General features: G+C 49.6%; 47 protein-coding genes, 1 tRNA gene, 2 pseudogenes and 1 riboswitch. Of the genes and pseudogenes, 41 read left to right on the top strand and 9 right to left on the bottom strand.

Translation table 11 applies throughout. The features are described from left to right. Together ACY2VW_RS05905 and tnpA are read right to left on the bottom strand one after the other, a co-directional pair. The coding region (locus tag ACY2VW_RS05905; RefSeq protein ID WP_461877394.1) for an RNA-guided endonuclease TnpB family protein at nucleotides 1-520 on the bottom strand (520 nt) is incomplete at its 3' end. A 5-nt stretch (nucleotides 521-525) separates the two neighbouring features. Further along, nucleotides 526-939: an IS200/IS605 family transposase gene (tnpA, locus tag ACY2VW_RS05900; protein ID WP_461874498.1), complete on the bottom strand. Its 414-nt coding sequence runs from the start codon at nucleotides 937-939 to the stop codon at nucleotides 526-528. A gap of 293 nt (nucleotides 940-1,232) precedes the next feature. Here tnpA and ACY2VW_RS05895 point away from each other — a divergent pair, with 293 nt between their 5' ends. From ACY2VW_RS05895 to ACY2VW_RS05830, 14 genes and pseudogenes are all read left to right on the top strand, one after another. Then, nucleotides 1,233-1,634, top strand: a complete 402-nt coding sequence (locus ACY2VW_RS05895) for a zinc ribbon domain-containing protein (protein ID WP_461877393.1) — start codon at nucleotides 1,233-1,235, stop codon at nucleotides 1,632-1,634. Nucleotides 1,635-1,655: 21 nt separating this feature from the next. Further along, a complete protein-coding gene (locus ACY2VW_RS05890; RefSeq protein WP_461877392.1) occupies nucleotides 1,656-2,495 on the top strand; it encodes a DUF5685 family protein in 840 nt (279 codons plus the stop codon). A 6-nt stretch (nucleotides 2,496-2,501) separates the two neighbouring features. After that, nucleotides 2,502-3,209, top strand: a complete 708-nt coding sequence (locus ACY2VW_RS05885; RefSeq protein ID WP_461877391.1) for a J domain-containing protein — start codon at nucleotides 2,502-2,504, stop codon at nucleotides 3,207-3,209. A 305-nt stretch (nucleotides 3,210-3,514) separates the two neighbouring features. Then, nucleotides 3,515-4,894, top strand: coding sequence for an aminopeptidase (locus ACY2VW_RS05880; RefSeq protein ID WP_055264766.1), 1,380 nt, complete (start codon nucleotides 3,515-3,517; stop codon nucleotides 4,892-4,894). A 35-nt stretch (nucleotides 4,895-4,929) separates the two neighbouring features. Then, nucleotides 4,930-6,279, top strand: coding sequence for a hemolysin family protein (locus ACY2VW_RS05875; protein ID WP_461877390.1), 1,350 nt, complete (start codon nucleotides 4,930-4,932; stop codon nucleotides 6,277-6,279). 8 nt (nucleotides 6,280-6,287) lie between these two features. Further along, nucleotides 6,288-6,764 (top strand): Lrp/AsnC family transcriptional regulator, encoded by a 477-nt coding sequence (locus ACY2VW_RS05870; protein ID WP_055221452.1) that lies wholly within the window; start codon nucleotides 6,288-6,290, stop codon nucleotides 6,762-6,764. A gap of 110 nt (nucleotides 6,765-6,874) precedes the next feature. Next, nucleotides 6,875-7,381, top strand: coding sequence for an SEC-C metal-binding domain-containing protein (locus ACY2VW_RS05865; protein ID WP_173813279.1), 507 nt, complete (start codon nucleotides 6,875-6,877; stop codon nucleotides 7,379-7,381). A gap of 77 nt (nucleotides 7,382-7,458) precedes the next feature. After that, the gene (locus ACY2VW_RS05860) at nucleotides 7,459-8,016 is read left to right on the top strand and encodes a 4'-phosphopantetheinyl transferase family protein (protein WP_461877398.1); all 558 of its coding nucleotides are present in this window, start codon (nucleotides 7,459-7,461) and stop codon (nucleotides 8,014-8,016) included. A gap of 57 nt (nucleotides 8,017-8,073) precedes the next feature. Next, the gene (gene spoIIIAA, locus ACY2VW_RS05855; protein ID WP_461877389.1) at nucleotides 8,074-9,081 is read left to right on the top strand and encodes a stage III sporulation protein AA; all 1,008 of its coding nucleotides are present in this window, start codon (nucleotides 8,074-8,076) and stop codon (nucleotides 9,079-9,081) included. Further along, the gene (locus ACY2VW_RS05850) at nucleotides 9,081-9,596 is read left to right on the top strand and encodes a stage III sporulation protein AB (protein WP_461877388.1); all 516 of its coding nucleotides are present in this window, start codon (nucleotides 9,081-9,083) and stop codon (nucleotides 9,594-9,596) included. Before spoIIIAA ends, ACY2VW_RS05850 begins: the two co-directional genes overlap by 1 nt. A 28-nt stretch (nucleotides 9,597-9,624) precedes the next feature. Further along, nucleotides 9,625-9,819: a stage III sporulation protein AC gene (gene spoIIIAC, locus ACY2VW_RS05845; protein ID WP_461874506.1), complete on the top strand. Its 195-nt coding sequence runs from the start codon at nucleotides 9,625-9,627 to the stop codon at nucleotides 9,817-9,819. Nucleotides 9,820-9,891: 72 nt separating this feature from the next. Next, complete coding sequence (locus tag ACY2VW_RS05840; RefSeq protein WP_461874507.1) at nucleotides 9,892-10,275, top strand: SpoIIIAC/SpoIIIAD family protein; 384 nt, start codon at nucleotides 9,892-9,894, stop codon at nucleotides 10,273-10,275. Next, a complete protein-coding gene (locus ACY2VW_RS05835; RefSeq protein ID WP_461877387.1) occupies nucleotides 10,262-11,557 on the top strand; it encodes a stage III sporulation protein AE in 1,296 nt (431 codons plus the stop codon). The genes ACY2VW_RS05840 and ACY2VW_RS05835 overlap by 14 nt, the downstream gene beginning before the upstream one ends. Then, nucleotides 11,529-11,660, top strand: a pseudogene (locus ACY2VW_RS05830) (DUF6783 domain-containing protein); the annotation flags it as partial. The gene ACY2VW_RS05835 and the pseudogene ACY2VW_RS05830, both read left to right, overlap by 29 nt. Here ACY2VW_RS05830 and ACY2VW_RS05825 read toward each other — a convergent pair. Further along, nucleotides 11,610-11,738 (bottom strand): annotated as a pseudogene (locus ACY2VW_RS05825) (DUF6783 domain-containing protein); the annotation flags it as partial. The pseudogenes ACY2VW_RS05830 and ACY2VW_RS05825 sit on opposite strands and share 51 nt — an antisense overlap. Nucleotides 11,739-11,752: 14 nt before the next feature. Between ACY2VW_RS05825 and ACY2VW_RS05820 the strand changes: the two are divergent. Genes ACY2VW_RS05820 through ACY2VW_RS05810 form a run of 3 tightly spaced genes read left to right on the top strand, consistent with a single transcriptional unit; the run spans nucleotide 11,753 to nucleotide 13,614 of the window. Continuing rightward, on the top strand, nucleotides 11,753-12,307 hold the full coding sequence (locus ACY2VW_RS05820) for a stage III sporulation protein AF (RefSeq protein WP_022463195.1): 555 nt from the start codon (nucleotides 11,753-11,755) through the stop codon (nucleotides 12,305-12,307). 4 nt (nucleotides 12,308-12,311) lie between these two features. Beyond that, nucleotides 12,312-12,881 carry a hypothetical protein gene (locus ACY2VW_RS05815; RefSeq protein ID WP_055264760.1) on the top strand — a complete coding sequence of 190 codons (570 nt, stop codon included), beginning with the start codon at nucleotides 12,312-12,314 and terminating at the stop codon, nucleotides 12,879-12,881. 13 nt (nucleotides 12,882-12,894) lie between these two features. Then, the gene (locus tag ACY2VW_RS05810; RefSeq protein WP_461874509.1) at nucleotides 12,895-13,614 is read left to right on the top strand and encodes a SpoIIIAH-like family protein; all 720 of its coding nucleotides are present in this window, start codon (nucleotides 12,895-12,897) and stop codon (nucleotides 13,612-13,614) included. 74 nt (nucleotides 13,615-13,688) lie between these two features. On the opposite strand, the gene ACY2VW_RS05805 is transcribed toward ACY2VW_RS05810, so the two are convergent. Continuing rightward, the gene (locus tag ACY2VW_RS05805; RefSeq protein ID WP_461877386.1) at nucleotides 13,689-14,357 is read right to left on the bottom strand and encodes an energy-coupled thiamine transporter ThiT; all 669 of its coding nucleotides are present in this window, start codon (nucleotides 14,355-14,357) and stop codon (nucleotides 13,689-13,691) included. A 66-nt stretch (nucleotides 14,358-14,423) separates the two neighbouring features. After that, a riboswitch (TPP riboswitch) is annotated at nucleotides 14,424-14,536 on the bottom strand. A 277-nt stretch (nucleotides 14,537-14,813) separates the two neighbouring features. On the opposite strand from ACY2VW_RS05805, the gene ACY2VW_RS05800 reads away from it, so the two are divergent. From ACY2VW_RS05800 to ACY2VW_RS05780, 5 genes are all read left to right on the top strand, one after another. Continuing rightward, the gene (locus ACY2VW_RS05800) at nucleotides 14,814-15,431 is read left to right on the top strand and encodes a DUF4867 family protein (RefSeq protein WP_461874511.1); all 618 of its coding nucleotides are present in this window, start codon (nucleotides 14,814-14,816) and stop codon (nucleotides 15,429-15,431) included. Nucleotides 15,432-15,540: 109 nt separating this feature from the next. Beyond that, nucleotides 15,541-17,007, top strand: coding sequence for an L-fucose/L-arabinose isomerase family protein (locus tag ACY2VW_RS05795; RefSeq protein ID WP_461877396.1), 1,467 nt, complete (start codon nucleotides 15,541-15,543; stop codon nucleotides 17,005-17,007). Nucleotides 17,008-17,131: 124 nt separating this feature from the next. Continuing rightward, nucleotides 17,132-18,601, top strand: a complete 1,470-nt coding sequence (gene xylB / locus ACY2VW_RS05790; protein WP_117510258.1) for a xylulokinase — start codon at nucleotides 17,132-17,134, stop codon at nucleotides 18,599-18,601. Nucleotides 18,602-18,622: 21 nt separating this feature from the next. After that, nucleotides 18,623-19,510, top strand: coding sequence for a helix-turn-helix domain-containing protein (locus ACY2VW_RS05785; protein WP_461877384.1), 888 nt, complete (start codon nucleotides 18,623-18,625; stop codon nucleotides 19,508-19,510). Between the two features lie 96 nt (nucleotides 19,511-19,606). Further along, nucleotides 19,607-19,906, top strand: a complete 300-nt coding sequence (locus ACY2VW_RS05780) for a YerC/YecD family TrpR-related protein (protein ID WP_461874513.1) — start codon at nucleotides 19,607-19,609, stop codon at nucleotides 19,904-19,906. 59 nt (nucleotides 19,907-19,965) lie between these two features. On the opposite strand, the gene ACY2VW_RS05775 is transcribed toward ACY2VW_RS05780, so the two are convergent. Next, on the bottom strand, nucleotides 19,966-20,586 hold the full coding sequence (locus ACY2VW_RS05775; protein WP_461877383.1) for a DUF1836 domain-containing protein: 621 nt from the start codon (nucleotides 20,584-20,586) through the stop codon (nucleotides 19,966-19,968). Nucleotides 20,587-20,764: 178 nt separating this feature from the next. Here ACY2VW_RS05775 and pcrA point away from each other — a divergent pair, with 178 nt between their 5' ends. Beyond that, nucleotides 20,765-22,993, top strand: a complete 2,229-nt coding sequence (gene pcrA, locus ACY2VW_RS05770) for a DNA helicase PcrA (protein WP_461877382.1) — start codon at nucleotides 20,765-20,767, stop codon at nucleotides 22,991-22,993. Nucleotides 22,994-23,060: 67 nt separating this feature from the next. Here pcrA and ACY2VW_RS05765 read toward each other — a convergent pair whose 3' ends face one another. After that, on the bottom strand, nucleotides 23,061-23,978 hold the full coding sequence (locus ACY2VW_RS05765; protein ID WP_461877380.1) for an N-acetylmuramoyl-L-alanine amidase: 918 nt from the start codon (nucleotides 23,976-23,978) through the stop codon (nucleotides 23,061-23,063). A gap of 190 nt (nucleotides 23,979-24,168) precedes the next feature. Here ACY2VW_RS05765 and ACY2VW_RS05760 point away from each other — a divergent pair, with 190 nt between their 5' ends. Both ACY2VW_RS05760 and ACY2VW_RS05755 read left to right on the top strand, forming a co-directional pair. Then, the gene (locus ACY2VW_RS05760; protein WP_461874516.1) at nucleotides 24,169-24,825 is read left to right on the top strand and encodes an NAD(P)-dependent oxidoreductase; all 657 of its coding nucleotides are present in this window, start codon (nucleotides 24,169-24,171) and stop codon (nucleotides 24,823-24,825) included. 2 nt (nucleotides 24,826-24,827) lie between these two features. Beyond that, on the top strand, nucleotides 24,828-25,349 hold the full coding sequence (locus tag ACY2VW_RS05755; protein WP_055268201.1) for a phosphatase PAP2 family protein: 522 nt from the start codon (nucleotides 24,828-24,830) through the stop codon (nucleotides 25,347-25,349). On the opposite strand, the gene ACY2VW_RS05750 is transcribed toward ACY2VW_RS05755, so the two are convergent. After that, a complete protein-coding gene (locus tag ACY2VW_RS05750) occupies nucleotides 25,285-26,847 on the bottom strand; it encodes a PucR family transcriptional regulator (RefSeq protein ID WP_461877379.1) in 1,563 nt (520 codons plus the stop codon). The two genes, ACY2VW_RS05755 and ACY2VW_RS05750, sit on opposite strands and share 65 nt — an antisense overlap. A 331-nt stretch (nucleotides 26,848-27,178) precedes the next feature. Here ACY2VW_RS05750 and ACY2VW_RS05745 point away from each other — a divergent pair, with 331 nt between their 5' ends. The 6 genes from ACY2VW_RS05745 to ACY2VW_RS05720 all read left to right on the top strand — a co-directional run bounded on the left by ACY2VW_RS05745 (nucleotide 27,179) and on the right by ACY2VW_RS05720 (nucleotide 36,073). Beyond that, a complete protein-coding gene (locus tag ACY2VW_RS05745) occupies nucleotides 27,179-28,129 on the top strand; it encodes a diacylglycerol/lipid kinase family protein (RefSeq protein WP_461877377.1) in 951 nt (316 codons plus the stop codon). Then, nucleotides 28,126-29,061 (top strand): glycerophosphodiester phosphodiesterase family protein, encoded by a 936-nt coding sequence (locus ACY2VW_RS05740; RefSeq protein WP_461877375.1) that lies wholly within the window; start codon nucleotides 28,126-28,128, stop codon nucleotides 29,059-29,061. The genes ACY2VW_RS05745 and ACY2VW_RS05740 overlap by 4 nt, the downstream gene beginning before the upstream one ends. An 85-nt stretch (nucleotides 29,062-29,146) precedes the next feature. Further along, nucleotides 29,147-29,818, top strand: a complete 672-nt coding sequence (locus tag ACY2VW_RS05735) for a phosphatase PAP2 family protein (RefSeq protein WP_461874520.1) — start codon at nucleotides 29,147-29,149, stop codon at nucleotides 29,816-29,818. Between the two features lie 368 nt (nucleotides 29,819-30,186). After that, the gene (locus ACY2VW_RS05730; RefSeq protein ID WP_461877374.1) at nucleotides 30,187-33,984 is read left to right on the top strand and encodes a phosphoribosylformylglycinamidine synthase; all 3,798 of its coding nucleotides are present in this window, start codon (nucleotides 30,187-30,189) and stop codon (nucleotides 33,982-33,984) included. A 279-nt stretch (nucleotides 33,985-34,263) separates the two neighbouring features. Next, on the top strand, nucleotides 34,264-34,791 hold the full coding sequence (locus tag ACY2VW_RS05725; RefSeq protein WP_158565082.1) for an RNA polymerase sigma factor: 528 nt from the start codon (nucleotides 34,264-34,266) through the stop codon (nucleotides 34,789-34,791). Between the two features lie 223 nt (nucleotides 34,792-35,014). Then, nucleotides 35,015-36,073, top strand: coding sequence for a lactonase family protein (locus ACY2VW_RS05720; protein ID WP_022463215.1), 1,059 nt, complete (start codon nucleotides 35,015-35,017; stop codon nucleotides 36,071-36,073). 84 nt (nucleotides 36,074-36,157) lie between these two features. Here ACY2VW_RS05720 and aroC read toward each other — a convergent pair whose 3' ends face one another. After that, complete coding sequence (gene aroC / locus ACY2VW_RS05715; protein ID WP_461877373.1) at nucleotides 36,158-37,264, bottom strand: chorismate synthase; 1,107 nt, start codon at nucleotides 37,262-37,264, stop codon at nucleotides 36,158-36,160. Nucleotides 37,265-37,635: 371 nt separating this feature from the next. On the opposite strand from aroC, the gene ACY2VW_RS05710 reads away from it, so the two are divergent. Genes ACY2VW_RS05710 through ACY2VW_RS05700 form a run of 3 tightly spaced genes read left to right on the top strand, consistent with a single transcriptional unit; the run spans nucleotide 37,636 to nucleotide 41,264 of the window. Beyond that, the gene (locus ACY2VW_RS05710) at nucleotides 37,636-38,499 is read left to right on the top strand and encodes a hypothetical protein (RefSeq protein WP_461877372.1); all 864 of its coding nucleotides are present in this window, start codon (nucleotides 37,636-37,638) and stop codon (nucleotides 38,497-38,499) included. 27 nt (nucleotides 38,500-38,526) lie between these two features. Then, nucleotides 38,527-39,963, top strand: a complete 1,437-nt coding sequence (pyk, locus tag ACY2VW_RS05705; protein WP_055268187.1) for a pyruvate kinase — start codon at nucleotides 38,527-38,529, stop codon at nucleotides 39,961-39,963. A 23-nt stretch (nucleotides 39,964-39,986) separates the two neighbouring features. Further along, nucleotides 39,987-41,264 carry a diaminopimelate decarboxylase gene (locus ACY2VW_RS05700; protein ID WP_461877371.1) on the top strand — a complete coding sequence of 426 codons (1,278 nt, stop codon included), beginning with the start codon at nucleotides 39,987-39,989 and terminating at the stop codon, nucleotides 41,262-41,264. Between the two features lie 153 nt (nucleotides 41,265-41,417). On the opposite strand, the gene ACY2VW_RS05695 is transcribed toward ACY2VW_RS05700, so the two are convergent. Beyond that, a tRNA-Leu gene (locus ACY2VW_RS05695) sits at nucleotides 41,418-41,500 on the bottom strand. Between the two features lie 163 nt (nucleotides 41,501-41,663). Between ACY2VW_RS05695 and ACY2VW_RS05690 the strand changes: the two genes are divergently transcribed. The 7 genes from ACY2VW_RS05690 (at nucleotide 41,664) to ACY2VW_RS05660 (ending at nucleotide 48,533) form a co-directional block, all read left to right on the top strand. Beyond that, complete coding sequence (locus tag ACY2VW_RS05690) at nucleotides 41,664-42,263, top strand: hypothetical protein (RefSeq protein ID WP_461877370.1); 600 nt, start codon at nucleotides 41,664-41,666, stop codon at nucleotides 42,261-42,263. Nucleotides 42,264-42,290: 27 nt separating this feature from the next. Continuing rightward, nucleotides 42,291-43,055, top strand: a complete 765-nt coding sequence (locus ACY2VW_RS05685; protein ID WP_461877369.1) for a type III pantothenate kinase — start codon at nucleotides 42,291-42,293, stop codon at nucleotides 43,053-43,055. A 90-nt stretch (nucleotides 43,056-43,145) separates the two neighbouring features. Then, complete coding sequence (locus tag ACY2VW_RS05680) at nucleotides 43,146-43,529, top strand: GntR family transcriptional regulator (protein WP_055221433.1); 384 nt, start codon at nucleotides 43,146-43,148, stop codon at nucleotides 43,527-43,529. 19 nt (nucleotides 43,530-43,548) lie between these two features. After that, a complete protein-coding gene (locus tag ACY2VW_RS05675) occupies nucleotides 43,549-46,017 on the top strand; it encodes an ATP-dependent Clp protease ATP-binding subunit (RefSeq protein ID WP_461877368.1) in 2,469 nt (822 codons plus the stop codon). A 286-nt stretch (nucleotides 46,018-46,303) separates the two neighbouring features. Next, nucleotides 46,304-46,717, top strand: a complete 414-nt coding sequence (locus ACY2VW_RS05670) for a hypothetical protein (protein ID WP_022462056.1) — start codon at nucleotides 46,304-46,306, stop codon at nucleotides 46,715-46,717. A 73-nt stretch (nucleotides 46,718-46,790) separates the two neighbouring features. Then, nucleotides 46,791-48,170, top strand: coding sequence for a DNA repair protein RadA (gene radA / locus ACY2VW_RS05665; RefSeq protein ID WP_118640954.1), 1,380 nt, complete (start codon nucleotides 46,791-46,793; stop codon nucleotides 48,168-48,170). 183 nt (nucleotides 48,171-48,353) lie between these two features. Continuing rightward, a complete protein-coding gene (locus ACY2VW_RS05660) occupies nucleotides 48,354-48,533 on the top strand; it encodes a hypothetical protein (protein WP_461877367.1) in 180 nt (59 codons plus the stop codon). The last annotated feature ends 151 nt before the right edge of the window (nucleotides 48,534-48,684 follow it).

Here is a 48,684-nt window from a genome sequence, read left to right as displayed (position 1 = left end):
TTTCGTACTCAAAAAGAATACTTGCATAATATTTTCCGCCTGGTGTCTGGCTTACTGTTACAGATTTTAATTTGTATTCTTTCGGAACAGCTCTGTGTTGTTTTAACCGGACCTGGCCGGCTTTCGGCAATTTCAAATATCCATTCAATATGGCGATGTTTCCGTTGATACAGATCGTTGAATAGCTCTTTTTATTCTGTTTTTTAGATTTAAACTTTGGAAAACCTGTCTTTGGCTGTTTGAAAAAATTCTGAAATGCCGTATCAAGATGCCGAAGCGACTGTTGTAATGCGACACTGTCTACTTCCCTCAAAAATGCGTATGCTTCTGTTTTCTTCATTTCAGCCATTTCTTTTGCACAAACCGTGTAGGTTACCGTGGTTTTATTCTCCTCGTACTGCCTGATTTTTCTGGCAAGCCAATGGTTGTACACCATTCTGACACAGCCGAACGTTCTGGCAAACAAAACTTTCTGCGCATCATCGGGGTATATTCTGAATTTATATGCTTTGTTTGCCAATTGCTTCACTTCCTTTTCCGTTCCGTTTGTCCCTGACTTTCAATGTATTTTTTGATTACTTCCATCGGGGCACCGCCCGTTGTGAGCAGGCAAAAACTCTGACTCCAGAAATGTTCTTTCCACAGATTTTTCTTTATCTGCGGAAATTCTTTTTTCAAAAGTCTGCTGCTTGCACTTTTATATGCGTTTATGAACTTGCTTATTTCCGTATTTGGGTGCGCCTTAAAAAGTATCTGCACATGGTCTTTATCATGATTCCATTCTTCAAGGGTGATATTGTAATTTGGAGCAATATACGCAAAGATCTCTTTTGCCCTGCCGGAAATTGCGTCATCAAAAACCTGTCTGCGGTACTTAACCACAAGAACAAGATGATAGTGCAGCAAAAACACTGAATGTGCATTATTATCCAAATCCATTGTATTTCGCCCCCTTTCTGTTATTCGACTGATTCTATTATACCATGATTAAAACCCAATATCAAGAAGATAACGGACGCAATTCATCTCCCACCTTAGAGGTCGGAGTCTTCTTGCTGGAAGAGGATAAAATATAAAGAAACATAACCAAGTGTAGCACAGTTGAAAAGAAACATCCACCGCAAGTTTTAAGAATTTTTTAGAAAAAATTAATGGCGCTTTTGATTGCTTTTTTTCCTCAAAAGGGATAGAGTATTGGCATATACTTTGAAAAAGGAGATATGGGAATAATTATGGATAAACTGAAAGAAAAACTCTCCCGCCTGATGTACGGCCGCTACGGCATCGATCAGCTGGGCAATTTTATGATGTGGGCGGCAGTTGCCATGATGATTTTCGGAGCAGTTGTACGGAGCTCCCTTATCTACACCCTGGCACTCGTCCTGATCGTCTGGGCGGATGTGCGCATCATGTCCAGGAACCATTCCAAACGGTATGCGGAAAACCAGAAATTCCTGGAACTGAAAAACCGCGTCGTCGGATTCTTCCGAGGCGGAACCCGTGCATTCAAGGATAAAGAGCACTGCTACTTCCGCTGCCCGTCCTGCCATCAGCAGGTGCGTGTGCCGAAAGGAAAAGGCCACATCGAGATCCGCTGCCCGAAATGCGGAACAAAATTCATCAAAAACACCTGATAAAAAGGAGCAGTGCGATTCATGTTTGGTTATGTGACCATCCGAAAGGATGACCTGAAAGTCAAAGATTACAACAAATATCAGGCATACTACTGCGGTCTGTGTCAGGATATCAAAGAGGCGTATGGAAAAAAGGGTCAGGCGACGCTGACGTTTGATATGACATTTCTTTCCATCCTGCTGACCGGGCTTTATGAGTGTGAGACAAAAGAAGAGGAGCATTACTGCTTTCTTCATCCCGGCAAAAAACATAAATGCCTGCGGAACAAATACACAAAATACTGCGCAGACATGAACGTGCTGCTCGCCTATTACAATCTGCTGGATGACTGGGAGGACGAGAAAAACTACGCGGCGTTTACAGCGGCAAAGGCTTTGAAAAAATCTGTGACACGCATCGAGGCTGCGTATCCGCGCCAGACGAAAGCGGTGCAGGATTATCTTGAAAAGCTGCATGCATGCGAGAAGGAAAACAATCCAGACCTCGATCTTGCGGCGGGCTATACCGGCGAAGTGATGGCGGAGATCTATATCCAAAAGGAGGATATCTGGAGCGATGATCTGCGCCAGGTCGGCTTTTATATCGGAAAATTCATTTACCTGATGGATGCGCTTGATGACGTGGAAAAAGATAAAAAGAGCGGAAATTACAATCCGTTTCTGTCCATCGCCGATCAGCCGGACTTCGAGGAAACCGCAGAAAAAATCCTGCTGATGATGACGGCGGAAGCGTCGCGTGCATTTGAAAAACTTCCGATCCTGGAAAATGTAGACATTCTGCGAAATATATTGTATGCTGGTATCTGGGAAAAATACGAAATGCGAAAAAGCGCAAAAGAGCGCCAAAAAGAGGAGAAATAAAGACTGATGACAGATCCATATGAGGTGCTGGGCGTGTCCCGCGGGGCTTCGGACGATGAAATCAAAAAAGCATACCGAAAACTCAGCCGGACGTATCACCCGGATGCCAATATCAATAATCCGAATAAAGCAGAAGCAGAAGAAAAATTCAAACAGGTGCAGCAGGCGTACAAACAGATCATGGATGAACGCGAGCACGGCACCTCGTACCAGAGCGGAGGTTCGTCGTATGGCGGAGATGCTTACGGCGGCTATGGTCCGTTCGGCGGCTTCGACCCATTCGGCGGCGCGTACGGAAACAGCGGCTCTGCGCGGAATGATTATGGAAATTCCGAGCAGGAGATGCGTCTGCAGGCGGCGGCCAACTATATCAACAGCGGCCACTTCCGCGAGGCGATGAACGTGCTGAACGACATTTCCGACCGCAGCGGAAAATGGTATTTCCTGCATGCGATCGCAAATTCGCGCCTCGGCAACAACATCAATGCCGTGCAGGATGCCGAGATGGCAGTCAAATTAGAACCGCAGAATCTGCAGTACCAGCAGCTTTTAAACCAGCTCCAGGGCGGCGGCCAGTGGTATTCCGACATGGGAAGCGGCTACGGCTATGAGAGAAGCGCCGGCGATCTCGGCAAATGGTGCTGCGAGTGCATGGCGATCAATGCGATCTGCAATTGCTGCTGCTGCGGTGGACGGGGATTTTTCTGCTGTTAATGAAAAAAGCGGTATAAAAACAAAAATACCGGGGAGAATAGGACTATCATCGAAATTCCCCTGTTCGATGAGACAGACAAAAGAAGAATAAGGAAATACTTATCCTCCCCTTAAAGACCCCGCTGCAGCCGCAAAAAACGGTCCGCCGCGGGGTCTTCCTTGTCTTTTTCCGTACACCGAAAGTCCTTGTGTTTCCTGTCAAAACAGATTATAATGAAAGAGATCGCAATCATGACCGGAAGCCCGATTAGATTCAGAAAAATACGGCACGGATCAGATAAAGAAAACAGAAAGAGAGAAAAGCTATGGAACGAAAAACAGCATGGAATGAGTACAAGAAAAAAGATATGAAAAAGCTGGAAAAATTAAACGCCGGCTACCGCGCATTCCTGGACAACGGAAAAACAGAGCGCGAGTGCGTAAAAGAGAGCGTGCGCCAGGCGGAAGAGGCTGGATACGTAAACCTTGACACTTACGTAAAAGAAAACCGTGCATTAAAACCAGGCGACAAAGTTTACGCCGTATGCATGAAAAAAGCCATCGCACTGTTCCAGATCGGAACAAGACCGCTGACCGAAGGTATGAACATCCTCGGCGCACACATCGATTCCCCGCGTCTCGATGTAAAACAGAACCCGCTGTATGAGGACAACGGATTTACATATCTCGATACCCACTACTACGGCGGTATCAAAAAATGGCAGTGGGTAACCCTTCCGCTTGCCATCCACGGTGTAGTAGCGAAAAAGAACGGCGAAGTCGTTGATGTTGTGATCGGTGAGGACGACAACGATCCGGTATTCTGCGTGACAGATCTTCTGATCCACCTCTCCAGAGAGCAGCAGACAAAACCGGCAAACACTGTTGTAGAGGGCGAAAACCTTGACCTTCTGATCGGAAGCCAGCCGCTCGAAGGAACCGAGAAAGAGGCAGTCAAAGCCATGACCTTAAAACTCTTAAATGACAAATACGGCATCGAAGAAGAGGATTTTCTCTCCGCAGAGCTTGAGATCGTACCGGCCGGAAAAGCACGCGAGCTTGGTATGGATGCCAGCATGATCCTTGCATACGGCCAGGATGACCGTGTATGCGCATACACCTCTCTTGTTGCAATGCTCGAAGTAGAAGCACCGGAGAAGACCTCCTGCTGCCTGCTCGTAGACAAAGAGGAGATCGGAAGCGTCGGCGCAACCGGTATGCAGTCTCATTTCTTCGAGAACACCATGGCAGAGCTGCTTGCACTTGCAGGCGAGGGAACCGAACTGGCCCTTCGAAGATGCCTTGCTTCCTCCAGAATGCTCTCTTCTGACGTCAGCGCAGCATTTGATCCGCTGTACGCAGCAGCATTCGAGAAGAAAAATGCAGCTTTCTTCGGAAAAGGTATCGTCATCAACAAATTTACCGGTTCCGGCGGAAAAGGCGGTTCCAACGATGCCAATGCAGAGTATGTCGGAGCACTCCGTGCTATCTTTGATGATGCCAAAGTTAACTGGCAGACCGCAGAGCTTGGTAAAGTTGATGTCGGAGGCGGCGGAACGATCGCCTACATCATGTCCCTGTACGGCATGGAAGTCATCGACTCCGGTGTACCGGTATTAAGCATGCATGCTCCGTGGGAAGTAACCAGCAAAGCAGATATCTACGAGGCAAAGAAAGCCTATGTAGCATTCTTGAAAAACGCGTAAAGTATAATACAAGAGTATGAGGAGGTTTGAATCGTTTGGACAGTGACATAGTCGGCAGTATTCTTTTGCAGGTCGTATTGATAGCGGTCAATGCGGTATTTGCCTGCGCGGAGATCGCTGTGGTCTCCTTTAACGACGCAAAACTGGAAAAAATGGCACAGGAGGGAAATAAAAGGGCGGCAAAGCTGTTTCGTCTGACGGAGCAGCCTTCCCGCTTCCTCGCAACGATACAGGTGGTCATCACCCTTTCCGGATTCCTCGGAAGTGCCTTTGCGGCAGAAAATTTTTCGGATCGTCTTGTTGCCGTCCTTTTGGACGCAGGCGTGAAAATTCCGGAAAAGACGCTGGATGCGATTGCTGTCGTGCTGATTACGCTGCTTTTATCTTATATTACCCTGATTTTCGGCGAGCTGGTGCCGAAAAGACTTGCGATGCAGAAAGCCGAGCAGATTGCACTCGGCATTTCCGGCCTCGTGAGCGGCGCTTCGAAAGTCTTTGCACCGCTTGTATGGCTGCTCACCGCGTCTACCAACGGCATTCTGCGTATTCTAGGCATTGACCCGGATGCGGACGACGATCAGGTGACGGAAGAAGAAATCCGGATGATGGTAGATGCCGGCAGCGAAAAAGGTACCATCGACAACGAAGAAAAAGATATGATTCAGAACGTATTTGAGTTCGATGATCTGACGATCGACGAAATCTGCGTCCACAGGACCGATGTGGATCTTCTGTGGGTGGAGGATTCGATTGAGGAGTGGGAGCAGCTCATCCATGAGAGCCGCCACTCGTATTACCCGGTCTGCGGCGAAACTGTGGACGATATCATCGGCGTTCTGGATGCCAAGGATTATTTCCGGCTTCGCACCAAGGACCGCGATCATGTCATGAAAGAAGCAATCAAACAGCCTTATTTTGTTCCTGAAAACATCAAGGCTGCCACGCTGTTCCAGAACATGAAAAAGACCGGCAACTATTTTGCCGTGGTTCTGGATGAGTACGGCGGCATGGATGGAATTATCACCGTGCGCAACCTGATCGAGCAGCTTGTCGGAGATCTGAATGATGAGACGGAGATCGGGCAGCCATCGGAAATTGAGCTGATTTCCACAGACACCTGGAAAATCATGGGAAGTGCCTCGCTGGATGATGTGGCGGAGGAACTGAAGATCAAACTGCCGGTCGATGAATATGAAACATTCGGCGGCTACATTTTCGGCGAACTCGGTGCGGTTCCGGATGACGGCAGCCAGTTTGAACTCGAGACCGACGATCTCTGGATCAAGGTCATGCGGGTCAAAGAACACCGCGTGGAAAATACGGTGGTAAAGAAACTGCCTCCGAAAGAAAAAGGAGAGCAGGAGGAACGTAAGGAGACGGAATGAAACGTGAATTGGATACAGCAGACCGGAAAATTGTGGAACTGCTGCAGGAAGATGCAAGGCTTCCGCTCAAAAGTATTGCAGACAAGGTAAGTCTCACTTCGCCGACGGTTTCGGCGAGAATCGACCGCCTGGAAAAGGACGGGGTGATCACCGGCTACCGTGCAAGTGTGAACCCGGAGGTTTTCGACTATCGGATCAAAGCATTCATCAATCTGGAGGTTGAACCGGTGCGGAAAAAGGAATTTTATCCGTACATCACCGACTGCCCGAACGTGATCGAGTGCAACTGCGTGACCGGTGACTATTCGATGCTGATGGAGGTTGTGTTCCACACGACATCTGAGCTGGATCAGTTTATCGGCCAGCTTCAGCATTTTGGAAGAACGAAGACGCAGATCGTGTTCTCCACATCGGTGGAACACAGAGGAATTCCGCTCGGCGATACCAGAATCCCGATTCTGGAGCAGGAAGAAGAAAAAGGTTGATTTTCTGCGGACTTTCCGATATACTAAAGCGTGTTACAAAAACCGGAATCCCGCTAGGGGACGGCGCGAAAAAACGCGCTCAGAGAAACAGATAAAGGATGGATAATAACATGAGTTTATTACAGAATTGGCGTGATATCGCCTATAATCAGGAAGCAGACAAAAGACAGCTCCAGCAGTTCTGGACCAATTATTTCCTGATTGAGAAAAACATTTACGAGCAGCTTCTTTCCAACCCGGATGAAGTGGTAAAAGGAACCGTAAAAGAGCTGGCAGAGAAATACAAAGTGGACGTTATGACCATGGTTGGTTTCCTGGACGGCATCAACGACAGCCTTGTGATCCCGAACCCGATCGAGGAGATGGAAGAGGATACCGTTGTTACACTGGCTTACGATAAAGAGCTTCTGTACAAAAACATGGTAGACGCAAAAGCAGACTGGCTGTACAACCTGCCGATGTGGGATGAGATCTTCACAGAAGAGCAGAAGAAAACGCTTTACATGGATCAGAAAAAATCCGGCACCGTAATCAAAGGCAAAAAAATCGGAAGAAACGATCCATGCCCGTGCGGAAGCGGAAAGAAATACAAATACTGCTGCGGTAAAAACGCATAAGGGAAGAAACAAAATTTTCAAAGACCGGGGAGTCAAAAAGGCTTCCCGGTTTTTTCATGGGGGAAAAGGGAGATGTGATGCAGAACGTTGTTGTTTATCTGAAAAGGGTGGAAGTATCAGAACAGAAGGGCGGAAAAAAAGAGCTGGAACGGGAGCTGTCCCGGTGCGGATGGGAGTTGTTCCGCAAGGGGCTGACGGAACAGTACGGGCTTGATGGTGCGCAGATGGAAATTGTGCGGAATGCGCACGGAAAACCATACCTGCCTGACAATCCGCAGATCGGTTTTAATATCTCTCATTCGGGTGAATACGCCGCCTGTGCGTTTGCAGAAATTCCGATTGGAATAGACATTCAGCAGCACCGCCGCGTGGCATGGGAGCGCATGGCAGAACGATATTTTTCGGTTACGGATCAGGAGCGCCTTGCCGAGGCAAAAGATGCTGAAACGCTGTTTTTCCGGATCTGGACCGAGGAGGAGAGCTACGGCAAGTGGAGGGGAACCGGTCTTTCGGGTTCTCTTGGAACGGAAAAGAAAGAGGGCTTCTGCACGCATTTCAGTCCGGAGAAAGGATATGAAGGCGCCGTCTGGGCAGCGGAGCCCGTGAAAATCTGCATGAAAAGAATAGAACCATAAAAACCGTGCATAACCTGTCCCGCCATCTCATATATATAACGATAAGAGGTGGTGAAGATGAAAAGGACAGGAAGACAAAAGGATATTGTTACGCCAGAGAAAAAACAGGAGCAAAGGGAACTTTTGCGCCTGTTTTCTGCGAATATACGGAAAATTCTGAAAAACACAGATCTGCTGGCCGATGACCTGCAGGAAATCCGTCTGCGGACCGGCGCGCCGCTTCTTGTGGTCGCAAAGGATCAGGAGTACTTTCTGACCCCGGACGGAGCACTGACGGAGGAGTGGGAGAAGGGCTATCCCGTATCGCCGACGGATATCCGCGATACGATGGATTACATAGGAAGTTTTTCCCTCTACGCCTACGAGGAAGAACTGCGGCAGGGATTTCTGACCGTGGAGGGCGGCCACCGGATCGGTATTGCCGGAAAGACGGTGATTGAAGGGGAAAAGGTGAAAGGCATCAGCCATATATCCTGTGTTAACGTGCGGGTTGCCCACGAGAAAAAAGGCTGTGCGGACCGCGTGATGCCGTATCTCCGGGAGGACGGCCGTTTCCTGCACACGCTGATCGTCTCCGCACCCGGCTGCGGCAAAACGACAATGCTGCGCGATATTATCCGTCAGATTTCGGACGGAGAGTCGCCGTATCCGGGGCTGACCGTTGGTGTGGTCGACGAGCGGAGTGAGATCGCAGGCTGCTATCTCGGCGTTGCACAGAATGATGTCGGCATCCGCACCGATGTGCTCGACTGCTGTCCGAAGGCGGAAGGCATGATGATGCTGATCCGCGCCATGTCGCCCGATGTGGTGGCAGTCGATGAAATTGGAACGGGAGAGGACATCCGTGCGATCGAGTCGGTCGTCAACTGCGGGTGCAAGCTGCTCGCAACCGTGCATGGCAATTCCATGGAAGATATGAAGCAGAAGCCTCTCCTGAACCGCCTTGTGGAATCTCACGTTTTCGAGCGGTACATCGTGCTGGATGCGAAACCCCACGCTGGAAGTGTACAGGCTATTTTTGACGGAAGAGGAACGACACTGTACCGAAGGGAGGCGTTTCTGTGATGCGGCTTGCAGTTTTACTGGCGGCTTCTCTTGCCTGTGCCGGGATCGGCTTTGCAAAGAGCGCGGCGCTGTCGGCCCATGTGAAAGATCTGGAGACACTGCAGAAAATTATCCAGTATCTGCGTGGAGAGATTGTGACGGCGGCTTCCCCGCTGCCGGATGCGTTCTGGGAGACGGGAAGGCGGATGCGGGATCCGTACCGGGATTTTTTACAGGATATTTCCGAGGATATGCGCCGCCCGGACGGAAAGACACTGCCGGCGATTCTGGAAGAGAATACGGCAGTCCACCTGGCGGACACACGCCTTACAAAAGAAGAAAAAGAAGAGCTGCAGGAGGCCGGATGCAGCCTTGGCACCGGGGACCGCGCCATACAGAAGGCAAATCTGGACCGGTACGAGGCGCGCCTTGTGCAGCGGATCGCGGAACTTCAGAAAGGATTGCCGGAAAGGAAGAGGCTCTGTCAGAGTCTTGGAATCATGGGAGGCCTTTTTTTATTTTTGATTCTGGTTTAGAGCGTGTCTGAAAAACGGAGGAGCAGGCGTGGAGGTCGGGATTCTATTTAAAATCGGGGCAGTCGGGATTCTGGTATCGGTCCTGTGCCAGGTATTAAAACACAGCGGCCGGGAAGAACAGGCATTTCTTGCAAGCCTTGCCGGTCTTGTGCTGGTGCTGTTCTGGATTCTTCCCTATATTTCCGCGTTGTTTGAGGATATCAAAAAACTATTTACGATTTAACCGAGTAAGGCAGGCAGCGAAGCGAATTGCCGCTTTGCCATGCAAGGGAGAGGGAAAAACGGAGGGGATTATATGGATATGCTTCGGATCGCGGCGCTTGGAACGGCGGGCGTGCTGCTTGGAATCACGGTAAAAGGAGCAAAGCCGGAATTTGCCCTTCTTGTGACGGTCGGTGCAGGCCTTTGCATCCTGGCCGGAACCGTCGGAAAAATGCAGTATCTGCTCGGCATGCTTGCACAAATGAAATCGTATCTCCCGGTGGACTCGTCGTATCTGAACACACTGCTGAAAATGCTGGGAATCACCTATGTGGGGCAGTTTTCCGCCGGGATCTGCAAGGATGCGGGCTATTCTTCGATTGCCGGGCAGATTGAACTGTTCGCCCGCCTGTCAGTTCTTGCCGTCAGCATGCCGGTGCTGCTTGCTCTGCTGGAAACGGTTCATGATTTTTTGTAAAAAAGCCGGATGGGGCATGACGCTGCTTCTTCTATGTCTTTTTTTCGGAATGGGAAGAACGCAGAAAATCGAAGCAGCGATACAGAACGCGCCGGAGAGCCGGGCAGAAGAATCCCGTTTGGACATCGTAGGAACAGACCGGGAAAAGCAGGAGACGGAGCGTGCGGCGGTCAGAGAAAAGAAAGAGCAGCAGGAGACAGAAACGGGAGATACCGAAACGGATCAGGCAACAGCAGCGCAGGATGAACTTCTTGCGGAACTCGACTTTGATACAATCCAGCAGGAAGTGGACAGCCTGCTTTCCGGCCAGGAATTTTCCTTTGCCGGGACGGTGCGTTCTCTTTTGCAGGATGGCGATCCCTTCCGCAGTTTCCGTGCCGGAAATGCCGTTTTCTCCTGCGCAAAAACAGCATTCCTTGCGCAGAAAGGCCTGATGAAGGAGCTGTTTCTTCTCGTTCTGGCAGGCGCAGTGCTCGGCAGTTTTTCCTCTCTCTTTGAAGGAAAACAGGTCAGGGATGCCAGCTTTTACATGGTCTATCTGCTTGCACTCGCACTGATTCTGAAAAATTTCCAGTCGAGCGGGGAAAACCTGAAGGCCGTCATCACATCGCTGGTCGCCTTCATGCGGATTCTGACCCCGTCCTATTATCTGGCGGCTGCAGCCGCCGGGGGCGCATCAACGGCTGTGATGTTTTATCAGATGCTCCTTCTCGTGATTCTTGCCGTCGAAAAGCTCCTGCTTGCCCTCGTCCTCCCGATGATCCACATCTATCTGCTGATTGCCCTTGTGAACGATCTTTCCGGCGAGGAGATTTTGTCCCATATGACAGAGCTGCTGGAAACATGCGTGAACGGCCTTTTAAAATCGTCGCTCGGCGTGCTTGTGGGAATGCAGATGATCCGGAATCTGATCGCACCGGCACTCGATTCCCTGCGGCAGATGGCACTCTGGCGGACCGCCGGAATGATTCCCGGTATCGGAAATGCGGTGAATGCCGTGACCGAGCTGGTGGCAGGCTCCGCGGTGCTGATCCGCAACTGCTTTGGCGTGACGGCAATGCTGGTACTGCTCGCAGCAGGCATGGTCCCCGCCGTCCAGCTTCTCGTTTCGGGTCTTTCCTTCCGCCTTCTCGCCGCGGCGGCGCAGCCCGTCTCGGACAAGCGGATCGCGGGATGTCTTGCGGCGGCAGGAAAAGGATATGCGATGCTTCTGCGTCTCCTTCTGACCGTAGAAGTCCTGTTTCTGCTGACGATTGCAATCCTGGCGGGAACTTTTTCCTAGAGCTTGTCTGAAAAAGGCTTTTCGCAAGCTGCGAGTCCCAGTTTGTGGGAGATTTTATCCGAATGAGGGCGGCGTAGCGGGCTACGGCAACCGAATGAGGGTAAAATATACCGCAAAGTGGGGCTTGCAGCTTGCGGAAATGGTTTTTCAGACACGCTCTAGCGTGTAGTTGGGCAGGCAGCGGCGGGAGGCGGCATGGTAGAAGAGATTCTGCAGTGGCTTAAGAATATTTCGATTTTTCTGATTTTTATGACAACTGTGCTGAACCTGATCCCGGAGAAGGAGGACAAGAAGCCGGTTCAGTTTTTTCTTGGAATTGTGATGGTACTGATTTTTTTCCAGCCCGTGCTAAAAGCGGGAGGTCTGGAGCAGAAAATGGCGCAGACGCTCGACCGTCTGACGCTGGAAGAGGAGGCAGCAGCAATGGAAAATGTACAGATTCGCGCAGAAAGCTTTGAAAAACAGTATTACGTGGGCGCCTGGGAAAAAGAGACGGAGCGCCAGATCCGCATGTATCTGTCAGAGAGCGGTATTCCGGGGGCAGCCGTTTCGGTAACGCTGGAGCCGGGAAACACCGGTGAGGCAAAAGAGATCCGCATTGAAGCGCCGATGCGGCAGACGAGCATTTACCGCGAAGAACAGAAAAAACAGCGGGAAATGCTCGATGAAAAGCTGACAGAGATCAAAAGTGTTTTAAGTGAGGTCTACGGAACCGATCCGGCGCATATTATGGTAGAGATTTCGGAATAGGCCTATGAGGGAAAAGGCAGCGGCGTTTTTCCGGAAACAGAAAAAGGAGCAGTGGATGCTGTACTTCCTGCTGGCGGCAATCGGCGTTGTCCTGCTGCTGCCGACGGGAACAAAAAAGACCGGTGAGGAGACAGAACAGCCGCAGGAGACGGCTGCGCGTCCGGCGGGGGATGCGGGACTTTCGGTGCAGGAGGAGATGGAACAGCGCCTTTGTGACGCACTTTCCCAGATGGACGGTGTGGGCGCAGTGCACGTCGTGGTGACGCTGGAATCCACAGGAAAAAAGATTGTGGAAAAAGATGTCCCAACGCGGAGCACAACGGAGGAAAACAAGAAGGGAGAGGAGACCGGAAGCGTTACATCCTCGTCGCAGGATGAGGCAACTGTCTATGAAAAGACACAGAACGGAGCCGAGACACCGTATGTGGTTTCCGAGGAGTACCCGGCGGTGCGCGGCGTGCTCGTTATCGCAGAAGGCGGGGGAAACCCGGTGACGATACAGGAGATTCAGGAGGCCGTGATGGCATTATTTCAGGTGGGCGCAAATAAGATTAAAGTAGTCAAAATGAAGTAAAGGAGTCAAATGCGTGGAAAAATTAGAACAGGAAATGAATGCACCTGAGAAAATGGCAGAGACACCATCGCCGAAAAAGACGGCCGGGAAAAAGAAAAAATTCCGGAAAAACCAGGTCATCATCACCGCCCTTGCGATCATGATTGCCGTCGCCGGATACATCAATTATGCCGACAGCACCCTGTCCACGAAGACGACGGCCGACGGAACAACGGCGGACACCAGTACTGTGCTGAAAGATATTTCCAGCCTCGACACCGACATCACCGACGAGGTAGACGCCGGAGCCGCAGGCGATTCCTCACGGACCATCACAGAAACGCCGGGAGAGGCTGTCCTTGCCGGGGCATCTACATACATGGCCCAGGCCAGAATCGACCGGGAACAGATCCGTTCCCAAAACAAAGATACCTTAAATGAAATCATCAACAATACAAACCTCTCCGAAACCGAGCGCCAGAGCGCCGTCCAGAGTATGGTGGAAATGACGGAACTTGTAGAAAAAGAATCTGCCACCGAACTTCTTCTCGAGGCAAAAGGCTTCTCCGACGTCGTCGTAAACCTGACCGGCGAAACCGCCGACATCGTTGTCCCGATGAAAGAAGTAAGCGAGGAACAGCGTGCCCAGATCGAAGACATCGTAACCCGCAAAACCGGAATCGGCGTAGAAAACATCGTCATCACCCCCATGAGCTCCGACGCTGATACAGCCGCAGAGGAGAGTGCTCAGTAAAAATTTCAGCAAAAGTCAATAAAAAATCCGGAAACGCAAAATCATGCGTTCCGGATTTTTTTACGTAATTCTATTTAATTGTCTCCATGTGCCGTTCTGGAAACCGTCTGCAGTGCCTTTTTCACCGGCGGCAGCGAAATCAGAATCACAGTCAGCACACCTTCAGCCAGCAGATAGCTGTAGTTGTAAATAATCGGATACAGCGCCTTCAAAGACTGCGGGAAATTCTCCGGCATATAATCCATCCAGTACAGATATCCGCCTAACGTATGGAAAAATCCCCTCGCCAGCACAGCCACAATATACCCGATCAGCAGCCCGTTTTTCTTCTTTCCAAAGAATCCGGCTACACCCAGCGCCGCAAACGCAAACACATAATCACAGCACACCTGGAACAGAGAAAGCACATACGGCCCCTGGATAAACTGCAGCAGACCATAAGCAAAACCAACAAGAATACCCGTCTTCGCCCCATACCAGTTCGCGATCAGCACAATAAACAGCATCGAAAACAACGTAACCGATCCGCCGTACGGCAGCTCAAACACCTTCACATACGAAGTCACAAACGCCAGCGCAATACCCATTGCACAGAAAGCCAGCTTTCTGGCATCCATCGGCTTTCCTTTGCTCTTCTTAGAAGAGAGAACCGAAGCAATCACCACCAGCGCCACCATCAGCACCACACATCCAACATAACCGGCCGTCGTCAGCCCGCCGTCAGCAGTAACAAAAAAACTCATAAAAAAAACCTCCTTCGCATTCCGCTTGGAGGGGCTCACATAAAAACACAGTCCCGAATCACATCCGAAACCACGTTCCAGCTTCCCTACGCAGGAATTATCCCGTTCAGGTAGTGAGGGTCCGTGAGTAATCATCTTTTTCCCACGTTCTCAGCCAAAAGGCTCCCCTAGCGTCTTTATTATTTTATCGTATTAAAGTATACCCACCTCTCCCCTATTTGTCAACCCACACATTTCCCATCCTTCCGTCTTAGAACATCAGGGCGGGGGCGACGGCTGCGAAAGGACTCCTTGCGACTGTGAGGCTGTCCCCTCAACGGAGTGAGGAGCCTTCGCAGCCGCCGCCCCCGCCCGTCCGTTATTTCACACAAATACATGTTGACAACAAGTACATACAAGTGCTATATTACAATTAGTTCAATCATTAAACTAATTCCACGAAAGGAGCACCACCCAATGCAGATTCTGAAAGTAACAGACGAAGCATTCCGCCAGTACGGCAAAGTCATCAAAGACCTCGACGCCAGCGACATCATCACCGCCATGTCCGAGACCCCATGTCCCGATGACGTAGTCTACGAGCCTTCCATTGAAAGCCTCGAAGCCTGCAAAAGCGCCCAGTCCGTATCCGACAGCCTCTACGGCGGCATGCCGATCCAGATCGGCTACTGCAACGGCCACAACCACCTGCTGAACGCCGTAGAATACCACCGCGACAGCGAAATCAACATCGCCGTAACCGACCTGATCCTGATCCTCGGAAAAGAACAGGACATCACCGAAGACCACACCTACGACTCATCCAAAATGGAGGCCTTCTTAATCCCGGCCGGAACCACCATTGAAGTCTATGCAACCACCCTCCACTACGCACCATGCAACGTGGCAGCCAGCGGCTTCAAATGCGTCGTAGTCCTTCCAAAAGGAACCAATACCGACATCACCCTGGAAGAAAAACACACCCCGGAAGACGACCTGCTCTTCGCCAGAAACAAATGGCTCTTAAGCCACCCGGATGCAAACATCGCCGGAAGCGTAGCAGGCATCAAAGGAGAAAACCTCTCGGTAAAATAAACCCGGAGACAAAACCAGAAATCAGAAACACTGCCTTTAAAAGAGCAGTTCTGAACATAAAAAGAAACCAAAAACCAAGAAAACCCAAAAAGGAGGATCTTCAAAAATGATCAACAATACACCGGAAATCAAATTAGGTATCGTTGCAGTAAGCCGTGACTGCTTCCCGAACAGCCTTTCCGAGAACAGAAGAAAAGCAGTCGTAAAAGCATACGACGGAGAAATCTACGAATGTCCAATCATCGTCGAGAATGAAATCGACATGATGAACGCACTCGAAGACCTGAAAAAAGCAGAGTGTGATGCACTTGTTGTATACCTTGGAAACTTCGGACCGGAGATCGAGGAAACCCTGCTTGTAAAATACTTCGACGGACCTTGCATGGTAGTAGCAGCAGCAGAAGAGACCGGCGACGACCTTGTAGGCGGACGCGGCGATGCATACTGCGGCGTTCTGAACGCAAGCTACAACCTGAAACTGCGCAACCTGCATGCATACATTCCGGAGTACCCGGTTGGCGATGCAGAAGACGTAGCAGCCATGATCAAAGATTTCGTACCGGTTGCAACTGCAGTTGTAGCTGTTAAGAACCTGAAAATCATCAGCTTCGGACCGCGTCCGACCAACTTCCTGGCATGTAACGCACCGATCAAACAGCTGTACAACCTCGGCGTAGAAATCGAAGAGAACTCCGAGCTTGACCTGTTTGAAGCATTCAACAAACACGCAGGCGACGAGAGAATCCCGGCAGTCGTAGAAGATATGGCAAAAGAGCTCGGCGAAGGAAACCTGAAACCGGAAATCCTGCCGAAACTGGCTCAGTACGAGATCACCCTGTTAGACTGGATCGAAGCGCACAAAGGCTCCAGAAAATACGTAACCCTGACCGGAAAATGCTGGCCGGCATTCCAGACACAGTTCGGATTCGTTCCTTGCTATGTCAACAGCCGTCTGACCAAGATGGGCATCCCGGTATCCTGTGAGGTAGATATCTACGGAACACTGTCCGAGTTCATCGGAACCGTTGTATCCAAAGATACCGTAACACTCCTCGACATCAACAACACCGTTCCGAAGGATATGTATGAGAGCGAAATCAAAGGCAAATTTGATTACACCTTAAAAGATACCTTCATGGGATTCCACTGCGGAAATACCGCTTCCACCAAACTGGCATTCTGCTCCATGAAATATCAGATGATCATGGCAAGAACCCTTCCGGAAGAAGTAACACAGGGTACCCTCGAGGGAGATATCGTTCCTGGAGACATCACCTTCTATCGTCTGCAGAGCACATCTGACGCAAAACTGCGCGGATACATCGCAGAGGGCGAGGTTCTTCCTGTAGCAACACGTTCCTTCGGAAGCATCGGTATCTTCGCTATTCCGGAGATGGGCAGATTCTACCGTCACGTACTGGTAGAGAAAAACTATCCGCATCACGGCGCAGTAGCATTCGGACACTTCGGAAAACCGTTATTCGAAGTATTCAAAATGCTCGGTGTTGAAGTAGATGAGATCGGCTACAATCAGCCGAAGGGTGTTCGTTACCCGACAGAGAATCCGTGGGGCTGATCCGTTCCGGAAGATTCACTGAAAAATAAGAAAGATATGCAGTAACGCATAAGCAAAAGGGCGGAGCAGAGATCTAGGTCTGCTGCCGCCCTTTTTGAAAAAGAGTAGAAAAAGGAGATTCGACATGTATTTTATTGGTGTTGACCTTGGTACTTCCGCTGTCAAACTGCTTCTGATGGACGAGGAAGGCAAAATTGTAAATATTGTATCGAGAGAGTATCCGCTGTATTTCCCGCATCCAGGCTGGTCTGAGCAGAAACCGGAAGACTGGTGGGAGCAGAGCAAAGAGGGAATCCGCGAGCTGGTAAAAGACGTAGACAAATCCCAGGTAGCCGGCATCAGCTTCGGCGGCCAGATGCATGGCCTTGTCATCCTGGATGAGAACGATAACGTCATCCGCCCGGCGATCCTCTGGAACGACGGCCGTACCGCAAAACAGACCGATTATCTAAACACCGTAATCGGAAAAGAAAAACTCTCCGAGTACACCGCAAACATTGCATTTGCAGGCTTTACCGCACCGAAGATTCTCTGGGTGAAAGAAAATGAGCCGGATAACTTCGCAAAAATCTGCAAAATCATGCTTCCAAAAGATTACCTGGCATACCGTCTCTCCGGCGCATTCGTAAGCGACTACTCCGATGCATCGGGCATGCTTCTGATGGATGTCAAAAACAAATGCTGGTCCAAAGAGATGGCAGAAATCTGCGGTATTTCCCTGGAGATGCTGCCGGAGCTCCATGAGAGCTTTGACGCTGTCGGAACCTTAAAACCGGAAGTAGCAGCAGAACTTGGACTGCCGGAGACCTGTAAAGTTGTAGCAGGAGCCGGAGACAACGCAGCAGCCGCAGTCGGAACCGGAACCGTAGGCGACGGCATGTGCAACGTTTCCCTTGGTACAAGCGGAACCGTATTCATTTCCAGCAACAAATTCGGCGTAGACAGCCACAATGCCCTGCACGCATTCGCACACGCAGACGGCCACTATCACCTGATGGGGTGCATGCTGAGCGCAGCTTCCTGCAACAAATGGTGGATGGATGAAATCATCCGCACAAAAGAATATACAAAAGAGCAGGAGAACATCACAAAGCTTGGTGAGAATAATGTCTTCTTCCTGCCGTATCTGATGGGCGAGCGTTCCCCGCACAACAACCCGGATGCAAGAGGAACCTTCATCGGCCTGACCATGGATACCACAAGAGAGGATATGACCCAGGCTGTTCTCGAGGGCGTTGCCTTTGCGATCCGCGATTCCTTTGAGGTAGCAAAATCCCTCGGCATCCAGATCGAGAGAACGAAAATCTGCGGAGGCGGTGCAAAGAGCCCTCTGTGGAGACGCATGATCGCAAACGTGCTGAACATCAAAGTGGACCGTATTGAGTCTGAGGAAGGCCCGGCACTTGGCGGAGCCATGCTGGCAGCCGTTGCCTGCGGTGTCTTTTCATCCGTAGAAGAGGCGGCAGAAAAAATTGTTCGTGTGACAGAGACCATCGAGCCGGAACCGGAACTGGTTGAGAAATATGAGCGCCAGTATCAGAAATTTGCAAAGATTTATCCGACTGTAAAAGATCTGTTTACAGAGCTGCTGTAATAAAAAGAGGTAAGAAATAAGATGAAGAAAGTGGAACATGGGAAAACATTTGACCGGAATGCAGCAAACCCGCCGGCGTTTGAAATCTTTCACAACACCGTGACAGAAGGCTATCCGGAGCACTGGCATACCGCAATTGAAATTATCATGCCGACCAGAGGCGAATATGAGGTTGTTGTCGGAAAAGACAGCTATAATCTCAAAGAGGGCGACATCATCATGATCAATTCCGGCGTTGTACACGGAATGAGATTCGTATCCCAGGGAGAACGGATTGTCATGCTGGTGGAACCGGGCTGTGTGGAGAATCAGGAAGAAATGGAAACGATTTTCCTGCGGCTTCCGGCCATCTACTTCAAAAAAGAGGATGAGGAAGATCCCTTCTATCTGTTTCTGCGCAGCCAGATTCTGGAACTGGTGCGGGAATACGATAATCAGGGCGCAGTGATGACGCACGGAATCTGCACCGGCCTCAAAGAGCTTTTTTCAGAGTTTGGCCGCAAGGGCTTTTCGGATGCCAACGCGCAGAATACGTTCGGGGCAATGAAGCAGCAGGAATATATCGAGGCTGTTTTAAGCGCCTGCCGTTATATCAATGTCCATTACATGGAGAATCTTTCTCTCGAGGAAGTAGCTGCGGTCAGCGGATTTTCCAAGTTCCACTTTACCAGAATTTTCAAGCAGTACATGAACATGACATTCTATGAGTACCTCAATTCTAAACGCGTCAAACGCGCAGAGGAGCTTCTGTACGACAAAAAGATGAGTATCACGGATGTGGCGATGAATTCCGGATTCTCTTCTTTAAGTGCCTTCAACCGTACCTTCAAGACGGTAAAGGCATGTTCGCCGAGCGATTACCGCAGACAGCGGGAGTCGATAGTACAGGCTTTGCTGATGCAGGGATAAAAGGACTTGTATTTCACACTTTACTGTGCTAAAATGGTAGTATTCCGAGTTATAAGAATGAGATGGGGACTTAATTTTCGTACAGGAGGGTTTGAAATGAACAAGAAACTTCATACAGAAGCAGTAGACCAGCTTTTTGAGGCAATTCTGTGTCTGAAGAATAAGGAAGAATGCTATACTTTTTTTGAGGATGTATGCACCATCAATGAACTGCTTTCGCTGTCGCAGCGGTTTGAAGTGGCGAAAATGCTGCGGGAGAAGAGAACGTATCTGGAAATCTCCGAAAAGACGGGAGCATCCACGGCGACGATCAGCCGCGTGAACCGTTCCTTAAGCTATGGAAACGACGGGTATGAGATGGTGTTTGAACGGATGGAAAAGAAAGAAAATGTGTAAAATCAAAAAAGACGGTGCGATTCCAACGCAGCCGTCTTTTTTTAATTACACGTTTGTTCTTAATTTTTCTTTTTCGGATCAGAAGGCGCCGCGAGGGATGCCAGTTCATCCACCATGTGCTCGATCATCTGTTTTTTCAGATAGACATCGAAACTCAGCAGACAGATAAACGAAAAGAGCTGGAGAAATTCCCGGTCCTCCTCCGGTGAGCTGCCGAACATGGACTTGGATACATCCGCTTTTTTCAGAAGATCTTCTTTTACGGATGCAATTTCTTCTTTTTCCATCTGGAAAATTTCGTCGTAGATATCTTTGATGGAAAAGCCGCTCTCCGTGCCGAAATACCGAGCGGTGATCGGGGCGAGCAGTGTCTGGATATCCGTGATCGAGAGGATGTTTTTAAAGTAGTAAATAAAAACCAGAAGCATCATGTGCTCCGGCGAATATTTCTTTTTGACCGGCGGCGGGAGCAGCTTGTTTTTTGCATAGTTGTTGATCATTGTTTTTGTCAGAACCTTATCGGACTCGAAGCGGCGCGAAGAAGCGAGCTGTGCGTCCATAAAGGTCGTGACCTGGTCCATATATAAAGCAATATTCGGGATTTCCCCCGGGCGGATGCCTTCGAGAGAATCCAGTGAATTCAGTAAATCATGAAGAATTTTATCTGAGTCTATCGTCATTTGTTATCACCTCACTGTTCCCATTATATAGTTTTCAATACCAGATAGCAAGGACTTTGCGAAAAAAAGTTTCCATGATAAAAATGCAACGTATGTTCGTTCTTACTTGTAACCGGGGCGGATTTGTTATATACTGAGATGCATGTGAAAAGATTCGAAGCAGATGAGGAGAAAGAATATGAATCAGACAGAAACAGGATTAAACCCAATGCAGATGGAAGCTGTGGAGCACACCGAAGGGCCGCTTCTGATCCTTGCAGGTGCCGGTTCGGGAAAGACGAGGGTACTGACACACCGCATCGCCTCCCTGATCCGGGACAAAGGCGTCAATCCGTGGAATATTATGGCGATCACCTTTACGAACAAGGCCGCCGGAGAAATGCGTGAACGTGTCGATAAAATCGTGGGATACGGATCGGAGCGGATCTGGGTCAGCACCTTCCATTCCAGCTGCGTGCGGATTCTGCGCCGCCATGCTGACCGTCTGGGATACGCCAACAATTTTGCAATTTACGATACCGATGACCAGAAATCGCTGATCAAGGACATCATGAAACGGCTCCAGATGGATCCGAAACTGTACCGCGACCGTGCGATCATGGCGGCAATTTCGTCCGCAAAGGATGAGATGATCGAGCCGGACCAGTACCGGATTGACGCGGGAATCGACTGGAAGCTGCAGAAGTATGCGGCAGTTTATGCGGAGTATCAGGCAGAGTTAAAGAAAAACAATGCGATGGACTTCGATGATCTGCTGGTACAGACCGTAAAATTATTCCAGCAGTTCCCAGAAGTGCTCGACTATTATCAGGAGCAGTTCCGCTATATCATGGTCGATGAGTATCAGGATACCAACACGGTTCAGTTCCGCTTTGTGAGCCTTCTGGCGGCAAAATACCGCAATCTCTGCGTTGTCGGCGATGATGACCAGTCGATCTATAAATTCCGCGGGGCGAATATTGAAAATATTCTGAGTTTTGAGCATGTCTTCCCGGATGCGAAGGTCATTAAACTGGAGCAGAATTACCGTTCCACGCAGAATATTCTGAATGCGGCAAATGAAGTGATTGCGAATAACCAGGGACGAAAAGCAAAACGCCTGTGGACAGAGAACCCGGAGGGAGATCTCATCGATCTGCGGCAGTTCCAGAGCGGTTTTGAGGAGGCGGAGTACGTGGCAGGAGAAATCACGCGCGGCGTCCGCACGGAGGGAAAGAAGTACCGTGATTATGCAATTCTCTACCGTACCAACGCACAGTCCCGTCTTTTTGAGGAGAAACTGCTGCTTGCAAATGTTCCATATAAAATCGTGGGCGGTGTCAACTTCTATGCGAGACGCGAGATCAAGGATCTGCTGGCGTATCTGCGTGTGATCGAGAACCCGGAGGATGACCTTGCGGTACTGCGTATCATCAACGTTCCGCGGCGCGGTATCGGAGCGGCGACGATCAACAAAGTGCAGGACTGGGAGGCAGAGCAGGGCATCCGTTTCTACGATGCGCTTCTCGAGGCCGAGTATGTGCCGGGGCTGATGCGGTCTTTAAATAAGATTAAATCCTTCACGTCCTTTTTACAGGTACTCCGCGCGAAAGCAGATTATCTGTCGGTCAAAGAGCTGCTGAATGAAATCATCGAGGAGACCGGCTATGTAGCAGATCTGCAGGCGGAGGGAACCGAAGAAGCGGCAGCCCGCATCGAGAACATCGACGAGCTGATTTCAAAGATTGCGGATTATGAGGAGAGCGCCGAACAGCCATCTCTCGGTGGTTTTCTGCAGGAGGTTGCGCTGGTGTCTGATATCGACTCGGTGGATGAGGAGAGCGATTACGTGCTGCTGATGACACTGCATTCCGCAAAAGGACTGGAGTTCCCGAACGTATTCCTTGCCGGCATGGAGGATGGTATTTTCCCGAGCTACATGACGATCACCGGAGATGATCCGTCGGAGCTGGAGGAGGAGCGCCGTCTCTGCTACGTGGGCATCACGCGTGCGATGCAGCATCTGACATTGACGTGTGCGCGCCAGAGAATGATCCGCGGCGAAGTGCAGTACAACAAGATGTCCCGTTTTGTCAAAGAGATTCCGCGGGAGCTGATTTCCCTGGAGCGGGAGCGCGGGGAGATCGAAGACCGGAAGCCGAAGATGGACATTCCGACGAGAGGCAGTGTCTATGCGGCGATGAAGCAGGCATTCCGCGAGAAGCCGCAACAGGCGAAAACCTTCAGCGCGCAGAAGGCGACGAAACTCGATTACGAAATCGGGGATACGGTGCGCCATATCAAGTTCGGTGTCGGCATTGTCACGGATATCGTGGACGGCGGAAGAGATTATGAAGTTACCGTCAACTTCGACCAGGCTGGTACGAAGAAAATGTTTGCTTCGTTTGCAAAACTGAAAAAGCTATAAGGAGAACGAGAGCGTGTCGGAAAACAAAATTCCGGCACGCTCTTTTTTCGACTGATGCGTCAGACGATCAGGTGGTAATCAGGGTGGAATAGCCGTCGCGGCGCAGGCGGCGTTCCATCAGAATGGCATTTCCGAGCTGGCGGTAAGCGCCGACCTGGACCTTGAAAAAGCCGTCCTCGGCGAGAAGAAAAGCGGGATAGCCCTGGTCGAGAAGGTCGTAAAGCATACGGTCGGCATTCTGGCGGATGCGGAAAAGGCCGGTCTGGACACGGTAGAAGGTTTCCGGTGTGTCGGAAGGATTTTCCTGTTCCGGCGGCGTGGGACGGGGCGGAGCGGCAGGACGCGGAGGCTCCCGTCGGGCTGTCGGGTCCGGTATATCGTCCGGGCGATCGGAGCGGTTTTCACGGGCTGCTTCCGTTTCCGCAGCACGCCGGTCAGCCTCCGTGACCGTCTCGAGATCCAGCGTTCCAAGCACTGCATCCGCGATGGCGCGGGCGATTTCTTCCTGCTTTTCATCGTAGAGCGTATTGTCCTGCTCATTGTTCAGAAAGCCGGTTTCAATCAGAAGAGCCGGCATTTTCGTCCGCCGCAGAACAACAAGCCCTGGCCGTGCCTTGACTCCGAGATTCCGGAATCCCAGCTCCGAGAGCGCGCCGTTAATGTTTTCTGCCATTGTCTGTTTGATGCCAGAGTTGTCATAGACAAGCGTTTCCACGCCGGTATACTGGTTCGGTTCCTCCGAAGAATTCCGGTGAAAAGAAATAAAAAAGTCGGCATCCGCCTGATTGGCCATCTGCGCCTTTTCAAACGGCGTCTGATAAACATCGGTTGTGCGGGTATAAATGACAGAGACACCCTGCCGGGAAAGAAGCTCGCCGACCGCCATGGCGAGGGAAAGATTGTCATCCTTTTCCCTGCGTCCCTCATAGACAGCGCCCGGATCACTTCCCCCGTGTCCGGCATCGATTACGATAGTATAGGGCATAAGATCAAAGCTCCTGAAAATACGGTTCTACTTACGATATGAAGAAAGGACGAAAAAGGTTATACTTTTTTTAGTTTTATTTCATTGTATCGTATACGGCCGGTGTGTTAGAATAGGAGATAACATTAGGAAAGTGTGTCAAAAAATCTGCGGAGGATACAAAAGACACACAGATGAGAGTGAGGATTTCATGAGAATTACAATATTCAGTCTGGGGGGACTGCTTGGACAGTATGTGACCAACACGGCGCTTCTTCACGGCGCACAGGTGACCGCCTACGTGCCGGATGCAAAAGCGATCTGGCCGAGAAAAAATCTGACCGTGATTGAGGGAAGCCTTCAGAACCGGGAACGCGTGCTGGAGGCACTGCTGGAAGCGGATGCAGTCATCAGCGTGCTGGCTCCGATGCGTGTGAAATATGTAAAAGAAGAGGAGACACCGCTGGCTGACGGAAACGCGATGATTCTCTCGGCCATGAAGCAGCTTGGAAAAACGCGGTTTGTGACGGTAGGCCATGTCTGCATTCATGCGTTTGGAGACTGCGAGGACAAATACCAGAGAATGAGTACGAAATTCATGCAGATTTTCTGGCCAGGTGTCTATAAAGATATGCAGAAGATGGGACAGGTTCTGGCACGGAGCGATCTGAACTGGACACTGGTGCGGACGTGTCCGGGAAGAGACGGGAAAGTGAAAAAGGTAGGGCAGAACTGCAGTATTTCGCTGGACGGCAGCCAGTTCCGGCCTGGATACTCGAGAGAGGCCCTGGCGGAATTTCTGTACGAGGCGGCCGCCGATCAGCAGATGTACAGCAGAAAAATGCCCATTTTTTACAGAGAGGGGTAAGAATGGATTTTTCAATTTTATATGCACTGCAGCATCTTCACAATGCAGTGCTCGACCGGGTGATGGTGGGAATTACTTCACTTGGAAATGCGGGATGGATCTGGATTGCGCTGACCGCCGTTTTCTTAATCCTTCCGAAATACCGGAAATGCGGTGTAAGAATGGCGATCGCGCTGATTTTAGATTTGATTTTATGTAATCTGGTGTTAAAGCCGCTGGCAGCGCGCCCGCGTCCTTGCTGGATTGACGAGCAGGTAAAGCTGCTGGTTGCCGCTCCGAAGGACTATTCCTTCCCATCGGGCCATTCGGCAGCCTCGTTTGCGGCGGCAGTCTCTATTTTTGTGATGCACAAAAAAGAAGGAGCTGCCGCACTGATTCTGGCCTGCCTGATTGCATTTTCCAGACTGTATCTGTTTGTGCATTTCCCGACCGATGTCCTGGCGGGAATTGCGGTTGGTTTTATCTGTGCTTTTCTGGCTGCGAAGATCCAGAACGGTTTTCTTCTTCGTTCTCGAGGTCGATAAAACGGAACGAAAGCATCAGATACAGAATTTCATCCGGGCTGGAAAGATCGGATTCTAAAATTTCCTTGATCTTTTCCAGGCGGTAGAGCAGGGTACTGCGGTGGATAAAAAGCTCACGCGCCGTCTGGACGACATTGCAGTGGTTGTCCAGATAGCAGCGGAGCGTCCGCATATAGTCACTGCCGGCGCTGTCGTCGTGCTCCTGCAGAAAGAGAAGTCTCTCATGGCACAGCATGTAGCCTGGGAGCTTTTTTGTTGCCTGATCGAGGATGTAGTCAAACGAGATGTCGTTGAACGGATGCATCCGTTTGTCGGGATATTTTCGCGTACCGAACTGCAGGGCGATTTTTGACTGGATATACTGGCGGCGCAGATTCATGTGGCCGTTCATGCAGCGCGAAAAGCCGGCATTTAAGGAACTGTCCTCCACAAAGTGCACCATGCGTTCCATCAGATCGGTCATGGAAAAATCGGACAGCGTGAGGTTAAAGAACGCAACGATACCGCCGCCGTGCGGAAACGCGGAGCAGCCGGTCAGAATATTTTCCAGATAGGCGCAGACCGAGTTTGCCGTCAGGTTTTTCTGATCCATATCGGAGAGCTGCAGATAGAGGCAGCAGTAGGTGTGGCGGGAATACCAGCCGAGCGCATCGAGAGCCTGGCTGACCGCAATATAGTCGGCCATCCGGTCGTCGAGGGCACGGAGCAGCACGGTGTGAAGCGACTGCGCCGGCGAGGTTTTCTGCATCACATTGTGCAGGAAGGCGTGATGGATCATTTCTGCAAGAAATTCAAGAAGAAAGCCTTCGGAATCAGAAAGATCCTTTTTCGTGTCGAGGAGCAGCAGGCGGTAGGCGCTCTGACCATGCTGCGTGATGTTGACGCCAAGAGAGCCAAGTCCCGTGACGTGTTCCGGAAAGCGGAACCATCCATCGAGATCGCGGACGGATGCGTATTCGCTGCTTTCTGTCAAGGAGAGCAGAAGCGGGCGCGTTGCATCGAGGGAGCCAAACACCTTCTCGGGAAAAAAGGAAGGTTCTTCGGACGCTGCAGCGATGATGGAAAAATCCATGCCGACCACCATCAGCGGGTGGGCAAAAACAGGCAGGGAGAGATTTAAAAGATGCTGGATCGATTTTCCGTCGAGCCGTGCCTGCATCAGCTCCTTCTGCCAGGAATCGTACGTCCAGAAAAGCTCCTGCAGGAACGAAAAAACAGCGGATACGCTGCTCTTAACGGCGATCGAAACCGGAGCCGGAAGTTCCTCCGGCAGTTCTTCGGTACAGAGAAGAAAAAGGGAGCTGCTTTCTTCCGGGAGGGAGGAAAGAGAGCCGATCTGTTCTTCTGTGCAGAGAAAGACCCGGTGCGCAGTGGCTGCGGAGCCTGTCTGATAAAGAACAGGCAGTTCCAGTGTGCCGGAGAGCGGCAGGTTTTCCGGTGCAAGAACCGAAAAAGCGCTGCTTAGTTTATACGCGAGAAATGCGGGGGAGAGCTTCATCGTATCATCCTCCCTGCGCGTGTCATATCGTAAAAATTCATAAAAACCTCCTCAGAAATGAGTGACGTTCTGCGGACGAAACCGCGGTACTTTTTATTTTAGCAGAACAAAAAGGTCTGTCAAGAAAGAAAAGACAGGGGTGCGGGAATTTTTACGGCGGCAACAAGTTAAGATTTTGTGAAGATAGTTGTGGTTTGCGGGGAAAACTGCTACAATATGGCTGATTTGGTTACTGTTCACTCAGCAGTGAAACACTTGCTGTTTCGCTGCGTAAGAATATGATTCAGGTGATTTGAAGTGGTTTTTACAGAAGAAAAAGGAAGGTATGACTTTGAGGTATCATATTATAGTAAATAAAAAATCGCGGTCGGGGCGCGGCGAGAAGCTGTGGCCGGTGATGGAAGGCGAGCTTGAGCGGCGCAGGACGGAATTTCGTGTATATCCGACAAAGTATCACGGAAGCGCACGGGAGACGGCAGCACGGCTGACCGCGAAAGGGGTATGGAATCCCGATGATGTCCTTCTGGTGATCGGCGGAGACGGTACGGCGAATGAGGCGGTCGATGGAATCACCAGCCTGTCGGATGTAAAGTTCGGTTATATTCCAACGGGAAGCGGCAACGATTTTGCGCGCGGTGCCGGAATTCCCTCCGATCCGCTGCAGGCGCTGGAAGCTGTGCTGAAAGGGGAGGAAAAGGAGATCAACATTGGAACGGCGCTTCTTGGCAGCCAAAAGCGGAGATTTCTCGTCAGCACCGGCATCGGTTTTGATGCAGGCATCTGCCACGAGGCGCTGGCATCAAAAATCAAGAATACGCTGAACCGGCTGCATCTGGGAAAACTTACGTATGTGATGATTGCACTGCGGCAGCTCTTTTATCTCGAACCGTTCACACTGGATGCAGCGCTGGAAAACGGAGAACACCGTTCGTTTGAAAATGTTCTTTTTGCAGTGGCAATGAATTTTCCGTACGAAGGCGGCGGCTTCCGCTTCTGCCCGGAGGCGGACGGGACAGATGATCTGCTCGACGTGATGGTGGTTTCCAATCTTGCCAAATGGAAAGTCAGCTATCTTCTGCCGATGGCGCTGTTTGGACGCCACACGGGATTTCCTGAGGTACATATGGAGCGGTGCAGCAGCCTTTCCTTTCAGACAGACCGTGCGGAACCGGTCCACCTGGACGGAGAATCGGGCGGACACCGCACGGAGGAAAGGATCGGACTGGAAACGGAGCGTCTCCGCCTTTTGGGCGACTGGGTGAAAGAAGGGATGGAAAGATGATGTTCTGGATCATATTTTTTGCAGTGCTTGCCGTCCTGGCAGCAGGTTATTTCTTTTCCATTCTGCCGGCTACATCGAGACGGCAGGAATGTCTGAAATTTGCGGAATGGAATTATGCGCACCGCGGTCTGTGGAACGCGGCGGAGGGAATCCCGGAGAATTCTCTTCCGGCTTTTGCCCGCGCGGCGGAGCAGGGATATGCCATCGAGCTGGATATTCAGATCACAAAGGATGGCCGGATTGTGGTGTTCCACGACGACACGATGAAGCGGATGTGTGGAAACGAGGGAAAAATCAGCGATTATACGTATGAGGAACTCCAGCAGTTCCATCTGGGCGACAGCACGGAAAAGATTCCGCTGCTTCGTGAGGTACTGCAGACGGTAGACGGCCGCGTGCCGCTTTTAATCGAAATCAAGATGCCGGGACTTTCCACGGCGGTCTGTGCGGGATTTCAGAAGGAGATGGAGGGGTACACCGGCATGTTCTGCATGGAATCCTTCAACAGCCTGGCTCTCCGCTGGTGCCGCCGCCACATGCCGCAGACGTTGCGCGGCCAGCTTTCCGGCCGCTTTTCAAAGGATGACAAGGTGCATCTGATCCTGCGGGTAATGGCGCGTCATCTGATGCTGAATTTTATCGGAAAACCGGATTTTATCGCCTACGACCACCGCTACGCCGACTGCCCGGGCTTCCTGATTGACCGTATGCTGTTTCGGACACCGGCATTTGCATGGACGGTAAAAGATGAGCATGTATATAATCGGACACGGAAAAAATTCGACGCGGCGATCTTTGAACATTTCCATCCCAAGGACGGCTTTCAGAAACCGAAACGGCATCACCGAAGCGGAAAAATGCAGGCGCAGAAGGTTATTGTAAAAAAAGAAAAGAACAGGTTAGAAAGCGATGAATTGTTTCTTAAAAAATAATAAAGCTTATTGACTTCGGTTTTCGGTGTGCTATAATTTCAGCAGGTTGAAGAGAAAAACCTCGTCAGAAAAGTGGAGGGAAACTATGAAGACAATAAAAAAATATAAGCATTTTCTTCCGGTAGTGGTTTATGGTATTTTCTATCTGGAATGTTTTCAATATCTGGAAACGCACATTACGAAAGGTTATCATCTGATTCATACTCCGTTTGATGATATGATTCCGTTCTGTGAGTTTTTTGTGATTCCTTATTTTATGTGGTTTGGATATATTGCATGGTCAGTCCTTTATTTCGGCCTCTGCAACAAGAACCGCAGAGAATATTATCAGCTGATTATCAACCTGGGAATCGGAATGACGGCGTTCCTCGTGATTTCCTATCTGTACCCGAACGGCCAGAACCTGCGCCCGACGGTATTCCCACGGGAGAACATTTTCACGGATCTGGTCAGAGGCCTTTACCTGACAGACACACCGACCAACATATTCCCAAGTATTCACGTATATAATTCCGTAGCCGTAGCTGTTGCCGTAGAACACAGCGAGCAGCTCAAAAACCGCCCGGTATTCCGAAACGTCTGCCTGGGTCTGACGGTGCTGATTGTGCTTTCGACCATGTTTTTAAAACAGCACTCCGTATCGGATGTGTGCTGTGCGCTTGTTATGAATGCGGGAACCTGTATGCTGCTGTACAGACCGGCGAAGGCTGGCAGTGCACTGCGGACACGGGAGAAGAAAGCGAAATATAGAATGTAAAAACGGACGGCCCGCGCACTTTCTGGTGCTGGGGGATGCTGTTTCGGGGGATAAGAAATACTAAGAGCCTTGGAATTTGCTAAAAGCGTTATAAAAAAGTCAAAACTCGCTGCGCTCAGACAGTTGACTTTTTTATAACAACGCAAATTTCAAGGCTCTAAGTATTTCTAAATCCCCCTGCAAATGCGCCCACCCCCACTGTGCTCCCCAGCTCCCCGCCCTTTCTGCGTTCGTTTATTAAGAAACAAAACTTATAAAACATATAAGATATATTAATTTCATTTATAAAGATAAATATGCTATTCTGTAAGTAACGAAAGATTGTCCCGTTTTTTGGGGACTATGATTCAGACAAATGGAGGATAAAAATGAGTACAGTCAGACGCGTTTATGTGGAGAAAAAGCCGGAATTTGCGATTAAGGCGAAAGATCTGAAGCATGAAATCAAGCACTATCTGAACATCCAGACCGTAACCAACGTACGGGAGCTGATCCGGTACGATGTAGAAAATATCAGTGATGAGACATATGAGAAAGCATGTAAAGTAGTCTTTGCAGAGCCGCCGGTTGATATCTGCTATCAGGAAGATTTCCCGCGTGCAGAAGGTGCGAGAGTATTTTCCGTAGAATTCCTTCCGGGACAGTTTGATCAGAGAGCCGATTCTGCCGTACAGTGCGTGCAGTTCTTAAAAGAAGACGAGCAGCCGATCATCCGCTCCGCCGTTACGTATGTTATCGAAGGAGAGATGACGGATGAGCAGTTTGACGCAGTCAAAGCACACTGCATCAATCCGGTAGACTCCAGAGAGACAGGACTTGAAAAACCGGAAACCCTCGTGACAAAATTTGAAGAGCCGGCAGATGTCAAAATCTTCGACGGATTCATCGACATGCCGGAGGCAGAATTAAAAGCCCTGTATGATTCCCTCGGCCTTGCCATGACCTTCAAAGACTTCCTGCATATCCAGAACTACTTCCGCGGCGAGGAAAAACGCAATCCATCCATGACCGAGATCCGCGTACTCGATACCTACTGGTCCGATCACTGCCGCCATACCACCTTCTCCACCGAACTCACCAATGTGACCTTCGGCGAAGGCGACTACTACGAGCCGATGAAAAAAAGCTACGACCGCTACTTAAGCGACCGCGAGGTACTCTACAAAGGCCGTGACGACAAATTTATCTGCCTTATGGACCTTGCCCTTCTGGCAATGAAAAAACTGAAATCCGAAGGAAAACTCGCGGATCAGGAAGAGTCTGATGAAATCAACGCATGCTCCATCGTCGTACCGGTAGATGTAGACGGAAAAGACGAAGAGTGGCTGATCAACTTCAAAAACGAGACCCACAACCACCCGACCGAGATCGAGCCGTTCGGTGGTGCAGCAACCTGCCTTGGCGGTGCAATCCGTGATCCGCTTTCCGGCAGAACCTACGTATATCAGGCAATGCGTGTGACCGGAGCCGCAGATCCGACCCGTCCGCAGAGCGAGACACTCGAAGGAAAACTTCCGCAGAAAAAACTCGTAAGAGAAGCAGCACACGGCTACAGCTCCTACGGAAACCAGATCGGTCTTGCAACCGGCTATGTCAAAGAAGTTTACCATCCGGACTACGTGGCAAAACGTATGGAGATCGGAGCTGTCCTTGGAGCAGCACCGCGCCGTGCCGTTGTCCGTGAAAATTCCGATCCGGGCGATATCATCATCCTGCTCGGCGGCCGTACCGGAAGAGACGGCTGCGGCGGTGCAACCGGTTCCTCCAAAGTACATACGACAGAATCCATCGAGACCTGCGGTGCAGAGGTACAGAAAGGAAACGCACCGACTGAGCGTAAACTGCAGAGACTGTTCCGCCGCGAGGAAGTCAGCCTTCTGATTAAAAAATGCAACGACTTCGGTGCAGGCGGAGTTTCCGTTGCCATCGGCGAGCTGGCACCGGGCCTTAAGATCAATCTGGACAAAGTACCGAAAAAATATGCCGGCCTCGACGGAACCGAGATCGCTATCTCCGAGTCCCAGGAGCGTATGGCCGTTGTCATCGATCCGAAAGACCGTGAGCAGTTCCTGAAATATGCCTCAGAAGAGAACCTGGAGGCAACCGAAGTTGCAGTCGTAACCGAGGATCCGCGTCTGGTACTCTCCTGGAGAGGAAAAGAGATTGTTAATATCTCCCGTGCATTCCTTGACACCAACGGAGCACATCAGGAGAATGATGTTTTCGTAGAGATTCCAAAAGCAGAGGACACTCCGTTAAAGAGAAGCGGTGACATTGCCGATGTCAAAGAAAAATGGCTGTCCACTCTGTCCGATCTTAACGCATGCTCCCAGAAGGGACTTGTTGAGATGTTCGACTCCTCCATCGGAGCAGCCAGCGTGCTGATGCCGTACGGCGGAAAATATCAGCTGACTGAAACCCAGGCCATGGTTGCAAAAGTGCCGGTTCCGGATGGAAAAACCAACACCGTTACCATGATGAGCTACGGCTTTGATCCATACGTATCGAGCTGGAGCCCGTATCACGGAGCAGTCTATGCCGTAACCGAGTCCCTGTCCCGCATCGTGGCAGTCGGCGGCGATTACAGCAAAGTCCGCTTCACCTTCCAGGAATATTTCCGCAGAATGACCGAGGATCCGCACCGCTGGAGTCAGCCGTTCGCAGCACTTCTTGGTGCATACGACGCACAGATGGGCTACGGCCTGCCGTCTATCGGAGGAAAAGACAGTATGTCCGGTACCTTCAACCATATCGACGTACCGCCGACACTCGTATCCTTCGCGGTTGACGTTGCAAAATTAAAAGATGTAGTATCTCCGGAACTGAAAAATGCAGGAGACAAACTCGTGTGGATCCACCTTCCAGTCGACGCACATCTGCTTCCAGAGTACGAAGGCGTCATGGAAACCTACAGAAAACTGCATGAGGATATGCAGAACGGCCGTGTGAAAGCCGCTTATGTCGTAGACCGTCAGGGTATCGCAGCAGCCGTATCCAAGATGGCATTCGGTAATGCTCTCGGCGTAACCATCGAGCACAATGTAGACGAGAGAGACCTCTTTACTCCATATATTGCAGATCTGATCTGCGAAGTTCCGGCTGAAAAAGTCGGAGAGCTGGCAAGCACCTACACCGTCATCGGTGAAGTGACAGACAAACCGGTTCTTTCCTATAAAAACACCGAAATCACCATCCGCGAGGCCGTTTCCGCATGGAACAAACCGCTGGAAAAAGTATTCAAGACCGTATCCGGTGCAGAGCTTCCGGAGGTAGAGGCCCTGAATGTGGCAGCAGCAGACGAAAACGGAATTGTTGCAGACAGTTGCTATCAGGCAAAGAGCATCCACGTATGCTCCCACAAGCTGGCACAGCCGACCGTCTTCATTCCGGTCTTCCCGGGAACGAACTGTGAGTATGACAGCACTAGAGCTTTCGAGCGTGCCGGTGCAAAAGTTATCACTCAGGTATTCAGCAACCTTTCCGCAGAAGACATCCGCGGTTCTGTCGATGCCTTTGAAAAAGCCATCAACCAGGCGCAGATCATCATGTTCCCTGGCGGATTCTCCGCAGGTGATGAGCCGGATGGATCAGCAAAATTCTTTGCAACCGCATTCCAGAATGCGAAGATCAAAGAAGCTGTTACCAAACTGCTGAATGAGAGAGACGGACTTGCCCTTGGTATCTGCAACGGATTCCAGGCGCTGATCAAACTGGGACTCGTTCCGTACGGTGAGATTCTCGGACAGACGGAGGATTCCCCGACTCTGACCTTCAACACCATCGGACGTCATATTTCCAAGATGGTTTACACGAAGGTTGTGACCAACAAATCCCCATGGCTGGCAGGCGCCGAGCTTGGCGGTGTTTACACCAACCCGGCATCCCACGGAGAGGGACGTTTCGTAGCATCGAAAGAGTGGATCGACAAGCTGATGGCAAACGGCCAGATTGCAACCCGCTACTGCGATGTCAACGGAAACCTGACCAACGACGAGTACTGGAATGTCAACGGTTCCTACTGCGGAATCGAGGGTATCACCAGCCCGGACGGCCGTGTATTTGGTAAGATGGCACACGCAGAGCGCCGCGACAACGGCGTAGCAGTCAACATCTACGGAGAGCAGGATCTGAAGATCTTTGAGTCCGGTGTTGCTTACTTTAAATAAAATAAAACCAGAATAGAAGATTCCCGCAGAGAGGAAGAAAGCTCCTTTCTGCGGGAATTTTTTTGTCAGAAACAGTAATTTCTGGTTTCGAAAGAAAAAATTTGATTATGCGCCGCGGTGCAGTTATAACGCAATATTTTGCTTTATTAACAAAAGTAATAAGGTCGAATAGTAGAAATATTCTGAAAAAACGAAAGATTTCGATAGTCTCAACACATTACATATATGACGGGCCCGGAAGAGAAGGACAGCGAAATAACAGGAGGGAGAAAGAAGTGTATGAGACAAGAGGAGGAACGATTTTTTCAGATCATATTCGAGGAAAACAGTCATGTGCTGTTCCGTTATATCTGCGGTCAGTTGAACAATGACCGGGAGACGGCGAAGGATGTGCTGAACGATGTATGGGAGGTATTGGTGGTAAAATTTGAAACCGTTGCCGATCTTGAAGGAGAAGAGATGACGAAATGGCTGTTCTGTGTGGCAAAAAACAAGATCAAGAATCAGCGCAGAAAACATTATTATCAGAATGAAGTTTCCTATACACAATATCAGAAAGAAAACAGAAATGAAGGGGAGGCGGCCGCGACAGCCGAGATTGAGGAGAGAATGGTGATGCAGAACTGCATCCAGAACCTGAATCCGATGGATCAGCGCATTTTCTGGGGGAGAGCATATGGATTCAGCTACAAAGAGCTCAGTGGATTCTGCAAGAAAAGCGAGCAGGCGCTGCAGTGCCAGTACAGCCGCGCAATCAAGAAACTGCAGGGAATGATGAGTCAGGAAATCAGTCTGACGAGAGCGTAGAAAATGGAAATGGTATGCAGCGGAAACCTCAACTCTTACAATCTAAAAACAATAGAAATATCTAAAAAATTCTCTGCAGGAGAATATCCTGTGTCTAAAAATAAAGTGTTACCGTTTACATATCAAAAATCCGTTTTCCTCGTTGTCGTGGCGCGGAAATTGTGTTAAAATATTTTTAGAAAATTCACACGATGTGCGAGAAGGCAGAAAGGATGAAAACAACATGAAGGATGAGTACGTAGCCTATGTAGGCACTTATACCCATGGAAGCAGCATTGGTATTCATTTATATGATGTAAATGTAGAAGAAGGCACTCTGACAGAGCGAAAAGTCATACCGGTCAACAACTCTTCCCACATTGCCCGTTCCTTAAACGGCAAATACCTGTATTCGATTGCAGATGAAGGCGTTGCGGTGTTTGCAGTGGAAGATGACGGAGACCTGACCCCGATCAACAAAGTAGACATCGACGGCATGCGCGGCTGCTATCTGTCGGTGGACAAAACCGGAAGATACCTGTTCGTGGCAGGCTATCATGACGGAAAAGTAACCGTTGTACATACCCATAAGGACGGCCGCCTCGGAAGTCTGATGGACGGCGTGTTCCACAAGGGCCTTGGCAGTGTGGCAGAGCGTAACTTCCGCCCGCATGTCAGCTGTGTCGTTCCTACACCGGACAACAAATATGTCTGCGCAGTCGACAACGGCATTGACCAGATCAAAATGTACAAGCTGAACACACAACGTGACCGCCTGAAACTGGTGGATATCCTGCGCTGTGAGCGTGAATCCGGTCCGAGAGAGATCGTTTTCAGTGAATCCGGAAAATACGCGTATGTCATTTACGAGCTGATGAACAAAGTCGATGTATTCAGCTACCGTGATACGGGAAACGGACCGGAATTTGAAAAACTGCAGTCGATCAGCACCACATCCGCGAACGTGGACCAGGCGCACGACGCTGCATCCGGCATGTGCCTTTCCCCGGATCACCACTACCTGTTTACTTCTACAGCCGGAGACAATACCGTAGCAATGTTCCATATCGACCCGGAGACCGGCTGCCTGGAGAAGAAGTTTGCACTTCCGATCAGCGGCGAATATCCAAAAGATATTGCAATGTTCCCGGACGGAAAACATATCGCAGTGGCAAACCATGAGTCCAACACGATCACAACATTTACCGTTGATTATGAGAAAAACGTGCTGGTTCAGAAAGGCCGCCCGATGAAAGTGGAGACGCCGAACTGTATTCTGATTACGAAAAAAGGCGTTCACTAAAAAAATAACGCAAAAATGCCTGCAGGAAGAACTGTATCCCGCAGGCATTTTTTGTGTTGAAGCCAGAAAGAAGCAGTCCGGCCTTTATTTCTCGTCCAGAGCCCAGACTTTCTTTACATTGTCCAGTTTGGCGCTCATGCCGACGAGCAGTGCGTCCGCCAGGACAAGAGCGGTCATGCATTCCACGACAACAACGGCGCGTGCAACGACGATCGGGTCGTGGCGGCCTTTGATTTCGATGGCAATGTTTTCACCATCTTTGTTGATGGTCTGCTGGGAAGCAGCAACGGACGGGGTCGGTTTGAAACCAGCCCGGACAACGATATCGCTTCCGTCGCTGATACCGCCTAAAATACCGCCGGCGTGGTTGGTCAGCTTGACAATGGAGCCGTCCGCATTTACATGGAAGGCATCGTTATTGGTAAGCCCGGTAGCTGTGCAGACCGAGAAACCGTCTCCGATTTCCACGCCTTTTACGGCGCCGATGGAGACGAGTGCTTTTGCAAGGTTGGCATCGAGCTTTTCAAACACCGGATCGCCGACACCGGACGGCATATGGTGAACGACACATTCGACCACACCGCCGACGGAATTTTTTTCCGCCATGGCTTTTGTTAAAAGCCCGGAAGCCTTTTCGGCAGCCTCTGCATCCGGCATATTCAGGGCGTTATTCGCGATTTCAGCGGCATCAAAAGACTGGATTTCCACGTCACCGATGGAGCGGGTGTAGGCGGAAACGGTGATGCCAAGCTCAGAGAGCATTTTTAAGGCAATGGCACCTGCAGCCACGCGTGCGATCGTCTCGCGTCCTGAGGAGCGTCCGCCGCCGCGGTAGTCGCGGAAACCGTATTTTGCATCAAACGTATAGTCGGCGTGGCCCGGTCTGTAATAGGAAGCAATGTCGCTGTAATCTTTGGAATGCTGATCCTCATTCCATACCACCATGGAAATCGGGGTACCGGTCGTTTTTCCTTCAAAGGTGCCGGATAAAATCTGAACGGTATCGGATTCTTTCCGTTTTGTGGTAAAGCGGTTCTGTCCCGGCTTCCTGCGGTCGAGGTAAACCTGAATATCCTCGTCGGAAAGCGAAAGGCCGGCCGGCACTCCGTCCACAACAACGCCCACGCCTTTTCCATGAGACTCTCCCCAGGTGGTCAGTCTGAAGATGGTACCAAATGATGATCCTGCCATATATAAGGTCCTCCTGAATTTTTTCGTATATTTATAAAATAACTGGAAAAGATTTGATACCGTTCACTGGTACCCAGTAAACGGTATCATTCGCAGCCCTCATTTAAAGTTTTGCTTCGCAAAAGGAGGGCTGCTCACAACTGAATCACTTTCTTACGCAGCGAAACAGTAAATGTTTCACTGCTGAGTGAAAATTAACAAGTATTTCCAATAAATTATACCGGAAAGTAAAACATTCGTAAAGCTCTTTTTCAGAGACGAAATTCACCGTTATACCGTTTGACAAACGAAAAGGCAGCACGTATAATGAGAATGTATTTTCGGGCAGTGAAAGCCGGTGAAATAAAACAAACGAAAAAGGAAGAGTGTGCATGAATTTTTTAGACAAAATGGAGCGAAAATATGGGAGATACGCGTTAAGCCATCTGACGATGTACATTATCGTAACGTACATTGCGGGCTATATCATTCAGCTTGCGGCCCCCATTATGAGACAGTATCTGACACTGGAACCATATTATATTCTGCACGGACAGATCTGGCGTCTGGTGAGCTGGATTCTGATTCCGCCGAGCAGCCTTGATATCTTTACGATCATCATGCTGTTTTTCTATTACTCAATCGGAACAAGCCTTGAAAGAGCCTGGGGAGATTTCAAATATAACGTTTATATCTTTTCCGGCATTCTGATGACCATTATCGGTTCCTTCCTGCTGTATGGAATCTTATATGCAGTCAACGGATATCCGTCGCTGATGGGAACGGCATTCAGCACTTACTACATCAGCCTCTCGATTTTCCTCGGCTTTGCGATCAGCTTCCCGGATATGCAGGTATTGCTGTATTTCATTATTCCGATCAAAATCAAATGGCTGGCATATCTTGATGTAGCACTTCTTGCTTATAGCATGATTACCAGCATCATGAGCGGAAACTGGGCAGGATGTGTTGTTATTCTTTGTTCCCTTGCAAACGTCCTTGTGTTCTTCCTGATGACAAGAAAAGGAAAACGCGGCTCTTTCCAGCAGAACAGACGCCGGAAGGAATTCCAAAAGGCCGTTTCAAGAGGCGAAGCCGAATACCGCAATCCGAACGGGATCACAAAACACAAATGTGCGATCTGCGGCCGGACCGAAAAAGATGATCCGAATCTGGAGTTCCGTTTCTGTTCCCGATGCAACGGAAACTATGAATACTGCCAGGATCACCTGTTTACACATGAACATGTAAAGTAAAACGATAAATAAAAAAAGGAGAAAAGTATGAGAAGAACGAAAATTGTATGCACCATGGGACCAAATACCAACTCCCGTGACCTGATGAAAAAACTGATTGAAACCGGAATGGATGTTGCTCGTTTTAATTTTTCTCATGGAGACCACGATGAGCAGAAAATGCGTATGGATATGCTGAAAGAGCTTCGAAAAGAGCTGAAAACTCCTGTGGCAATCCTTCTGGATACCAAAGGACCGGAAATCCGTACCGGCGTTTTGAAAGATGGCAAAAAAGTAAATCTGGTAACCGGACAGACTTTTACCCTGACAACCGTTCAGGAGACCGGAGATGAAAATCACTGTTCGGTCAGCTACACCGGCCTTACCGACGATATCAAAGAGGGAGACACAATTCTGATCGATGATGGTCTGATCGGCCTGCGCGTAGAAAAAGTAAATGCACCGGAAATTGTCTGTACCGTAGTAAACGGCGGCGAGCTCGGAGAGAAGAAGGGTGTGAATGTACCAAACGTTTCGATCAATCTTCCGAACCTCACGGAGAAAGACAAAGGAGATCTTCTCTTTGGTATTGAACAGGATATTGATTTTGTAGCGGCTTCTTTTATCCGGAATGCAGAGGCAATTAACGAAATCCGTGAGTTCCTTGTGGCAAACGGAGGAGAGCATATTGATATCATTGCAAAGATCGAAAATGCGGAAGGTGTGCAGAACATCGACAGCATCATCGATGCGGCAGATGGTGTGATGGTTGCAAGGGGAGACCTTGGTGTAGAGATTCCGGCGTGCCAGGTACCGCACGTACAGAAAATCATCATTGAAAAATGCAATCATAAATACAAACCGGTTATCACGGCAACCCAGATGCTGGATTCCATGATCCGGAACCCGCGTCCGACCCGTGCAGAGGTAGCCGATGTTGCGAATGCAATTTATGATGGAACGGATGCGATCATGCTCTCCGGCGAAACAGCAGCCGGAAAATATCCGATCGAGGCAGTTACCATGATGGGAGAAATTGCCGAGCAGACAGAGCGCTATCTGAAATTCGAAGATTACCGCGATGGAAAAGCGCTGGAAGGAAAGCTGAATGTTTCCGCAGCAGTCGGAAGTGCAGCCGTTTCTATGGTAGAACACATCAAAGCAGCCTGCATTGTGACTCCGACCATGTCCGGTCAGACCGCAAGACTGATTTCCAACCTTCGTCCGAGCGTACCGATTTACGGCGTTACCCCATATGAATGGGCAAGAAGAAAAATGCAGCTCTACTGGGGCGTTCGTCCGGTGACCGGATACGAGGAAGATTCTACGGAGAACATCATTTCGCATGCCATGTATATGGTGCGCCGTGAGGAACTCGTAGAACGCGGTGATATGGTTATTTTTACGGCCGGAGACCCTGCTACCAACGAGGTGACGGGTGAAGGATATATGACAAACATGCTTCACATTATTCAGGCGAAATAAGCAGAAGAAGGAGACAAAAGAGAATGACGAAGAAGCCTTTTGTAACAAAAGAAAAACTGGAAGAAATCGCAGCAGCAGTACCAACTCCGTTTCACATTTACGATGAAAAAGGAATTCGTGAGAATGCGAAAGCGGTAAAGGAAGCTTTTTCCTGGAATCCGGGATTTCGTGAGTATTTTGCAGTGAAAGCGAACCCAAACCCGACACTGATCAAAATGCTGGGTGAATATGACTGCGGATGCGACTGCTCTTCTTACACGGAGCTGATGCTTTCCGATGCGATGGGATTTGAAAAAGATAAAATCATGTTTTCTTCCAACGTAACACCGGCTGCAGAGTATCAACTGGCTGCAGAGCTTGGTGCGATCATTAACCTTGATGATATTACCCATATTGATTTTCTTGAGAAAACATTAGGCTACATTCCGAAGAAAATCTGCTGCCGTTATAACCCGGGCGGACTGTTTAAAATCAGCACCGATATCATGGACAATCCGGGAGATGCCAAATACGGTATGACAACCGAGCAGATTTTCGAGGCATTCCGCATTTTGAAGGCAAAAGGGGCAGAAGAGTTCGGCATCCATTCTTTCCTTGCAAGTAATACCGTAACCAACGATTACTACCCGGTTCTGGCAAAAACACTGTTTGAGCTGGCTGTAAAGCTGCAGAAAGAGACAGGCGTAAAAATCAAATTCATCAATCTTTCCGGCGGTGTCGGAATCCCGTACAAGCCGGGTCAGGAAGGCAATGACATCCGCGTGATTGGCGAGGGTGTACATAGAGTGTACGATGAAGTCCTCGTTCCGGCCGGCATGGGCGATGTTGCAATTTACACGGAGATGGGCCGTTTCATGATGGGACCGTACGGCGGACTCGTTACGCGCGCAATCCATCAGAAACACATTTACAAAGAGTATATCGGCTGTGATGCCTGCGCGGTCAACCTGATGAGACCGGCTATGTACGGCGCTTACCACCACATCACCGTGATGGGCAAAGAGGATCAGCCGTGCGACCACAAATATGACGTAACGGGTTCCTTATGCGAAAACAACGACAAATTCGCGATCGACAGAATGCTGCCGGAAGTAGAGGTCGGAGATCTTCTCTTTATCCACGATACCGGCGCACACGGATTTTCAATGGGCTACAACTATAACGGAAAATTAAAATCTGCCGAAGTTCTGCTCAAAGAGGACGGCAGCTTTGAAGTCATCCGCCGTGCAGAAACCCCGAAAGACTACTTCGCTACACTGGATGGAACACCGGAGTATGAGAAGATGTTCAGAAATAAATAAGAGATTATAATTTAGGAAAATAGAAAAACCCTTTCCGAAAGAACCACGCGATAAAGATGGTTCTATGGAAAGGGTTTTCTGCATCTCTTAAGACGGGAAAGATAACAAAAAAGACCCATATAAACTTTCGTTCATACAGATCTCTTTTTTGTCTGCCGCTGGCCGGACTCGAACCGGCACGGTTATTCACCGCTTGATTTTGAGTCAAGTGCGTCTACCAATTCCGCCACAGCGGCACGTTCTGATAATCGGAACAAAATACATTTTACCATAAAAGCGGGAAGGGCGCAAGAGGGAAATTTGGAATAATTAGGATGGGGAAATAAAAGATGAGGGTAGGGACTTTTCGGATAAGAGAAGATATTGTATAATGGCAGAAAAGTGAGGAAGGAGGAAAATATGAGACAGATATCATATTATTATCATACAACCCCTTTTGAAGATATATTAAAGGAACTGCAAAAAAGAAAGAGAAGAAAAAATCCACCGAATCCGTTTTGGTATAGAATTGATTTTTGGCAAGATTTCAGAGAGACAGGAATTATTTTGGGAGTAACTGCAGTGATGATACAGTTTCTTTTTTGGGAGCTCAATGGTGAGTGGAAAATGCCGCTTGGATATTATACAATTTGTGCTGTATTGGTTATTTTGGGGATTTTGAGTTGGCAATATAGTAAGAGAACATGGATAGAGGTTATTGATGACGGTGAAAGAGATGATTCCAGAATGATCTTTCATTGCCCGTTTCGCAGTGAAGAGGTTATGAGGATGAATCAAATTAGCGAGGCAAAGTTAGTAAAAAATAGCTATGTGTATGGTTCTATGTATATTTATGATGAACATGGAACACCGAAATTTTGCATTTCGCATACAGCGAACAATTTTGAACTGCTTTCGAGAAATTTAGAATGGCATAACAAGAAGATAACAGAAGTTGCTGGATGGGAGATGGAAAAAGAGCTGATGGCAGAACTTAGAAAGCACAAAATTAAAAAATAATTTACCATACAGGAGGAAAACCAAATCATGATCCTTGCAATAGACATCGGCAACACCAACATCGTCCTCGGCTGCGTCGAAGGAAAAAAGACGTTCTTCATCGAACGCCTGTCCACCGACAAATCTAAAACAGAACTGGAATACGCAGTCAGCCTGAAAAATGTGCTGGAAATTTATGAGATTCCCGTAGATCAGATCGAAGGCGGCATCATCTCCTCCGTCGTTCCGCAGGTAACGGAACTCTGCCGGAGTGCGGCAGAAAAAGTCATCAAAAAGCCGGTCAAAGTGGTTGGACCCGGCGTGAAGACAGGTCTTAATATCAAACTGGATGACCCCGCAACCGCAGGAAGCGATCTCGTTGTAGTAGCAGTGGCAGCCCTGAATGAATACACCTGCCCGCAGATCGTCATCGACATGGGAACCGCAACCACCATGAGTGTGCTCGACCAGAAAGGCTGCTTTATCGGCGGTGTTATTCTTCCAGGCTTACGCACCTCTCTGGATGCACTCGTATCAAACGCCGCGCAGCTCAGCCAGACCAGTCTTACCGCGCCGAAAAAAGTGATCGGCAAAAATACCCTGGACTGCCTGAGAGGCGGCATGATCTACGGAAACGCCGCCAGCATCGACGGCATGATTGAGCGGATGGAAGAAGAACTTGGCTGCAAATGCACGATTGTGGCTACCGGCGGCCTGGCGCAGGCTGTGATTCCGCACTGCCGACACAACATCATCATCGACGAGGATCTGCTCTTAAAAGGCCTTCAGATTATCTATGAAAAGAACAGATAAAGATCCGATTGCAAATCCGTTCATTGACAAAGTCTGCGGATTGTTATAACATATGTATAACAATACGATACGAGAAAGCAGGGTGTAACTATGTATTACGAGACAATACAGATCGATTTCAACAGCGATGAAGCGATCTATATCCAGCTGCGGAATCAGATCATTCTGGGTATCGCCACTTCGCGGATTCAGGAAGGGGATACCTTACCTTCCGTCAGGCAGCTCGCAGACAATATCGGAATCAATATGCATACCGTAAATAAAGCCTACAGCGTACTCCGTCAGGAGGGTCTCCTTTCCATTGACAGAAGAAAGGGCGCCGTCATCCGCATCGATGCGGACAAGCTGTACGCGATGCAGGAACTGCGCGAAGATCTGCAGGTCATTCTTGCAAAAGCCGTCTGCAAAAATATATCAAAAGAAGAAGTACATCAGCTTGTAGATGAAATTTACAGCAACTACGCAGACGAGTAAATAAGGAGATAATATTGTTATGAGAGAAGGATATACCAGTCAGGCAAAAAAAGCACTGGCATATGCGGTTAAGACAGCCGAAAAATGTGGACATAACTACGTGGGAACCGAACACCTTCTGATCGGCCTTCTGAATGTGGAGGATGGAACCGCGGGCATGGTGCTCACCGAGTTCCATGTAGATGCCGGACAGCTCACCGAGCTGATCGACCGTCTGATCGCACCAGGCGGAAATACAGCAACTGAATCACGTCCGGGCTATACCCCGAGAGTACGTCGTGTACTCGAAAATGCAGAAGCAGAGGCCGCACGCTTCAAAAGCAGAGCCGTAGGAACTGAGCATCTGCTGATTGCTATTTTAAAAGAGAGCGACTGCGTTGCCACCCGCTTACTTTTCACCATGGGCATCAACATTCAGAAATTATACAGCGCCATTCTCACCGCCATGGGCGAAGCACCGTCACAGGGCGGCATGAATGGAAATCCAAACGCCGGCCGCGGACCGCAGACAAGAGGCGGTGCATCGAACAGCGAAACACCGGCGCTCGATCAGTACAGCCGCGATCTCACCGAACTCGCGCGCGAAGGAAAACTCGACCCGGTTGTCGGCCGCAGCCAGGAAATTGAGCGTGTGATTCAGATCCTGAGCCGCCGGACAAAAAATAACCCTTGCCTCATTGGAGAGCCAGGTGTCGGAAAAACGGCGATTGCCGAAGGCCTTGCACAGCGCATCGCTCTTGGCATCGTGCCGGAAACCATCCGTGACAAGCGTGTTGTCGTTCTTGACCTCTCGGGAATGGTAGCCGGAAGCAAATACCGCGGTGAGTTCGAAGAGCGCATCAAACGAGTCGTCAAAGAAGTGACGGATAATGAAAACATTCTGCTGTTCATCGACGAGCTTCATACGATCATCGGAGCAGGCGGCGCAGAGGGAGCACTCGATGCATCCAACATTTTAAAACCGTCCCTGTCACGCGGAGAAATTCAGCTCATAGGTGCAACCACGCTCGAAGAATACCGTAAATACATCGAAAAAGATGCCGCATTGGAGCGTCGTTTCCAGCCGGTTAAAGTGGATGAGCCGACCGAAAGTGAAGCACTCGATATCTTAAAAGGACTGCGCCCGTACTATGAGCGTCATCACGGCGTGGAAATCACCGATGAAGCGCTCGAGGCAGCCGTAAAAATGAGCGTGCGCTACATCAACGACCGCTTCCTGCCGGATAAAGCCATCGATCTGATTGATGAGGCATCCGCAGGTGTGCAGCTTGCGGGCTATCAGGTGCCGGACAACATGGCAAAAGAGGAGCAGGCTCTGTTCGAAGTACAGAAAGAAAAAGAATCTGTCATCAGTGCAGGTGATTTTGAACAGGCAAAAGTGCTGCAGGCACGCCAGCAGGAGCTTGAGAAAGATCTTGAGCAGATCCGCAAACGCTTTGAGCGCCGCTGCAAGAATAAAAAACTGCAGGTAACCGAGGAAGAGATCGCAAAAACCGTATCGACCTGGACGAAAATCCCAGTACAGCGTCTCGCAGAAGGAGAATCCAAACGCCTGGCAAAATTGGAGCAGACCCTCCACAAACGTGTTGTTGGACAGGAAGAAGCCGTAATGGCTGTAGCAAAAGCCGTCAAACGGGGTAGAGTCGGATTAAAAGACCCGAACCGCCCGACCGGCTCATTTCTGTTCCTCGGCCCGACCGGAGTTGGCAAAACAGAACTTTCCAAAGCACTCGCAGAAGCAGTCTTCGGCACCGAGCAGGCCCTGATCCGCGTTGATATGTCGGAATACATGGAGAAACACAGCGTTTCCAAGCTGATCGGTTCCCCTCCGGGATACGTTGGCTACGAAGAGGGCGGCCAGCTCTCTGAAAAAGTGCGCCGCAATCCGTACAGCGTGATCCTGTTCGATGAGATCGAGAAAGCTCACCCGGATGTGTTCAACATACTGCTGCAGGTACTCGACGATGGCCACATCACCGATGCGCAGGGCAGAAAAGTTGATTTCAAACAGACCTGTATCATCATGACATCCAACGCCGGGGCACAGAACATTGTTGCGCCGAAGCGACTTGGCTTCCTTTCGACAGAAGATGAGCGTAAGGACTATGAGTACATGAAGGGCCAGGTGATGGAAGAGGTGAAACGGATGTTCAAGCCGGAATTCCTGAACCGAATTGACGAAATCATCGTATTCCATCAGCTTACCAAGGCAGATATGAAGAAGATTCTGCAGATTCTTCTGAAAGATCTGGAACGCCGTTGCAAAGAACAGATGGATATCGAACTGAAAGTCCGTGACACCGTAAAAGAATATCTGGTGGAGAACAGCTTCGACAGTAAGTACGGTGCCCGCCCGTTAAAACGCGCGATCCAGAGCAAAATTGAGGATCCGCTCGCAGAAGCCATCCTGAACGGAGAAGTGAAAAAAGGCGATACCGTTGCGGTTGGAATGAGTAAGAAAGAGATTACTTTTAACACCAGTAGATAAGAAGTCCTCCGATTCTAAAGCGATGGGATAAATTGTTAAAAGAAACATAACGGCAGTGGCGGGCGGAGAGAAATCGGTATCCTCCACTGACATGAGGCAAGTCACAGTCGAACTATTTTCGACATGTCAGACTCCGTGAAAATACCGACTGTGAGTTGAAACAAGGTTCTTGAAAAAAATAATATAAAAATCCCATAAATCATATGGTAAAATCTTTTTGATTATGGTATGATTTTCACAAAGAAACGAAACACCACAAAAGACAAGACCAGGAGGGCATTTACAAATGTCAGTAGTAAAAGAATTAATCCGCACAGAGGCAGATGGAGGCATCAGCTTCGGAGATTATGAGCTTGCGGCAAAGGCAAAAAAATCTGATTTTGAGCACAGAGGAGATCTGTATAAAGTAAAAACCTTTAAGGAAATCACAAAGCTGGAGAGAAACGGACTGTTCGTATACGAATCCGTTCCGGGAACCGCAGTTACCGATCTGAACGTATTCGACGGCGGCATGACCTTCAAAGTAGAAGGACCGGAGGATGCACAGATTACCGTTGAAATGGAAGCAGAGACCGAATACAAGGTGCTGCTCGACGGCGTAAACGTTGGTCACATGACCACAAACCTCGGCGGAAAACTTTCCTTCAGCGTAGAGCTGGAAAAAGCAGAGGATGTAGCAGTAGAAATCGTAAAAGCATGATGAAATAAGAAAAGAAGGCTGTCGCAGAACGTGTGCGGCAGCTTTTTTTGACAATTATAAGGGAGACACAACTATGGCAAAAGCAAAAAAAACAGCCTTTTTCTGCCAGAACTGCGGATATGAGTCAGCAAAATGGATGGGCCAGTGTCCGGCGTGCAGAGAATGGAATACGTTTGTGGAGGAACCGACGGCGGCCAAAACACCGGCGGGAAACCAGGGGCTCGGAAGCCACAGCGCAGCGGGCAGAAAGCCGGTGCATCTGACGGAAATTTCAACAGGAAAAGAAGAGCGTATCCCGACGGGAATCGGAGAACTCGACCGGGTGCTCGGCGGAGGAATTGTGCCGGGTTCCCTGACACTGGTCGGCGGCGATCCGGGAATTGGAAAATCCACACTCCTTCTGCAGGTGTGCCGCATGCTGTCCACAGCAGGACATCAGGTTTTATACATTTCCGGCGAGGAGTCCCTGCGCCAGATCAAACTGCGCGCCGTGCGGATCGGAGAATTTAATGAAAATCTGTCCCTGCTCTGTGAGACGAATCTTGACATCATCCGCGCTGTCATGGAAAAAGAGAAGCCGGAGATTGCCGTCATCGACTCGATCCAGACCATGTACAACGAGGAGGTCAGCTCCGCGCCGGGCAGTGTATCCCAGGTCCGGGAATCAACGAATGTGCTGATGCAGATTGCAAAGGGAATGGGAATCTCGATCTTTATCGTCGGTCATGTGACAAAAGACGGTAATGTGGCCGGCCCGCGTGTGCTGGAACACATGGTAGATACCGTGCTGTACTTCGAGGGCGACCGTCATGCGTCCTACCGGATTCTGCGCGGCGTCAAAAACCGTTTTGGTTCTACAAATGAGATCGGCGTCTTCGAAATGCAGACAGAGGGACTCGTGGAAGTGAAAAATCCATCGGAATACATGCTGAACGGACGGCCGGAGGGAGCTTCCGGTTCGGTTGTCGCATGCTCCATGGAGGGAACGCGCCCGATCCTGATCGAGATTCAGGCACTGGTCTGCCACAGCAATTTCGGAATCCCGCGCCGCACCGCAGCAGGATGCGATTTCAACCGCGTAAACCTGCTGATGGCAGTGCTGGAAAAACGCGCAAGAGTCAATCTTTCGACAAGCGATGCCTACGTCAATATTGCCGGCGGAATTAAGATGAATGAACCGGCGATCGACCTTGGCATCGCACTTGCCGTCGTATCGAGCTACAAAGATCAGGTGATCGATGAAAAAACGGTCGTATTCGGCGAGGTCGGCTTAAGCGGTGAGGTCCGCGCCGTCAGCATGGCGGAACAGCGTGTACTGGAAGCAAAAAAACTGGGCTTCGAGCGGGTGATTTTACCTGCTGTCTGCATGAAGTCCGTGGAGAAAATCGGTGGAATCGCACTGATTCCGGTGGAAAATATTCAGGATGCGATTCTGCGCGTGGGGAAAAATTAGAATGAAGTTGTGGAAAAAGGACTGGCGTGTGATGCGTACGGTCCTTTTTAAAAAATTCAGATAAAATACGAAATATGCAGAATTAACTATATTTTTCTAAAAATAAGAAAATTCGAAAAAAGGTGTTGACTTTTGCTTTCGGCGGTGTTATTATAACTAAGCTGTCAGCGAGAGCTACAGTGAATGAGTTCTTTTGAAACAGAAAAACCTAGTCCGGAGCCGGGTGGCTGCCACGGGTTGCAAAAACTGCTTCAAAAAAACTTGAAAAAGTTCTTGACAAAAGCAAATGAGTTTGATAAAATAAACGAGTTGCTGATCGAGAGAACAGCACGAAGTTCGAAAGAGTTTCAAAAAATAAATTAAAAAAGTTCTTGACAAACGAAAAGTTCTGTGATAAAATAAACGAGCTGATCCGAGTCGGAACGGCAGAGATCCTTGATAATTAAACAGTGAAACACATCCTCGAAAGTTCTGAATAAGTAATTCAAAACGATCGAAAGATCCTTTAAAACAG

Source organism: Fusicatenibacter sp., assembly GCF_977045365.1.
This window is presented reverse-complemented; position numbering and strand designations above follow the sequence as displayed.

What these genes read in the sequence shown, in the direction of transcription:
- ACY2VW_RS05735 (WP_461874520.1), top strand. Translation starts at nt 29,147, where the DNA reads ATGAAGACAATAAAAAAATATAAGCATTTTCTTCCGGTAGTGGTTTAT.
- ACY2VW_RS05865 (WP_173813279.1), top strand. Translation starts at nt 6,875, where the DNA reads ATGAGTTTATTACAGAATTGGCGTGATATCGCCTATAATCAGGAAGCA.
- aroC (WP_461877373.1), bottom strand. Translation starts at nt 37,264, where the DNA reads ATGGCAGGATCATCATTTGGTACCATCTTCAGACTGACCACCTGGGGA.
- ACY2VW_RS05690 (WP_461877370.1), top strand. Translation starts at nt 41,664, where the DNA reads ATGAGACAGATATCATATTATTATCATACAACCCCTTTTGAAGATATA.
- ACY2VW_RS05700 (WP_461877371.1), top strand. Translation starts at nt 39,987, where the DNA reads ATGACGAAGAAGCCTTTTGTAACAAAAGAAAAACTGGAAGAAATCGCA.
- ACY2VW_RS05785 (WP_461877384.1), top strand. Translation starts at nt 18,623, where the DNA reads ATGAAGAAAGTGGAACATGGGAAAACATTTGACCGGAATGCAGCAAAC.
- ACY2VW_RS05800 (WP_461874511.1), top strand. Translation starts at nt 14,814, where the DNA reads ATGCAGATTCTGAAAGTAACAGACGAAGCATTCCGCCAGTACGGCAAA.
- ACY2VW_RS05730 (WP_461877374.1), top strand. Translation starts at nt 30,187, where the DNA reads ATGAGTACAGTCAGACGCGTTTATGTGGAGAAAAAGCCGGAATTTGCG.
- ACY2VW_RS05740 (WP_461877375.1), top strand. Translation starts at nt 28,126, where the DNA reads ATGATGTTCTGGATCATATTTTTTGCAGTGCTTGCCGTCCTGGCAGCA.
- tnpA (WP_461874498.1), bottom strand. Translation starts at nt 939, where the DNA reads ATGGATTTGGATAATAATGCACATTCAGTGTTTTTGCTGCACTATCAT.
- ACY2VW_RS05850 (WP_461877388.1), top strand. Translation starts at nt 9,081, where the DNA reads ATGCGGCTTGCAGTTTTACTGGCGGCTTCTCTTGCCTGTGCCGGGATC.
- ACY2VW_RS05725 (WP_158565082.1), top strand. Translation starts at nt 34,264, where the DNA reads ATGAGACAAGAGGAGGAACGATTTTTTCAGATCATATTCGAGGAAAAC.
- ACY2VW_RS05750 (WP_461877379.1), bottom strand. Translation starts at nt 26,847, where the DNA reads ATGAAGCTCTCCCCCGCATTTCTCGCGTATAAACTAAGCAGCGCTTTT.
- ACY2VW_RS05805 (WP_461877386.1), bottom strand. Translation starts at nt 14,357, where the DNA reads ATGAGTTTTTTTGTTACTGCTGACGGCGGGCTGACGACGGCCGGTTAT.
- ACY2VW_RS05880 (WP_055264766.1), top strand. Translation starts at nt 3,515, where the DNA reads ATGGAACGAAAAACAGCATGGAATGAGTACAAGAAAAAAGATATGAAA.
- ACY2VW_RS05835 (WP_461877387.1), top strand. Translation starts at nt 10,262, where the DNA reads ATGATTTTTTGTAAAAAAGCCGGATGGGGCATGACGCTGCTTCTTCTA.
- ACY2VW_RS05840 (WP_461874507.1), top strand. Translation starts at nt 9,892, where the DNA reads ATGGATATGCTTCGGATCGCGGCGCTTGGAACGGCGGGCGTGCTGCTT.
- pyk (WP_055268187.1), top strand. Translation starts at nt 38,527, where the DNA reads ATGAGAAGAACGAAAATTGTATGCACCATGGGACCAAATACCAACTCC.
- ACY2VW_RS05890 (WP_461877392.1), top strand. Translation starts at nt 1,656, where the DNA reads ATGTTTGGTTATGTGACCATCCGAAAGGATGACCTGAAAGTCAAAGAT.
- ACY2VW_RS05765 (WP_461877380.1), bottom strand. Translation starts at nt 23,978, where the DNA reads ATGCCCTATACTATCGTAATCGATGCCGGACACGGGGGAAGTGATCCG.
- ACY2VW_RS05710 (WP_461877372.1), top strand. Translation starts at nt 37,636, where the DNA reads ATGAATTTTTTAGACAAAATGGAGCGAAAATATGGGAGATACGCGTTA.
- ACY2VW_RS05860 (WP_461877398.1), top strand. Translation starts at nt 7,459, where the DNA reads ATGCAGAACGTTGTTGTTTATCTGAAAAGGGTGGAAGTATCAGAACAG.
- ACY2VW_RS05755 (WP_055268201.1), top strand. Translation starts at nt 24,828, where the DNA reads ATGGATTTTTCAATTTTATATGCACTGCAGCATCTTCACAATGCAGTG.
- ACY2VW_RS05720 (WP_022463215.1), top strand. Translation starts at nt 35,015, where the DNA reads ATGAAGGATGAGTACGTAGCCTATGTAGGCACTTATACCCATGGAAGC.
- ACY2VW_RS05660 (WP_461877367.1), top strand. Translation starts at nt 48,354, where the DNA reads ATGAGTTCTTTTGAAACAGAAAAACCTAGTCCGGAGCCGGGTGGCTGC.
- ACY2VW_RS05670 (WP_022462056.1), top strand. Translation starts at nt 46,304, where the DNA reads ATGTCAGTAGTAAAAGAATTAATCCGCACAGAGGCAGATGGAGGCATC.
- spoIIIAA (WP_461877389.1), top strand. Translation starts at nt 8,074, where the DNA reads ATGAAAAGGACAGGAAGACAAAAGGATATTGTTACGCCAGAGAAAAAA.
- ACY2VW_RS05885 (WP_461877391.1), top strand. Translation starts at nt 2,502, where the DNA reads ATGACAGATCCATATGAGGTGCTGGGCGTGTCCCGCGGGGCTTCGGAC.
- ACY2VW_RS05760 (WP_461874516.1), top strand. Translation starts at nt 24,169, where the DNA reads ATGAGAATTACAATATTCAGTCTGGGGGGACTGCTTGGACAGTATGTG.
- ACY2VW_RS05775 (WP_461877383.1), bottom strand. Translation starts at nt 20,586, where the DNA reads ATGACGATAGACTCAGATAAAATTCTTCATGATTTACTGAATTCACTG.
- ACY2VW_RS05780 (WP_461874513.1), top strand. Translation starts at nt 19,607, where the DNA reads ATGAACAAGAAACTTCATACAGAAGCAGTAGACCAGCTTTTTGAGGCA.
- ACY2VW_RS05820 (WP_022463195.1), top strand. Translation starts at nt 11,753, where the DNA reads ATGGTAGAAGAGATTCTGCAGTGGCTTAAGAATATTTCGATTTTTCTG.
- xylB (WP_117510258.1), top strand. Translation starts at nt 17,132, where the DNA reads ATGTATTTTATTGGTGTTGACCTTGGTACTTCCGCTGTCAAACTGCTT.
- ACY2VW_RS05685 (WP_461877369.1), top strand. Translation starts at nt 42,291, where the DNA reads ATGATCCTTGCAATAGACATCGGCAACACCAACATCGTCCTCGGCTGC.
- ACY2VW_RS05815 (WP_055264760.1), top strand. Translation starts at nt 12,312, where the DNA reads ATGAGGGAAAAGGCAGCGGCGTTTTTCCGGAAACAGAAAAAGGAGCAG.
- ACY2VW_RS05895 (WP_461877393.1), top strand. Translation starts at nt 1,233, where the DNA reads ATGGATAAACTGAAAGAAAAACTCTCCCGCCTGATGTACGGCCGCTAC.
- pcrA (WP_461877382.1), top strand. Translation starts at nt 20,765, where the DNA reads ATGAATCAGACAGAAACAGGATTAAACCCAATGCAGATGGAAGCTGTG.
- ACY2VW_RS05680 (WP_055221433.1), top strand. Translation starts at nt 43,146, where the DNA reads ATGTATTACGAGACAATACAGATCGATTTCAACAGCGATGAAGCGATC.
- ACY2VW_RS05675 (WP_461877368.1), top strand. Translation starts at nt 43,549, where the DNA reads ATGAGAGAAGGATATACCAGTCAGGCAAAAAAAGCACTGGCATATGCG.
- radA (WP_118640954.1), top strand. Translation starts at nt 46,791, where the DNA reads ATGGCAAAAGCAAAAAAAACAGCCTTTTTCTGCCAGAACTGCGGATAT.